This window comes from Bacillus sp. 491mf (assembly GCF_900112415.1).
Taxonomy (GTDB): Bacteria; Bacillota; Bacilli; order Bacillales; family Bacillaceae_G; genus Bacillus_A.
In genome coordinates this window covers 1-50,289 of sequence record NZ_FOLV01000027.1, presented here as the reverse complement: position 1 = coordinate 50,289, position 50,289 = coordinate 1, and the positions used below count along the sequence as shown (strand labels likewise).

Sequence of the window (50,289 nt, the reverse complement as noted above, 5' to 3'; positions counted from 1 at the left end):
ACCCGTTCCCATACCGAACACGGAAGTTAAGCTCTCTAGCGCCGATGGTAGTTGGGACTTTGTCCCTGTGAGAGTAGGACGTTGCCAGGCAAATGAAAGACGAGTCAGCGGACTCGTCTTTTTATTTTTATCCCGTGTTTCACGTCAGTAAGTGCGCTATTTTGGGATAGCAAGCTCAATTAAGTATTAGACAGACACTTCGCCTAGAAATGATTCATACACTAAGAGTATAAAGAATGTATATATTTCGAAAAAATGTTAACGCTTATAGATGTATGTTGTCATTTCATATAGAGGGGAGGAACAGTTTATTTATCGTTGATCTAATTTTATATAGTAATGGTTAGATAGAATACGATAAATAGGCGAATAATATGGGGTATGACACAACAAAAGAAGAAGTTTGTATTGTGTGTGAGCATAAAAAGGAAAGTGGAATTCATTTGTTTACGAGTTTCATATGTGAATCATGTGAACGAGAAATGATAGAAACAAATACGAATGATCCAAAGTATATGTTTTATTTACAACAACTACGAAAGATACAAGTATCACCTTAGAAAAATACAAATTGAAAAAACGAGATAAAACCCTTTTTCTTTTTTTATGGGCCATATACAAGGATTAAAACAAAGGGAGAAAGCAAGTAGCAGTCATTTTTTTCTGCATGGTAGCAACTTGTATGTTGAAGAATTAAAATGGATTTATATAGAAAAATAGGCATATTGCCTATTATTTTTTTTTGTGAAAATCTCTGTATAATATAGAGAGAACGAATAGTAAGGAAGAGTGAATATGGATCAAAGAAAAATGCCCTTATATGAAGCACTAAAGACGTTTGCGAGCAAGAAACCTGTATCCTTCCATGTTCCGGGGCATAAAAATGGAACAAACTTTCCTCATGAAGCGCAAAAATATTTTCATGATATACTTTCTATTGATGTAACAGAACTTACTGGACTTGATGATCTGCATAGTCCATTTGAATGTATAGAAGAAGCACAGCGCTTATTAGCAGAGCTATATGAAGTACAAAAAAGTTATTTTTTAATTAATGGTTCAACGGTTGGGAATTTAGCTATGTTGTTTGCGTGTTGTAATGAACATGATATAGTTCTTGTACAAAGAAACGCTCATAAATCAATTATGAATGGTCTTAAATTAACGGGAGTGCGTCCTGTCTTTCTAGAGCCATTGATTGATGAGAAATATGGTGTGCCAGTTGGCGTACCGTATGAAACGATTGAAGAAGCAATCTTGCAATATCCACAAGCGAAAGCTCTTATTTTAACGTATCCAAACTATTATGGTATGGGCACTGATTTAGAAAAGAGTATTGCATTAGCGCATAAAAATGGTATTCCTGTTTTAGTAGATGAGGCACATGGAGCACATTTTTGTGTCGGAGAACCGTTTCCAACATCAGCGCTTGCGTATGGGGCTGATATTGTTGTGCATTCGGCTCATAAAACATTACCAGCAATGACAATGGGTTCATACTTACATGTAAATAGCTCGCTCGTTGATGAAGAAAAAGTTTCTTCTTACTTAAGTATGTTGCAATCTAGTAGTCCATCTTACCCCATCATGGCTTCTTTAGATATAGCTCGTTTTGTATTAGCGAAGATAAAAGAAGAAGGGGGTAAGGAAATTACGGCATTTACTGAGCAATTTCGCAGAGCATTAAATCGCATTCCACAACTTGCTGTTTTAGACTATCCAATCCAAGATGCATTAAAAGTAACAGTGCAGACGCGCTGTAAGCTCTCTGGATATGAATTACAACGTCTATTTGAAGAGATAGGTATGTATGTTGAAATGGCAGATCCATATAATGTTTTACTTATTTTACCGCTCCAAGTAAATGAAGCATATATAAAAGTAATTGATAAAGTGCAAGAGGCACTATGTTCATACGATGTAGAAGATAATAAACCGCGTATAAATTATCCTTATAAGAATCATTTATCTTCTTTGTCATTTACGTATAAACAATTGGAGAAATATAAGAAAAAAGTTGTGCCGCTAAGAGAAGCGTTAGGCATGATTGCGGCTGAAATGATTATACCGTATCCACCAGGGATTCCGCTGGTCATGTATGGAGAAGAAATTACATTAGAGCATATAAAGCAAATTTCTGATTTAGAAGAGACTGGCGCCCGTTTTCAAGGAGATATAAAAAATATTACTGTATACGATATATAGAGAAAGAAGGTTTTATGGATGAAGGGATTGTTTGTAACAATTGAAGGGCCAGAAGGGTCAGGGAAATCTACATTAATTACAAAATTATTGCCGTACTTTGAGAAGAAGAAGCAAAAAGTAGTGGCGACGCGTGAACCAGGTGGAATTGCGATTTCAGAAGAAATTCGGACCATTTTACATAAAAAAGAGCATACAATGATGGAAGCACGTACAGAAGCATTATTATATGCTGCAGCACGCAGACAACATTTAGTAGAGAAGGTTATGCCGGCTTTAGAAGATGATTATATTGTCATATGTGATCGTTTTATAGATAGCTCTCTTGCTTATCAAGGATATGCACGGGGACTTGGCGTTGATAAGGTATTTGAAATTAATCGTTTTGCGACAGAAGATTGTATGCCGGATATTACAATCTATTTAGATATTGAACCAGAGGTTGGCTTAGCACGTATTAGAAAAGATGATAATAGAGAGGTGAATCGTTTAGATTTAGAAAGCATGGAATTTCATAAACGTGTTCGCGAAGGGTATTTACAATTAGTAGATCGATTTGCAGATCGTATCGTTGTTGTAAATGCAGATCAACCAATGGAAGCTGTTGTAGAAGAAGTTATTCAGCTTATTGAACAAAAATTGGTATAATAGAAGAAAGTATAAAAAGTGAGGTATGGAATATGACGAAGACGTGGGAACAACTGTCTCTTCTACAACCCATTGTTGTAAAAATGTTAATGAATAGTATTGCAAAAGAGCGTATATCCCACGCTTATTTGTTAGAAGGGCCAAAAGGAACAGGTAAACTAGAAACCGCTATGCAAATGACGAAAAGCTTTCTTTGTTTACAACGAAATGGAGTAGAACCTTGCCATACATGTACGAATTGTCGACGCATTGATTCGGGCAATCATCCAAACGTATATATTGTTGCACCGGATGGCCTATCCATTAAGAAACAGCAAATTCATGAATTACAAGAAGAGTTTTCGAAAACGGGTCTAGAAGCAACGAAAAAAATATATATTATTGAGCATGCCGATAAGATGACAACAAATGCTGCAAATACATTACTTAAATTTTTAGAAGAACCAAGTAGTGACACAGCGGCAATTTTGTTAACTGAGCAAAGCCACCAAATTTTAAGTACTATTTTATCCCGCTGTCAAATTGTTACATTCAGGCCGCTTCCGAAAAATGCTTTGGTTAACCGTTTAGAAAATGAAAAAATAAGTCTTTCTTTAGGAAATCTTGCAGCGGAACTTACAAACAGTTTTGATGAGGCTCTATCATTTTGTAATGATGAATGGTTTGCACAAGCACGAACTTTAGTGATAAAATTATGTGAAGCCCTAGAGAAAGATACCACGTCTCTTTTTTTTGTTCAGGAGAAGTGGATAAAGCATTTTGGAGAGAAAGAACAACTACAGCTAGGATTAGATATGTTGCTCCTTATTTATAAGGATTTATTATATGTTCAATTGGAAGAAGAAGAGCGGCTCGTTTTTCAAGACCAAAAGGGATTATTCCAATCTTTTTCCTATTCTCAAAAGCGCATTGTATCGGCTCTTTTCAATATATTAGAAGCAAAAAATAGAATCAACGCTAATGTAAATGCGCAGCTTGTGTTCGAGCAGTTAGTGTTGCGGTTGCAGGAGGGATGACCGTTTGTATGATGTAGTAGGTGTTCGATTTAAGAAGGCCGGAAAAGTGTATTACTTTGATCCGAATCAATTTGATATCTCAGAAAATGAGTTTGCAATCGTGGAAACAGTACGAGGCATCGAATATGGAAAAGTTGTCATCACGAAGAAACAAGTTGATGAAAATGATGTTGTCTTGCCACTTAAGAAAGTGATTCGGATTGCAAATGAAAATGACCGTACAATTGTTGAAGAAAATAGACGCGCAGCAAAAGAAGCATATCAAGTTTGTCAGGAGAAAGTAATCGAACATGAGCTTGATATGAAACTTGTTGATGTGGAATATACATTTGATCGTAATAAGGTTATTTTTTATTTTACAGCAGACGGTCGTATTGATTTTCGCGAGCTTGTAAAAGATTTGGCAGCTATTTTTCGGACAAGAATCGAATTAAGACAGATTGGTGTTCGTGATGAAGCAAAAATGCTAGGTGGTATTGGTCCATGTGGCCGAATGCTTTGCTGTTCTACTTTTTTAGGGGATTTTGAACCTGTATCCATAAAAATGGCAAAAGATCAAAATTTATCGTTAAATCCTGCAAAAATCTCAGGGTTATGTGGCCGATTGATGTGTTGTTTAAAGTATGAAAATGATGAATATGAGGCAGCGAAAGAGCAGCTTCCAGATTTAGATGAGAAGATCCAAACACCGCATGGTCTTGGTCGTGTAATCGGATTAAATATTTTAGAAAGATTAATTCAAGTGGAATTGGTAGACAAGGAACGGATAGTAGAGTATACGTTAGATGAATTAATGAATAAAGGGGTCGTTTCGAGTCAAACCACAGATTAATGAGGTGGATGCTTGTGGAGAAAAAAGATATTTTTGCAGCAGTTTCCAGTATGGAAGAGCAAATTGGACATCTCTATAAACAGTTGGGAGAGTTAAAGCAGCATCTCGCAGAGCTACTGGAAGAAAACCAACATATTAAATTGGAAAATGAAAATTTGCGGAATCGTTTTGAAGAAGTTCAGAATAAGCAGAAACAGAAATCGAATAAGCAAAAAGAAATAAAGCCTAAAATAGATATCGGTGAAGGATATGATAATTTAGCACGCCTGTACCAGGAAGGTTTTCATATTTGCAATTTGCATTATGGAAGTGTACGTAAAGAAGGGGATTGCTTATTCTGTTTATCATTTTTAAATAAAAAATAAAATTACCTTTCCAATAAATTGGAAAGGTAATTTTTTGTACATATAACCAAAATAGAAGTAATGGACGTTAGACTGTTATAAACATAGGTAAATTGTCTTAACGTTTGCTAAAATAAAGTTTGAATGATAAGGAAGGAAAGAACGATATGCAATTGTATGGAGATGAACGTTTAGATTATTTACTATCAAAAGATATGAAAATTATTCAAAGCCCATCAGTATTTAACTTCTCATTAGATGCAGTATTATTGGCGAACTTTGCATGGATGCCCATTCAGAAAGGAAATGTATTAGATTTGTGTACGGGCAATGCAGTGATTCCTCTTTTATTAAGTTCTCGTACGAAAGGAAAGATTACGGGAGTTGAAATACAAGAGCGTATTTACAATATGGGTGTTAGAAGTGTTCAATATAATGATTTAGAAGAGAGAATCCAGCTTATTCATGGAGATTTAAAACATATGCCAGAGCAATTGGGACGACATCAGTTTGATGTTGTTACATGCAATCCGCCATACTTTCAAACGCCAAAACCATCTGAGCAAAATTTAAATGAACATTTAGCAATCGCTCGTCATGAAATTATGTGCACACTAGAAGATGTTGTACGTGTTAGCAGCCAACTTGTTAAGCAAGGAGGAAAAGTTGCTTTTGTACATCGACCTGGTCGTTTGCTTGATATTGTAATGCTTATGAGAAAATATAAGATTGAGCCAAAGCGCCTTCAATTTGTATATCCAAAAGCAGGTAAAGAGGCTAATACATTATTAATCGAGGGTATTAAAGACGGGAATGCAGACTTAAAAATTTTGTCACCCCTTTTTGTATATGAAGAGAATAATAAATATACGAAGGAAATGAATGCAATTTTATATGGAGCAGAATAAACATTATTTTTATGTTGTGGAATGCGCTGATGGAAGCTACTATGCGGGATATACAAACCATTTAGATAAGCGAATCAAGGCTCATAATAGTGGAAAAGGAGCACGTTATACAAGAGCAAGACGTCCTGTTATATTAAAATACTTTGAAACTTACGAAGAAAAAAGAACTGCGATGCAGGCAGAATATCGGTTCAAGCAGCTAAAACGGAAGCAAAAAGATGAGTATATACAAAAAGGAGATTATTATGTGGCAGCAAAAAAGTTTTCAGATGAATGAGAGAGGAACATTATACTTAGTTCCTACTCCAATTGGTAATTTGGAAGATATGACATTTCGTGCAATTCGTATGTTAAAAGAAGCAGACTTTATTGCAGCAGAAGATACAAGGCAAACGAAAAAGCTATGTAATTACTTTGAAATTGAAACGCCAGTAATGAGTTATCATGAGCATAATAAAGAAGTGAGCGGGCGGAAAATTTTAGATATGTTAGAACAAGGGAAAACAGTAGCGCTTGTCAGTGATGCGGGTATGCCGTGTATATCAGATCCTGGCTATGACATTGTTGTTCAAGCAGTGGCAGAGCAGTACACAGTTGTCCCTCTTCCTGGACCAAATGCTGCACTTACAGCATTAATTGCATCAGGGTTAGAAACAAAACACTTTTATTTCTATGGTTTTTTACAGCGTCATAAAAAAGAACGTAAGGCAGAATTAGAGAAACTACGTTATATTCCAGATACAATGATGTTTTATGAGGCACCGCATCGACTAGGCGAAACTTTAGTATCTATGAAAGAGGTATTAGGGAATAGAAACGTTGCATTATGTCGTGAGCTTACGAAAAAATTTGAAGAATTTATTCGCGGTTCTTTAGAAGAAGTTATTCATTGGGCAAAGGAAAATGAAGTGCGTGGCGAATTTTGTGTTTTAGTAGAGGGTTCTACAGAAGAAGCAGTTAGCGAAGCGGCATGGTGGGAATCATTAACGGTTGAGGAACATGTCGAATACTACATAGAGGAGAAAGGCCTTTCTTCTAAAGAAGCAATTAAAGTTGTTACAAAAGATCGGAATATGTCGAAAAGAGACGTATATCAAGCATATCATGTTGAAAAAAAATAAAGCTTCTCTAAAAGAGAAGCTTTATTTTGCTGCTGCGATAAATTGTTGCAATTCAGTTAAGATTTGCTCTGCGCCTTCTGGGCTTAAAATGATTTTACCTTCAGCTAATGAAAGGTTGCTATCAGAAACTTCACCAGTTACTTGGCAAGTCATGTTTGGTTTATATTTTTTTAAGATGATTTTTTCATCATCAACGTAGATTTCAAGAGCATCCTTTTCTGCAATACCTAGTGTGCGACGTAATTCAATTGGAATTACAACGCGGCCTAATTCATCAACTTTACGAACAATACCAGTAGATTTCATAATTTGTTTTCCTCCTCATATTCTGCAAGTCTATTTTAATTCGCCATTTTTCGACAAAATACCCTATGAACATATGATACCAATCATTTACATTTCCGTCAATTCTTTAATTATAAAATTTATAAAAGTTTTGTAGATTTTCGCATCTATTTATAAATTTTAAAAATGATATAACGACCCCTTTATTTTAGGGGAGACGAGAGCAACTGGTCGTGCTTAGAAGCGCGCTCAGGTCATTTTTTATTTTGCACCGTAGCGACTTATATGTCGAAAAAGTGTATATATTTATTATATATACTAAAAAATAATAGATGTATAGAAAGATTTATTTTATTCTTAAAATTTTAATGATAGTGTCGAAATCTAGAAATGTATATTTTTTATTAATATGAGTAATAGATGATAAAGATATCGTACATACACTCGTCTTTATACGTAAGTTTTTGATATACTGTTTATAAATACATATGAGGTCATTTGGGAGGTTTAAAACAATGACAGAGGAAAATAAGACCTTTTACATTACAACTCCGATTTATTATCCAAGTGGAAAGCTTCACATCGGACATGCTTATACGACAGTAGCGGGAGATGCAATAGCACGCTATAAACGTATGCAAGGATACGATGTGTACTACTTAACAGGCACTGATGAACACGGGCAAAAGATTCAAAAAAAAGCAGAAGAATTAAATGTTACACCACAAGCATACGTTGATAACATCGTAGCGGGAATTAAAGAACTGTGGGGTAAAATGGATATTTCTTATGACGATTTTATTCGTACAACCGAGGACCGTCATAAAGAAGTTGTAGAAAAAATCTTTAAACAACTTGTTGATCAAGGTGATATTTATCTTGATGAATATGAAGGTTGGTATTCTGTACAAGATGAAACGTTTTATACAGAGCATCAACTTGTTGATCCAGTGATGGAGAATGGAAAAATAGTTGGTGGGAAGAGCCCGGATAGTGGCCATCAAGTAGAACTTGTTCGTGAAGAATCCTACTTCTTTAGAATGGGGAAATATGTAGATCGACTATTAAAGTTTTATGAAGATAATCCAAGCTTCATTCAACCAGAATCACGTAAAAATGAAATGATTAATAATTTCATTAAACCAGGGTTAGAAGATTTAGCTGTTTCCCGTACTTCTTTTGATTGGGGTGTTCGTGTACCCGGTAATCCGAAGCATGTTATTTACGTATGGGTAGATGCATTATCTAACTATATTACAGCATTAGGTTATGGAACGGCGAATGAAGAAAAGTATAAAAAATATTGGCCAGCAGATGTTCATTTAGTAGGAAAAGAAATTGTTCGTTTCCATACAATTTATTGGCCAATTATTTTAATGGCTCTTGATTTACCACTTCCGAAAAAAGTATTTGCGCATGGTTGGATTTTAATGAAAGACGGAAAAATGAGTAAATCAAAAGGGAATGTAGTAGATCCAGTGACGTTAATTGATCGTTATGGTCTAGATGCACTTCGTTATTATCTTCTTCGTGAAGTGCCGTTTGGATCAGATGGCGTATTTACACCAGAAGGATTTGTTGAGCGTATTAATTTTGATCTTGCGAATGATTTAGGAAATCTATTAAATCGTACAGTAGCAATGATTGATAAATATTTTGACGGAGAAATCCCAGCATACAAAGCAAATGTAACGGATTTTGATGAGGCTTTAGTAACATTTGCAAAAGATACACTGCAAAAAGTGGAAGATGCTATGGAAAACATGGAGTTTTCAGTAGCGCTAAGCACAATTTGGCAGCTTGTTAGCCGTACAAATAAATATATTGACGAAACACAGCCATGGGTATTAGCAAAAGATGAAAACAATCGCGAGAAACTGGCTTCTGCTATGGCGCATCTTGCAGAAATGCTTCGTCAAACAGCAATTATGTTAATGCCATTCTTAACAGAAACACCAGGGAAGATCTTTGAACAAATTGGAATTACAGATGAAGAATATAAAACATGGAGTAGCCTTTCTACAATTGGCTGCATTCCAGCTGGTACAAAAGTTGTAAAAGGCCAGCCTGTATTCCCACGTTTAGAAGTAGAAGTAGAAGTAGAATATATTAAAGAACAAATGAAAGGATCTGCTCCAAAAGTAGAAGAAAAGAAAGAAGCAGCGCCAGAGGTAGAAGAAATTACAATAGATGATTTCTTTAAAGTAGACTTGCGCGTAGCAGAAGTATTGGATGCAGAGCCTGTGAAAAAAGCAGACAAACTGTTAAAGATCCAACTTGATTTAGGAACAGAAAAACGACAAGTTGTCTCTGGAATCGCTAAATTTTACTCCCCAGAAGAGTTAAAAGGGAAAAAAGTCATTTGTGTTACAAATTTAAAACCAGTAAAACTACGTGGTGAGTTATCACAAGGTATGATTTTAGCGGGTGAAGAAAATGGAAAATTGTCGTTAGCGACGGTCGACCAAAACTTACCAAATGGTACAAAAATTAAGTAATAACGACAAAACGAGAGATGTTTCACGTGTAACATTCGTGAAGCATCTTTTTTCTTGTCGAAAATCTTTCTAAAATTTCTTTTTTTGTATCAAAATTGTAATGTAGTTGTTATTGCGGTGTTAGGAAAGTAATTTTTTCCTATGATAGAATTTATTTCAAATAAAAGGAGTTCTTATTATGTTATTCGATACGCATTCACATTTAAATGCAGAGCAATTTAAAGAGGATTTACAGGAAGTAATTGCAAGAATGAAAGAAGTAGGTGTTTCTTATACAGTTGTAGTTGGTTTTGATGAGGTGACTATCAAAAAGGCAATAGAATTGGCAGAGACATATGATTTTATTTATGCAGCTGTTGGTTGGCATCCTGTTGATGCAATTGATATGACAGAAGAACATCTAAAATGGTTGGAAGAGTTAGCGGCTCATCCAAAAGTTGTTGCACTTGGTGAAATGGGCTTAGATTATCATTGGGACAAATCTCCGAAAGAAGTGCAAAAAGAGGTATTTCGTAAGCAAATTAGGCTAGCAAGAAAGGTAAATTTACCAATCATTATACATAATCGAGAAGCAACGCAAGACATCGTAGATATTTTAAAAGAAGAAAATGCATCCGAGGTAGGCGGAATCATGCACTGTTATAGCGGCGGTGTTGAAGTTGCAAAACAGTGTGTGGAGATGAATTTTCTTATTTCATTAGGCGGTCCAGTAACCTTTAAAAATGCGAAGAAGCCAAAAGAAGTTGCGATGGAAATTCCAATGGAACAACTTTTAATCGAAACAGATTGTCCGTATTTAACTCCTCATCCGTTTCGTGGAAAACGAAATGAACCGAGCTATGTAAAGCTCGTTGCAGAGGAAATTGCAAAATTAAAAGGACTATTCTATGAAGAAGTAGCGATCAAAACAACAGAAAATGCAAAAAAACTATTCGGCATTCAATAATGAGAAGTAGAGGGGGGGGATTCCTCCTCTTTTTCTCCCTTCACCTATGTTTATCTTCAGATGAGTAACACTACTAGAAATAGTAGGAGAATGAGAATTAATAATTCTGATCTAGACAGGGAGGGTATTTTATTGTGATTGTAAATGCTAAAAGTTTATTATCCAGGTTAGAAGTGAGCAAAAAATTAGTAGTAAGATTTACGAGTGCATTAATTATTTCAGGATCTGTTGGGACAGTAGCGTATGCGGGAACAACAGATAAAATAACGATTGAAGTAGATGGACAGAAACAAGAAATTTATACACATGCGAATACTATAAGCGAGCTCTTGCAGGAAGAAAAAATTCAAGTGTCAGAAAAAGATCACATATATCCAGCACTTTCTACAAAAATTAAGGATGAAATGAAAGTAGTTGTAGAAAAAGCGAAGCCATTTATGGTTATAGTGGATGGGAAAGAGAAACAAGTACAATCAACAACAAAAACAGTAAAAGACTTGTTAGTAGAAGAACATATTGAAGTTAGTGAACATGATAAAGTATATCCTAGTTTGCATACATCGTTAGAAGGTACGCAAAAAATTATGATTCAAAAAGCATTCCCGGTTACATTACACGTTGGCGGTCAAGAACAGCAAGTGTGGTCAACTTCGACTACTGTCGCTAACTTTTTGAAAGAACGACAAGTGTCACTAAGTGAAATGGATAGAGTAGAACCAGCCTTACAGGAAGTGATGCAGCAAAATATGAAGGTCAAAGTGGTTCGAGTAGAAAAAGTAAGCGATGCAGTGGAAGAACCAATTCCCTTTACTGAATTGAGACAAGAAGATTCTTCACTCCGTAAGGGGACAGAAAAAGTAATTCAAGAAGGAATAGAAGGAAAAAAGAAGAAAGTATTTGCAGTCATAAAAGAGGACGGGAATGAAGTTTTAAGAAACTTACAGAAAGAAGAAATCGTACAAGAAGAAAAAAATCGCATTGTAGCTGTTGGTACAAAAGAAGAAGAGTCTATTTTAGGTGATGTAGGGGGCGCAGTTGCCAACGAATTTTATGTGGAAGCAACAGCTTACTCACCGTACTGCGGGGGATGCCAAGGTGTAAGTGCAGGGGGCTATAATTATAGGGAAAATCCAAATATGAAATTAATTGCAGTAGATCCGCGGATTATTCCTCTTGGAACAAAGGTATGGGTAGAGGGATACGGACATGCAGTTGCTGGTGATACGGGCGGAGCGATTAAAGGGAATCGTATTGATGTTCTTATGCCAACAGAATCACAGGCTGAAGTTTGGGGAAGAAAACGAGTGAAGATTAAAGTGTTACAATAATAGGGTAAGCAGAGGGATTTTTTCTCCTCTGCTTTTTAAATTGTATGAACTAGGAAAATAATAATGGAAAAGTAGGCGTTTTTTTGTTTTACTAATTAGAGATGTGAAATGAGTGTGGAGGAAGTTATGAAGATTAAAGAAATAATTGTTGTAGAAGGTAAGGATGACACGGTTGCCATTAAGCGTGCAGTAGATGCAGATACAATTGAAACGAACGGTTCGGCAATTGGAGATCATGTAATTGAACAGGTGAAATTGGCGCAACAAACACGAGGTGTTATTATTTTTACAGATCCTGATTACCCCGGGGAACGCATTCGTAAAATTATTTCTGAGAAAGTGCCAGGATGTAAACATGCCTTTTTACCGAAAGAAGAAGCATTAGCGAAGCGAAAGAAGGGCGTTGGCATTGAGCATGCGTCTAACGAATCGATTAGACGCGCTTTGGAAAGTTTACATGGGGAGATGGAAGAGTACACGAGCGAAATTCATTGGATTGACTTAGTAGAAGCGGGGCTTGTTGGTGGAGAAAAAGCAAAGAGCCGCAGAGAACGAATGGGTAAGCTATTAAAAATCGGTTATACAAATGCAAAACAGTTACATAAACGTTTGCAAATGTTTCAAATTTCAAAGCAGGATTTTGCAAAAGCGTATAAGCAAGTATTACAGGAGGAAAAGAAATGAAAGATATCGCAACGCCAAATCGTACGAAAGATATTGTTGAAAAGTATGGATTTTCATTTAAAAAGAGTTTAGGGCAAAACTTTTTAATTGATACAAATGTATTAAATCGGATTGTAGATCACGCGGAGATTGGATCTGAGAGCGGGGCAATTGAGATTGGGCCTGGTATTGGAGCATTAACAGAACAACTGGCAAAACGTGCTAAGAAGGTAGTGGCGTTTGAAATTGATCAACGTCTTTTACCGATTTTAGAGGAGACATTAGCGCCTTATGATAATGTAACGGTAATTAATAAGGATATTTTAAAAGCTGATGTAAATACAGTATTTCAGGAGCAGTTTGAAGAAGGCCAAGACGTAATGGTGGTAGCAAACTTACCATACTATGTGACAACACCAATTTTATTTAAGCTATTGGAAGAACAATTACCAGTGCGTGGCTTTGTTGTGATGATGCAAAAAGAAGTAGCAGATCGCTTAGCGGCTCGTCCAGGAACAAAAGATTATGGTTCGTTGTCAATTGCCATTCAATATTATACAGAACCAGAAACGGTGATGACGGTTCCGCGTACAGTATTTGTACCACAGCCAAATGTTGATTCAGCGGTTATTCGTTTACTAAGACGTCCAAAACCGCTTGTGGAAGTAAAAGATGAAGCGTTCTTCTTTGAAGTAGTGCGTGCTAGCTTTGCGCAGCGACGTAAAACATTAATGAATAACCTATCTAATAATTTAAATGGTTTTCCAAAGGATAAAGTATTACTTGAACGTATACTAGCGGAGGTTGAAATTGATCCGAAGCGAAGAGGCGAAACTTTATCTATCGAAGAGTTTGCAAAGTTAAGCAACGCTTTATTTTTGCATAAAATGTAAAAGGTAGCTCGTTTCGAGCTGCCTTTTTTGTCACCTTTTTCCTATAAGTTCATAGGCTAAAACAGAACGTAGTGAGTTATATGTCCCTACGAGTTTGGAGGTAAAAGGATGGCTGTACACGTTGGAGATTTAGTGGAGAGAAAGTCTTATAAGCGTGACCTTCTTTTTCGAGTAACAGAAATAAAAGACACGATAGCAATTTTGTTTGGGGAAGAATTTCGGCTCGTAGCAGATGCACCGATAGAAGATTTAGTTCTTGTCGATCAACGGGATTATACGAAAAGAGTGAAACAGGAACGAGAAACAATGGAAAAGACATATCGCTTATTTCAACAAGATTATGTATTAATGAGAGAGCGGCAAGAATATCAGTCAACAGGCGGCTATGCAAGTGAAGTAAATTATTTTCAAATGCCAGGTAAAGTGCTTCATCTTGATGGAGATCCTTTATATTTAAGGAAGTGCTTAGATTTATATACGAAAATAGGTGTGCCTGTACAGGGAATTCATTGTAAAGAAACGGAGATGCAAGAGAAGGTTTTAGATTTAATTGAGCATGCTCGTCCTGACATTTTAGTAATTACTGGGCATGATGCTTATACAAAATCAAAGGGAGAAATGGGAAATTTAGCAGCTTATCGTCATTCTAAGCATTTTGTACAGGCTGTACGTACAGTACGGAAAAAGTATCCTTCATTAGATCACCCAGTTATTTTTGCTGGGGCGTGTCAATCGCATTTTGAGGCTCTTATTCGAGCCGGAGCAAATTTTGCAAGTTCTCCGTCACGCATTAATATTCATGCGTTAGATCCAGTGTATGTTGTAGCAAAAGTGAGTTTTACATCTTTTATGGAACGAGTTAATGTTTGGGATGTGGTGCGCAATACAATAACTGGTGAGAAGGGACTTGGCGGAATTGAAACAAAGGGGATTTTACGAACAGGATTGCCCTTTCAATATTATGAAGAGTGAGCAAGGTAAGCATTTACCTTGCTTTTTATGTACGCGCTTTTTGAGATTTGGATAAAAAAGTATAAGAACGTACAGACTATATGTGTATAACTTGTATTTCTATACTTTCCATCCCAATTACAGCGAGGTGTAGCACGATATGTCAAAACGTTTAGACGAAATTAAAAGTGCACTGGACCATCATCTTGGTCAGAGGCTTATGCTAAAAGCGAATAGTGGAAGAAGAAAAACGATAGAAAGATCTGGTGTGTTGGCAGAAACATACCGTTCGGTTTTTGTCGTTCAACTTGATCAACAAGAGGATACATTTCAGCGTGTTTCCTATAGTTATGCAGACGTATTAACAGAAACTGTTGAGCTTACGTTTTATGATGCACAAGATAATGAAATCATGTTAGGTGAACAATCTGTTTAAGGATGGGGCTTGTTTAATTACATATATTTTCCGGATTTGAAGAAATTCGTAGTGTCACATACTAAATGTACCGTAGCGATAAAGGGGGACTTGCATTGAGTAGACGAAGAGGAGTCATGTCAAATAAATTTAAAGAAGAGCTTGCAAAAGAGCTTGGATTTTACGATGTCGTGCAAAAAGAAGGATGGGGCGGAATTCGTGCGAAAGATGCTGGTAACATGGTTAAACGGGCAATTGAGATTGCAGAGCAGCAATTGATGAAACAAAATCAGTAACAGTGAGATACTTCTATGCTACGGTAGCCGAGGGGATATTCCTCGGCTTTTTGCACGCGAAAAAGTTGTATTCGTATTATATAAGTAGTTTCATTCTTGATGCTTTTCGTTATAATTAGGAAAGTGTCATCGTTCTACTATAAATTTATGGTAAAATAAACGATAAAAGATTGAGTACATAGAGTAGGTGAATAGATTGAAGCTACTAGTTAAAGCACCAGCGAAAATTAATTTGTCGTTAGATGTACTAGGGAAAAGACCGGACGGCTATCATGAAGTTAAAATGATTATGACAACAATTGATTTAGCAGATCGGTTAGAACTAACAGAGTTATCTGAAGACCGGATTGAAATTGTATCTCATAACCGTTATGTCCCAGACGACCAAAGAAATTTAGCTTATCAGGCGGCAAGATTGTTAAAGAAACGTTTTCAAGTAAAAAAGGGAGTGTCTATTGCAATTGAAAAAACGATTCCGGTTGCAGCGGGCTTAGCAGGTGGAAGCAGCGATGCAGCTGCAGCATTAAGAGGTCTGAATCAATTATGGAATCTCGGACTTACAATTGATGAACTTGCGAAACTAGGTGCCGAGATTGGATCGGATGTATCGTTTTGTGTATACGGCGGAACTGCCATTGCAACGGGTCGAGGTGAGAAAATCGAACATATAAAGACACCTCCTTCTTGCTGGGTCATTTTGGCCAAACCACATATTGGTGTTTCTACAGCTGATGTATATGGGAATTTACAATTAAATCGTGTAACACATCCAGATGTAAATCGTATGGTTGAAGTAATTCAAAATGGTGATTATGAGGGAATTTGTCATGCTGTTGGCAATGTGTTAGAAGATGTAACATTTTCAATGCATCCTGAAGTGGCACATATTAAAGCTCAGATGAAACGTTTCGGTGCAGATGCGGTTTTAATGAGCGGTAGCGGCCCAACTGTTTTTGGTTTAGTTCGTCATGATTCACGCATGCACCGTATTTATAACGGGTTAAAAGGATTTTGTGACCAAGTATACGCAGTTCGTTTATTAGGAGAGCGAGAAGGTCTTGAATAAAGGCGTATAATAAGTTATGATTTGTTTAAAATATTCGTAATTTGAGGTGAGAGCATGAAGATTAGACGAAGTACAAGGTTAGTCGATATGACTTATTATTTGCTTCAAAACCCTCGTCAGTTAGTTTCTCTCACTTTTTTTGCTGAACGGTATCATTCTGCTAAATCTTCTATTAGTGAAGATTTAGTCATTATTAAACAAACGTTTGAACAACAAGGGGTCGGCACATTACAAACGGTACCAGGTGCAGCAGGAGGAGTGAAATATATCCCATATATAAGTCAGGAGGAAGCAAAGCAAATTATTGATGAGCTTTGTAATTTATTTGAGAATCCTGATCGTATTCTTCCGGGTGGTTATTTATATATGACGGATCTTTTAAGTAATCCGCGCTATATTAATGGTGCAGGGCGACTTTTTGCTTCTGTATTTGCAAGGCAGTCAATTGACGCTGTTATGACAGTTGCAACAAAAGGGATTCCTTTGGCATATGCAGTAGCAAATTATTTAGATGTTCCAGTCGTAATTGCTAGAAAAGATAATAAAGTAACAGAAGGCCCAACAGTAAGTATTAATTATGTATCAGGCTCTTCTAAGCGTATTCAAACGATGACATTAGCAAAGCGTAGTCTTCCTGAAGGTGCGAACGTATTAATCATTGATGATTTTATGAAGGCCGGCGGAACAGTGCAAGGCATGATGAGTATGCTTGAGGAATTTAATGCAAATGTTGTTGGCATTGGCGTTTTAGTGGAATCAAGTGATATTGAGGAAAGACTTGTAGATAACTTTGTTTCGTTAATTCGCTTGTCTGAAGTAGATGTGAGAGAAAAGACGATTCAAGTGGAAAAAGGAAATTATTCTTTAAGTCCATTTACTGATATGATTGTAGAAGTTGAATAAGATAAACAATCTTCTTATATAGGTTGTTTTCAAGAAGATCTTGTTCGTCAGAGTGAGGAAAAGATAAAGCGGCTGCTTTATCTTTTTTTATACTAATGGATAACAAGATTTTACGAATTGACTACTTTGTCACATTATTTACGAGCAGTAAGTTTTAGCAGGAGGTAAGCTCCCAAATTTGGAGGCTTACCTTCTGCTAAAACAATAGGCTCCTTGTTAGAGCCAATTTGTGAAAGTAGGATAAAAAATATAAAAGGGTGGGGAACGATGAAGGTAGTTCAAGCAAATGGGGTGCCGCAGGCAATTGGTCCATATTCACAAGGTATGATTGTAAATAATATGTTTTACAGTTCTGGACAAATTCCTTTAACAGTAAATGGTGAAGTTGTGGCTGGAGATATAAAGGACCAAACAGAGCAAGTGTTTCAAAATTTAAAGGCGGTATTAACAGAAGCAGGAGCATCGTTTGAGACGGTGGTAAAAACAACTGTATTTCTAAAAGATATGAATGATTTTAATGCGGTAAATGAAGTATATAGTACATATTTTTCTACGAATAAACCGGCACGCTCTTGTGTACAAGTAGTGAGATTACCAAAAGATGTATCCGTTGAAATTGAAGTTATTGCCCTTGTAAAATAAGAAATTGTAAGCGTTAACGTGTATTTATTTATATATTTCATTGATATAAAAATTTTTATCTTAAAAATTTTTGAAAAATTGAAGGAAAAATAGAACATTTGTGGAATTTATAGAAACATATCGCTTATTTAGAAAAAGGGTGGTGAACACAAGATGGAAGTGACTGACGTAAGATTACGCCGTGTAAACACAGAAGGCCGCATGAGAGCGATTGCCTCTATTACACTAGACCACGAATTTGTTGTTCATGATATTCGTGTAATTGATGGCAATAATGGATTATTTGTAGCAATGCCAAGTAAACGTACTCCGGATGGAGAGTTCCGTGACATTGCTCATCCAATTAATTCTAATACTCGTTCTAAAATTCAAGATGCGGTTTTAACTGAGTATCACCGTTTAGGCGAGTTAGAAGAAGTTGAGTTTGAAGAAGCTGGAGCTTCGTAAAATTCGAATAAGAAGAGCTCTAAAAGAAGAGCTCTATAATTTTGGCAAACTCCTGTAAATATTTACAGGAGTTTGTTGTTGTTTTCATATATTTTATACATCAATTTTGATTGTTCAACATACAAGCAGCGGCTATGCATAGCCAGATGCTCTCGCCCGTCTAAAAAGAAAGAGGATTTTTACATCATTTTCAAAATTTATACCTATAATAGCTACCTCTATTTTTTATGAAAAAGGAATAGTATAACGTATTTCATAAAAAGATATGAAATACTAAAACATTACATAAAAGTTATGGTAAAATTTAATAGTTATAAGGTGTTTCTTGAAATGTATGGTTATTTAGGATAATATTTTTAATGGATAAATAGGTTGCGATGGAGGGTCTATATGTCGAAAAGATATGCAGTGATTCTTGCAGCAGGAAAAGGCACACGTATGAAGTCAAGTTTATACAAAGTGTTGCATTCTGTATGCGGGAAACCGATGGTACAGCATGTAGTTGATCAAGTCTCTCAGCTAGAAGTGCAGAAACTTGTTACGGTTGTTGGACACGGCGCTGAAAAGGTACAAGATCAATTAGGAAGTGCGAGTGAATTTGCATTGCAAACGGAGCAGTTAGGAACAGCACATGCTGTTATGCAAGCAACTGACGCACTGGGGAACGAGAATGGAACAACATTAGTAATTTGTGGTGATACACCTCTTATTACAGCAGAAACAATGGAAGCATTATTAAAGCAGCATGAAGAATCAGGGGCAATGGCAACGGTATTAACGGCCTACATAGAAGAGCCTACTGGTTATGGACGAATTGTTCGCAATGAAAACGGTCACGTTGAAAAAATTGTTGAACATAAAGATGCAAATGAAGTAGAGCGAGCTATTAAAGAAATTAATACAGGTACGTATTGTTTTGATAATAAAGCGCTATTTGCTTCCCTTTCCAAAGTTTCTAATGAAAATGTGCAAGGGGAATATTACCTTCCAGATGTGATTGAGATTTTGAAAAATGAAGGTCATATTGTATCTGCCTATCAAACAGAGCATTTTGATGAAACGTTAGGAGTTAATGACAGGGTCGCTCTATCGCAAGCGGAAGACATTATGAAAAAACGTATTAACCATCAACATATGGTAAATGGTGTTACGATTATTGATCCGAATAACACGTATATTTCCGTCGATGCAAAAATTGGTAATGATACGGTTATTTATCCGGGAACAATTATTGAAGGTTATACTGTTATTGGATCAAATTGTGAAGTTGGACCGCATACAGTTATACGTGATAGTGAAGTGGGAGATAATACAACAATTCGTCAGTCTACTGTTCATGATAGTAAGATTGGTATTGATGTTGCTATTGGACCGTTCGCTCATATCCGTCCGCAATCTGTTATTGGTAATGAAGTTCGTGTTGGAAACTTTGTTGAAATTAAAAAGACTGTTTTCGGAAATAGAAGTAAAGCTTCTCACTTAAGCTATATTGGTGATGCAGAAGTGGGAGAAGATGTGAATCTTGGTTGTGGTTCTATTACGGTAAACTACGATGGCAAGAATAAATTTAAAACTGTAATTGGCGATGGTGTGTTTATTGGTTGTAACTCAAACCTTGTTGCTCCTGTAACAGTTGAAGATGGTGCTTATGTTGCAGCAGGTTCTACTATTACAGAAGATGTGCCAGCAAAAGCATTGTCAATTGCACGTGCACGTCAAACAAACAAAGAAGATTATGTTGATCAATTGCTGAATAAGAAAAATTCATAATGTGGAGGGTTAATCTAGATGTCGACTCAATATCTAAATTCTAATTTGAAAGTATTTTCTTTAAACTCTAACAAGGCGCTTGCTGAGCAAATTGCAAAGCACATTGGAGTAGAATTAGGAAAATGTTCTGTTGCACGTTTTAGTGATGGAGAAATTCAAATTAACATTGAAGAAAGTATTCGTGGTTGCGATGTATTTATCATCCAATCTACAAGTTTCCCAGTAAACGAGCATATTATGGAATTGCTTATTATGATCGATGCATTAAAACGTGCATCTGCGAAAACAGTTAACATTGTTATCCCTTACTATGGTTATGCACGCCAAGATCGTAAAGCGCGTTCTCGTGAGCCGATTACAGCGAAACTGTTTGCAAACTTACTTGAAACAGCGGGTGCTACTCGTGTAATTACTCTAGATTTACATGCTCCACAAATTCAAGGATTCTTCGATATTCCAATCGATCATTTAATGGGTGTACCTATTCTTTCTGATTACTTCCAAAAGAAAGGTCTTAAAGATATTGTAATCGTATCTCCTGACCATGGTGGTGTAACACGTGCACGAAAAATGGCAGATCGTTTAAAAGCGCCAATCGCTATCATCGATAAACGCCGTCCACGTCCAAATGTAGCGGAAGTAATGAATATCGTAGGTAATATCGAAGGTAAAACAGCAATTTTAATTGATGACATCATTGATACAGCTGGTACAATTACATTAGCAGCAAATGCTCTTGTAGAGAACGGTGCTTCTGAAGTATATGCTTGTTGTACACACCCAGTTTTATCTGGTCCAGCAATTGAACGTATTCAAAATTCAAATATTAAAGAGTTAGTTGTAACGAACTCTATCGTATTACCAGAAGAAAAGAAAATTGATAAAGTACAAGAACTTTCTGTTGCTCCATTAATTGGCGAAGCAATTATTCGTGTTTACGAAGAAGAATCTGTAAGTGTACTATTTAATTAATTGGATAGAATGAGACGTAACCAGTGTTGGTTACGTCTTTTCGTATCGAAAAAAGAAAGTGGTGTTACAATGAAATTAATAGTAGGACTTGGTAACCCAGGCAGAGAATATGAATTAACAAGGCATAACATTGGGTTTATGGCGATAGATGAATTATCTAGACGCTGGAATATCCCGTTAAATGAGCAAAAATTTAAGGGTTTATTCGGTGCGGGTTTTGTAAATGGAGAGAAAGTTATTTTATTAAAGCCACTTACATATATGAATTTATCTGGAGAAAGTATTCGCCCACTTATGGACTACTATAAAATTGATATTGAAGATTTTATAGTGATGTATGATGATTTAGATATGCCAGTTGGAAAATTACGTCTTCGTATGAAAGGCAGTGCGGGTGGACATAACGGTGTAAAATCAACAATTGCCCATTTAGGAACACAGGAATTTCAGCGCATTCGTATGGGAATTGATCGTCCTAAAAATGGCATGAAAGTGGTTGATTATGTATTAGGACGCTTTACAGCAGATGAGATGCCTGAAGTAAAACGAGCGATTGAAAAAAGTGCAGATGCGTGTGAAGAATGGTTGAAAACGCCATTTTTACAAGTTATGAACACCTTCAATAATTAACGTTTCCAAAATGGAATATTTTTTAATGCTTATATCCATAATAGTAATAATTGTGCAGCTAGGAGGAAGTTATGGACGGACATTATTACTGCAGACATTGTGGATGTAGAATAGGTAGTATTACAGCGGAAAAAGTATACGGCATTGTGCTAGGTCAACTAACAGAGCAAGAGCGATTAGAAATGATTCATTTTGATGAAAACGGAAATATATATATAAAAACAATTTGTGAATCGTGTCAAAAAACGCTCGCATCCTATCCAGAGTATTATGAGTATGAACTGTTCTTACAATGAAAATGAAACTTCTGTTAGATCATGTTTTTCTTATCAATAGTTAGCTAAACACACTGCTCCTTGTAATGGGATGAACTTCCATCCTTATCTTTTCTAAATATGAAGATGAGAGAATTACAGCGATAAGGGATAGGATGTATTGCTTCGCTTTGGCTTGTCCAAAGCATTTTTCTGTTTTCTTTTTCCGAAATATTTGCATAAAATATAGTAGCTTGCTCTTTATGTTGAGAGGAGTTTTGAAAAATGATAGGTTTACTAGAGCAATTTTACGAAAATAAAGAAATACGATCAATTATAGATGGATTAGAGGAAGGTTTAAAAGAACAGCTTATCTCAGGTATGGCAACTTCTTCTCGTTCATTATTAATGGCTAGTTTATATAAAAAAACAAAGCAGTCGCAGCTTGTTATAACGCATAATTTATATCAGGCGCAAAAGGTGTATGAGGATTTAGTTTCGTTAATTGGAGAGAAGAATGTTTGGTTATATCCTGTAAATGAATCTATTGCATCAGAAATCGGTGTTGCGAGCCCAGAATTGAAGTCACAGCGCATTGAAGTGTTGAATCGCTTAGCGGCTGGAGAAAGTGGAATTATTGTAGCCCCTGTTGCTGGTTTGCGGCGTTTTTTACCGACAAAAGAGATGTGGAAGACACAGCAAATTGAATTGAAAATGGGACAAGAAATTGAGCTTGATGAACTGCTTCGCATGTTAACGACTATGGGTTATGAACGTAAATCTATGGTAGAGGCACCAGGTGAGTTTAGTGTTCGCGGTGGGATATTAGATATCTATCCATTAACAGAAGAATTGCCAGTTCGTATTGAACTGTTTGATACCGAAGTAGATTCTATCCGTTCTTTTACTGTAGATGAACAACGCTCGCAAGAGAAGATGGATAGTATATCGTTTGGCCCAGCTACTGAATTTGTATTTTCTAAAGAAGAACTAGCAGTTGGAATTCAGAAGCTAGAATCAAGTTTAGCTAATACATTAAAAAAGGTATCTGATGAGAAGCTAAAAACAACAATATTAGAAACTGTTACATATGAATTAGAATTATTGAAAAACGGACAGACCATTGAGCAGATGTTCAAGTATTTATCTTTATTTTATAAAGAACCTGCTAGTCTAATAGAATATTTACCGGAAAATGGTGTGGTTATTCTAGACGAGGTTTCTCGAATTCAAGAAACAGCAGATCATTTAGAAACAGAAGAAGCAGAATGGTACATATCGCTTCTTGGAGAAGGAGCAATTGTTCAAGATTTAACTTTTTCTCATAGTTTTTCCCAATTTCTGAACCATAAAAAACGAAATTTCTTATATTTAACTTTGTTTTTACGTCATATTCCGCATACAAATCCGCAAAACATTGTGAATTTGACATGTAAAACGATGCAAGACTTTCATGGTCAAATAAATTTATTAAAAACAGAAATTGATAGATGGACGAAAAGTCGGTTTACGACAGTTGTATTAGGTGCAAATGAAGAACGAACGAAGAAATTGCAGCACATCTTAAACGATTATGACATTGAAGCAGATATTATTGAAGGAACAGATGTATTGCTCCCAGGTCGTATTCAAATTGCGGTGGGTGACTTACATGCAGGTTTTGAAATGCCGATGCAAAAGCTTGCGATTATTACCGAAAAGGAATTATTTAATAAGAAGGTGAAAAAGTCACAGCGTAAGCAAAAACTTTCGAATGCAGAGAGAATTAAAAGTTACTCTGAATTAAAAGTTGGTGATTACGTTGTTCACGTAAATCACGGTATCGGTAAATTTTTAGGAATTGAAACATTAGAAATTAATGGTGTTCATAAAGATTATTTGCATATCAAGTATCAAGGAAACGATAAGCTATACGTCCCGATTGAACAAATTGATCAAGTACAAAAGTATGTGGGATCTGAAGGGAAAGACCCCAAAATCTATAAATTGGGCGGAAATGATTGGAAGAAGGTTAAGACAAAGGTAGAAAAATCTGTTCAAGATATTGCAGATGATTTAATTAAGCTGTATGCAGAGCGCGAAGCAGCAAAAGGTTACGCATTTACTCCAGATACATCTGAGCAGCAGGATTTTGAATCATCATTTCCTTATCAAGAAACAGAAGATCAGTTACGCTCAATTACAGAAATTAAGAAGGATATGGAGCGCGGTCGTCCGATGGATCGTCTGCTTTGCGGTGATGTTGGATATGGAAAAACTGAAGTTGCGATCCGGGCTGCTTTTAAAGCGATTATGGATGAAAAGCAAGTTGCGATTTTAGTACCAACAACGATTTTAGCACAGCAACATTACGAAACAATTCGAGAACGTTTTCAAGACTATCCGGTTAATATCGGGTTATTAAGTCGCTTCCGTACGAGAAAACAGCAAAATGAAACGATTAAAGGATTAAAAGACGGTACTGTTGACGTTGTTATCGGTACACATCGTCTTCTATCAAAGGATGTCATATATAAAGATTTAGGATTACTCATTATTGATGAAGAGCAGCGCTTTGGTGTAACGCATAAAGAAAAAATTAAGCAATTAAAAGCTAATATCGATGTACTAACATTAACGGCAACGCCAATTCCACGTACGCTTCATATGTCTATGTTAGGAGTTCGCGATTTATCTGTTATTGAAACACCGCCAGAAAATCGCTTCCCGGTACAAACGTATGTTGTGGAATATAATCCAGCGTTAATAAGAGAAGCGATTGAACGTGAACTGGCGCGAGGCGGACAAGTGTATTTCTTATACAATCGCGTTGAAGACATTGAGCGAAAAGTAGATGAAATTTCAATGCTTGTTCCTGATGCACGTGTAACTTTTGCGCACGGAAAGATGAATGAAGGTGAATTAGAATCTGTCATGCTTTCTTTCCTAGAGGGTCAGCACGATGTACTTGTGAGTACCACAATTATTGAAACAGGTGTTGATATTCCGAATGTAAATACATTAATTGTGTTCGATGCAGATCGTATGGGATTATCGCAGTTGTATCAGTTGCGTGGACGGGTAGGGCGTTCTAATCGTGTTGCCTATGCGTATTTCACATATAAGCGTGATAAAGTGTTATCTGAGGTTGCAGAAAAACGTTTGCAAGCTATTAAAGAGTTTACGGAGTTAGGATCTGGATTTAAAATTGCTATGCGTGATTTATCTATCCGCGGAGCAGGTAATTTATTAGGTGCAGAGCAACATGGATTTATTGATTCCGTTGGTTTTGACTTGTATTCACAAATGTTAAAAGATGCAATTGAACAGCGAAGAGGTACGGGTGCAGAAGAGCAAACGGTTGATGTAGAGATTGATCTAGAAGTAGATGCATATTTACCGGATGCGTATATTTCCGATAGTAAACAAAAAATCATGATGTATAAGCAATTTAGGGGCGTTTCTGCTATTGAGGATATTGAAGAATTACAAGAAGAGATGATTGATCGCTTCGGTGACTATCCTCAAGAAGTTGGATATTTACTCCAAATTGCAAATATTAAAGTGTTAGCAACGCAAGAAGGAATCGAATTGATTAAGCAAACGAAACAAGAAGTGACACTGTTGTTTTCAGAAAAAGCTAGTCAAAATATTGATGGTGGAAAATTATTTATGCTTGGAAGCAGCTTTGGGCGCATGATTGGTCTTGGTATGGAGGGTTCACGCCTGAAAATTGTGATGAATGTGCGTGAACTAGAAGTAGCAAAGTGGCTTACAATCGCTGAAAATTTATTAAAAGGTTTAAAAGATGTGAAAAAAGAAGAGATAAATGCTTAAATGAGAATAAAAAATAACATTCGACGTGCATAGAAGAACTAATGTGTAAAATACTATGTTTAATAGTTGGTGATTTTTACATGAACAGGTAAAACACCACTTTTATCATCAGTAGAAAGTGAGGCAGCATTAGAATGAAAGCAACTGGAATTGTACGTCGAATTGATGATTTAGGAAGGGTTGTTATTCCGAAAGAAATTCGCAGGACTCTCCGTATTCGGGAAGGTGACCCGTTAGAAATTTTTGTTGATCGCGATGGAGAAGTTATTTTAAAGAAATATTCTCCAATTAGCGAATTAGGTGATTTTGCTAAAGAATATGCAGATGCTTTATATGATAGTTTAGGGCATAATGTACTTGTTTGTGACCGCGATTCAATTATTGCTGTTTCTGGCGTGTCCAAAAAAGAATACTTAAATAAAAGCGTTGGAGATTTAGTTGAGAAAGCGATGGAAGAACGCAAATCGGTTGTTATGACAGACGAAAGTGAAATTTCGATTACTGATGGAGTGGCCGAAAAGGTACAATCTTATACAATCGGTCCGATTATCGCAAATGGTGATCCAATTGGAGCTGTTATTATTTTTTCAAAAGAAGCAATCATTAGTGATGTAGAACATAAGGCTGTGGATACAGCGGCAAGCTTCCTAGCAAAACAAATGGAACAATAAAGCTCTCACCAATCGGGCTCTAACAGGCAGTTAATCTTCATGATGTACTCGAATAAACTGCCTGTTAGAGCTAAGCTAATCCTATGGGTGGTACAGTTTTGTGATACACCGTAATGTACTGTGGAATTATATATTTATGTAAAGGTAGCGTTTTGCTACCTTTTTTTATATGATCACATTGAAAGTGAAAAGCTGTTTTTTTCTTTATGATATAATACGTAGGATGAGTATAGAAAAAGGGAGATTGTATGGTTATGGAGACGAAGAAGTACCACGCTTTTTGGCGCGGAGCGATTATATTAACAATTGCGAGCTTTGTTACAAAAGTATTGAGCGCCTTTTACCGTATTCCATATCAAAATATAGCTGGTGATATTGGTTTTTATATTTATCAGCAAATTTACCCGTTTTACGGGTTTTGTTTAATTTTAACGACATATGGTTTTCCAATCATTATTTCAAAAATGATTGCAGAACGTTTAGAGCGAGGAGAACGGAAAGAAGCAGAATCTATTATATGTATTTCTTTTTGGTTTTTATTAGCTATTGGGATCATAGGGTGTAGTGCATTATTCTTCGGCGCACATACAATTGCATCTTTAATGGGAGATGCGAATTTAGAAAAGTTAATTTGCGTTATTGCATTTTCTTTTTTATTAATGCCATTTCTCGCGGTAGCAAGAGGTTATTTCCAAGGGGTTGGAAATATGATGCCAACGGCTATATCACAGGTAATAGAACAAACGATTCGCGTATCCATTATCGTGTTTTTATCATTATTCCTCATAAAAAAAGGATTTGATTTATATACGGTGGGAGCAGGTGCTATGTTTGGCTCTATAGCAGGTGGTTTTATTGGTGTGATTGTAATGCTGTTTTATTTGCGAAAAGACTTTAGTTCTATTTTTCTGCAAAGTTTTAAAGGGATGTTCAATAAAAAGGCCATTATTCGTACGTTGTTTTGGCAAGGGATTGCAATTTGTGTTAGTAACTTAGTGTTAATTTTTATACAAATGGCAGATTCTATTTCACTTTATAGCTTACTTGTTCAGAACGGGGAGCCAGTAGAAATAGCAAAAACTCTAAAGGGGATATATGATCGCAGCATTCCTCTTATGCAGCTTGGAACGGTCGTGACAACATCGTTTTCACTTTCTTTAACCCCGATGATTTCGGCTGCAAAAGAGAGAGGAGATCAAGCATTCATTCGCAAAAAAGTACAGCTAGCAATTAAAATTACATTTGTAATTGGGATTGCTGCATCATTAGGACTCGCGAGTATTATTCGTCCGGCAAATATTATGTTATTTGCAAATGATGATGGTTCCGTTGTGTTAGGGCTTTTATCTATTTCTATTTTGTTTAGTTCATTAGCAATTACAACTGCATCTATTTTGCAAGGATTAGGGCAAATAGTAAAACCAGCTGTATATGTTGTGATTGGTGCATGTGTGAAATTATTACTCAATTATATATTCATGCCGCATTTTGGTGTGATTGGTGCAGCGATTGCAACTGTAATTGCGTTGTTGTGTATTGCCATATTGAATAGTGTATTACTGATTCGAGAGGTTAATGAGCCGCTTATACAGAAAACTCCTATTGTAGGTGTGACAATTGGAGCATTAAGTATGGTGCTGGTGCTTGCTTGCTGTATGTATATGTTTGAGTGGTTTGGATTACAAGCTAACGAGGAGCATAGAGGGTTAGCGGCGATTCAAGCGTTATTATGTGTTGGTGTTGGCGGTTTACTGTATGTATTTTTAATTTTAAAGCTGCAAGTATTTACAGCGCAGGAAATTGGAACGGTTATGAAACAAGAAAAAGTACAAACTTCTTTGAAGAAGAGTGGATAGAGGTGGGCTATATGAAAAGAACAATTACGATTTTAGGATTAGGAGCTGGTGAGTTAGACCAGCTTACAATGGGCGTATATCGAAAGGTGAAAGCAGCAGCACACATGTATGTTCGAACAAAAGAACATCCAGTTATAGAGGAGCTCGAGAAAGAAGGTGTATTATACACATCTTTTGATGCTGTATATGAAGCGTACGATACATTTGAAGAAGTGTATGAAACAATTTCTAACACATTGATTGAAAAAGCTAAGGATGCTGACATTTTATATGCAGTTCCAGGTCATCCGCTTGTAGCAGAGCGTACTGTACAACTTTTGCTGCAAAAAGGAGAAAAAGAGAATATTGATGTGCGCATCGAGGGTGGGCAAAGCTTTTTAGACCCAATGTTTACAAGTTTGAAAATCGATCCAATTGAAGGGTTTCAGTTAATTGATGCGACGTCATTTGAAAGAGGACAATTAGAGCTTCGTCAGCACTTAATTTTCTGCCAAGTGTATGATGCATTTATTGCATCTGAGGTCAAACTAACATTAATGGAAATGCTTCCGGATGATTATGAAGTATACATTGTGACTGCGGCAGGAACTTCATTTGAACAAGTGAAGAAAGTACCACTCTATTTATTAGATCATGAGGCTGAGCTAAATAATTTAACGAGTGTGTACGTGCCGCCAGTGTTAAATCGACAATCATTGTATCAAGAATTTGCTGTATTACGTGATATTATTGCGGAGCTACGCGGGCCAAATGGATGCCCATGGGATAAAAAGCAAACGCATCAAACTTTAAAGAAATATTTAATTGAAGAAGCATATGAGGTGTTAGAAGCTATTGATGAGGAAGATGACGATCATCTTGTTGAAGAGCTTGGCGATGTTCTATTGCAAGTTATGCTTCATGCACAAATTGGTGAAGATGAAGGTTGGTTCTCGATTGATGATGTCATTCGCACGTTGTCTGAAAAAATGGTCCGTCGTCACCCTCATGTATTCGGAGATGTTAGTGTAGAGACCGCTGATGATGTTATTACGAATTGGGAAGAAATTAAGAAACAAGAAAAAGGAAATGTAAAAGAGTCTATCCTATCAGGTGTTCCGAAAAGTTTACCACAGTTAATGCGCGCTTATGAAATTCAAAAAGAAGCAGCAAAGGTTGGTTTTGACTGGGATCATATTAAACCAATGATGGAAAAAGTAGATGAGGAATGGGAAGAATTTCAACATGAAGTAACGGTAATGGATGAAAAGAAGATGTTATCGGAATTTGGAGATTTAATGTTTGCATTTGTGAATATTGCTCGCTATTATAAAATCAATCCGGAAGAAGCACTTCATAAAACAAATGAAAAATTTATAAGCCGTTTTTTATATATGGAAGCAAAGGTTGCTAGTATGGAAAAGGAAATGAAAGATTTTTCTTTAAAAGAGCTTGATGCATTATGGGAAGAAGCAAAGCGAATAGAGAATGAATAAGGGGGAATCGTTATGCGTTTAGATAAATTTTTAAAAGTGTCTCGTCTTATCAAAAGAAGAACATTAGCAAAAGAAGTTGCAGATCAAGGACGAATTATGATTAATGGTCAAGTCGCGAAAGCGAGCTCAACTGTAAAAGCAGAAGACGAATTAACGATTCGTTTCGGTCAAAAAGTTGTTACGGTAAAAATTAATGAATTAAAAGAAACGACAAAAAAAGAAGATGCTGCAAACTTATATACCGTTGTTCGTGAAGAAAGAGTTGAAGTCAAAGCGGAAGATAGCTTGTTCTAAATAATTTTGTCCCCTCATACATTGATACTAGTATAAAGTTATGGGGGGATGGACGTGAACAAAGGATATTCAATGTCGTCTTCTAATCAACAAAATGTTACTGTAGAGCATGACATTGTAATGAGGGGAAGACGCGTTCTTGATATTACGGGGGTCAAGCAGGTAGAGAGTTTTGATAGTGAAGAATTTCTATTAGAAACAGTCATGGGCTTTTTAACGATACGCGGTCAAAATTTACAAATGAAAAACCTTGATGTTGAAAAAGGACTTGTATCCATTAAAGGGAAAATATATGAGATGGCTTACATTGATGAGCATCAAGGGGAGAAAGCTAAAGGGTTCTTTAGCAAGTTGTTTAAATGAGCTTAACGGTTCAATTATATACAATGCTTTCAATGATTGGGATGGGCGTTTCACTTGGAGCAGCTTTAGATACATATCATCGTTTTTTGAAACGTGGAGAGCGAAAGCGTTGGCTCGTATTTATTTATGATATTTTATTTTGGATTGTCCAAGCCCTTGTTGTATTTTATGTATTGTTGCTTGTAAATCAAGCAGAGTTACGTATGTATGTATTTTTAGCATTGCTGTGTGGCTTTGCCGCATATCAAAGTTTGCTAAAGTCATTGTACATGAAAGTATTAAATTTTTTGATTTACATTTTTGTTCAAACATTTTATTTTTGTGTTCGCGTTGTTCAATTATTTATTGTTAAGCCAATTACGATTTTGATTCATTTAATTATAGCGTTTGCGCTATTTTTATTTCGTCTTGTAGTTGGAATTGGAACTGGGTTATGGAAATTTATTATAGCAATATTGCGGTTAGTGTGGAAAATTATTTTCATCCCTGTTCGATTTGTTTGGTTTGTTATATGGAAACTTCTCCCTAATCGTGTTAAAATTTTCATAAAGAGACAAGCAGGACTTTTAAAATATTTCAAGAAAATGAAGAAGCATATATTCCTAATTTGGGAACTTATAAAAAAGAAGTTAGGGGGACCTCGAAAATGAGGGAACTAAAGCAAAAATATGTATTGGAACAGAATCCTAATTCTGTTAAAAGGCATATAATACAATCGAACGAAGGTAGAAAGCGTGTTTATCGTCGATTAGCTTTATTTTTGGCTGTTGCTTTTGTAGCTATTGTAAGTGTTAGCGTGATTTTTTATCAACAAAATAGCGCGATTAACACTAAAGAAGCAAAAGTAAAAGAATTGGAAAAAGAAACAAATGTGTTAATGACGAAAGAAGAACAGCTGAAAGAAGAAATTAAAAAATTACATGATGAGAACTATGTTTTAGAGATTGCTAGAAGAGATTATTACTTTTCAAAGCCCGGGGAGATAATTTTTCCCATTTCTAAGAAGTAGCTGTTGTATTGACACTATATTTTAAGATTTTATATAATGAAGTAAAATTTGACTTTTTAACCACTAAGGAGGAGCGTTTTTTTTATGTCAATTGAGGTAGGCAGCAAGTTACAGGGTAAAGTAACAGGTATTACGAATTTTGGGGCTTTTGTAGAGCTGCCAGAGGGATTAACTGGTCTTGTTCATATTAGTGAAGTAGCTGATAATTATGTGAAAGATATTAATGATCACTTAAAAGTAGGCGATCAAGTAGAAGTAAAAGTTATTAACGTTGAGAAAGACGGTAAAATTGGTTTATCTATTAAAAAAGCGAAAGAGCGTGAAAAAACAGAAGGCGAACAACGTGATAATCAACGTGCTGGACGTCCTCAACGTAATCGTTCTTTTAACAGAGACAATCGCGGTGGCGGCGACAACCGTAACCCAAAAGAAACATTTGAGCAAAAGATGGCTCGCTTTTTAAAAGACAGTGAAGATCGTTTAACTTCTTTAAAGCGTAATACGGAGTCAAAACGTGGCGGCCGTGGCGCTCGTCGCGGATAAAACTTGCTGTTTATTTAAAATAAAGAGAAGCACCCAGAGTGTTCACTTAGGGTGCTTTTTTTATGATGAAAACAGTGTGTAGAAAAAATAACAAAAATTTTTAAAAACATGTTGACTTTAAATGTCGTTTAAGATAATATACTAATTGTCCGTTAAATACGACATGGCGGTGTAGCTCAGCTGGCTAGAGCGTACGGTTCATACCCGTGAGGTCGGGGGTTCGATCCCCTCCGCCGCTATATATTTTAACGGCCCGTTGGTCAAGTGGTTAAGACACCGCCCTTTCACGGCGGTAACACGGGTTCGAATCCCGTACGGGTCATCAATGAAAAGATCATGCGAATTATGCATGATCTTTTTTTGTCTCGTTATTGTGGACAGCTATCCTCACAATTTTGAGGTGAGGATAGCTGTTGGTATTTTCCTAATCGGTGATAAAAAATAATGAAACGTTTTCTTTATGTTAAGAGATTGTAAAGTTATGTGCTTCTTCTACAAAAACAACTATCATTTTCTGAAAATTCAATGATTTAAAAAGGGATTCGCGTGTAACTCTGTATATATATGGTGTTATTTTGTATAAAAAGTCGAACAATTATTGTGATACAAACTGTTATTTTGACAAAAACTCCGCAACATACATTTTATAATTACAAGTAATAAAATATGCAGGTGGTGTTCAAAATATGCCAAGAGCAGGAAGGAATACTGTCAATCCAAATTCTAGTGCGCTTGCTATAGGCCATGGGCAAATGACAGCTGAAAAGTGGACAAGCAAATTAAGGCTGAAATTGGAACAAATTTTCTTTCGTTGGGGATTTGTGGTTATGTTGGTTGGTTTTCTTTTGGGACGAGCATATATTTTAACGAACATTTTACCATTTACTTTACCGTTCTTTGCTGCTGTATACGTGATGAAACGCGATAAAATGGCTCTTGCATTTCTCGCTGTAATGGCAGGTGCATTTTCGGTTTCATTAGAAAATCTATTTTTTGCCTTTGCGTCTATATTTACATTCTTCATCTATAATATCTTCTTTAATCGTTTTACAAGTAAGACGATTGGCCTTGTACCATTTCAAGTATTTATTTCCGCATTAACCGCTCATCTTATCGTTGTTTATTTCGCGCAAGGAACAATTGGTATGTATGATTTGCTTATTAGTACAATTGAAGCAGGATTAAGCTTCGTGTTAACAATGATTTTCTTGCAAAGTGTGCCTCTTTTAATAGAACGAAAAGGAAAACAACAATCTTTAGAAACGGAAGAAATTGTTTGCCTAATTATATTGTTAGCATCTGTATTAACCGGTACAACGGATTGGTTTGTTTATGATTTATCAATTCAGCATATTTTTACGAGATATTTAGTATTGGTGTTTGCATTTGTGGCAGGGGCGGCAACAGGTTCTACGGTAGGTGTTGTGACAGGTTTGATTTTAAGCTTAGCGAATGTGGCGAGCCTGTATCAATTAAGTTTACTGGCGTTCTCTGGATTGTTAGGTGGCTTGCTGAAAGAGGGGAAGCGAATAGGTGTAAGTTTAGGTTTATTAATTGGAACAAGTTTAATTACGTTATACGTAGATAAACAAACAAGTATAGTAGTGACGTTGTTAGAATCAGGTGTAGCGATTGTATTGTTTTTATTAACACCTAAGTTTATTATAGAACGTCTTTCTAAATATATGCCAGGGACACAAGAGCATACGAATGATCAACAACAGTATTTAAGAAGAATGCGTGATGTAACAGCAAATAAAATTAATCAGTTTGCAAATGTGTTTGAAGCATTATCTAATAGTTTTTCTATATATGGGTATATAGAAAATGAAGATAAGGACACGGAGACGGATTTATTTTTAAGCACAATTACCGCCAAGACATGTCAGACGTGCTTTAAAAAGGATCAGTGTTGGGTTGTGAATTTTGATAAAACGTACGATTATATGAAGCAACTCATGAACGAAACGGAAGAAGGTACATTGCAAAATAATCGTAAATTGCTCCGTGATTTTGAAAAATATTGTGTGAGAGGAACGAAGGTAACGGGTTTAATAGATGATGAATTAGAGCATTTTTATGAAGGGCAAAAGCTAAGGAAGCAAATGCGCGATAATCGGAGAATTGTTGCTGAGCAACTTATGGGTGTTTCGAAAGTAATGGCAGATTTCTCGAAAGAGATTCAAAAGGAAAGAGAGAATCATCAGGTGCAAGAGGAACAAATTTTACAAGCATTTCGTGATTTTGGTGTAGAGGTTGAGCATGTTGATATTTATTGTCTAGATCGGGGGAATATTGATATTGAAATGATGATTCCTGCTTCGTGTAATAAACATGGGGAATGTGAAAAGCTTGTTGCCCCAATGCTGTCTGATATTTTACGCGAGACGGTTGTTGTGAAACATGAAGAGCGATCAGCATATCCGAATGGTTATAGTACAGTATCTTTTGGCTCGGCTAAAACGTTTTCTGTTGATACAGGTCTTGCTACAGCGGCTAAAGGAGGGGGATTTGTATCTGGTGATTCCTATGCCATGATGGAGTTAAGCGTGGGGAAATACGCGCTTGCTATTAGCGATGGGATGGGAAATGGAAGACGGGCTCACATGGAAAGTAAAGAGACAGTGAAACTGTTGCAAAAAATATTGCAATCAGGTATTGATGAGGAGATTGCAATCAAATCGATTAATTCAATTCTCTCGCTACGAACAACCGAAGAAATGTTTACAACATTAGATTTAGCGATGATTGATTTACGTGATGCAAATGCTAAGTTTTTAAAGATTGGTTCTACACCAAGTTTTGTGAAACGTGGTAATCAAGTGTTTCAAATAGAAGCGAGTAATTTACCGATGGGAATTATTGAGGACTTTGAAGTCGACGTTGTAGGCGAACAATTAAAATCCGGTGATATTTTAGTCATGATGAGCGATGGGATTTTTGAAGGTGCAAAACATGTAGAGAATCATGAAGTGTGGATGAAGCGGAAGATTAAAGAATTAGAAACGGAAGATCCACAAGAGATTGCTGATATTATTATGGAAGATGTTATCCGTACTGATAATGGGTATATTAATGATGACATGACAATTGTGGTAGCAAAAGTAAAAAAGAATATGCCGAAATGGGCTACAATTCCTATCGTTAGTAAACAAGCGCAATAAAGTGAAACTTCCACCAGTGGGAACCCCTGCTGGTGGTTAGTTGAACCGATTAGGTTCTTATGGGTTTCGTTTTCTTTTCGCTTGTTGTAATTTTGAGAAATGGGAATATCTGTATCTCTTACTGCTTTTTGAGTTAAAAGAGGTAGATGACAGGGCCTGGGAATATACCTGAGGCCTGTTTGTTATACATAAAATATTTAAATTTGTTTATTTCCGTGTTCAAATAAAAATGCATATGTAAGATAAATTGTGAAATTTATACATCTTTGTTTTGCAGAAAGCTTGTAAAAGTTGTACCATTATATCAAGGTATGCTATCGTTTTAGCTCAATGAAAGGTGATTGCGGCATTGAAAGATGAATTTGTTAAAAAGGTAGATGCTTTTGTAGAAAGGCATAATTTATTAGAGGTACATTCTACGGTTGTTGTTGGTGTATCAGGAGGACCTGATTCTTTAGCGCTTTTCTTCTATTTGTTAGAGAAGCGTGAAGAGAAGAATTTGCAAATTGTAGTAGCTCACGTTGACCATATGTTTCGCGGTGAGGAATCGCAGGAAGATTTACGATTTGTGAAACAGTTGTGTGAAAATCTTAATGTGATCTGTGAAGCGATACAAATTGATGTAAAGCAGTATCAAAAACAAAATCGAATGAGTGCGCAAGTTGCGGCAAGAGAATGTCGATATGCATTTTTGGAAAGAATAATGAGAAAACATAATGCACAATATGTAGCTCTTGGTCATCATGGTGATGATCAAATTGAGACAGTTTTAATGCGTCTTGTGCGTGGTAGCACTTCGAAAGGCTATTCTGGAATTTCTGCGAAACGAGCTTTCGATAAAGGTTTTTTGATTCGACCGTTGTTGGCAGTAACGAAAGAAGAGATTCTTGGTTATTGTAAGAGAAAGGATGTTGTCCCTCGTATTGACCCTAGTAATACAAAAGAAACGTATACAAGGAATCGACTACGGAAATACGTTCTTCCTCATTTAAAACAGGAGAATCCAAATGTTCATGAGCGCTTTCAAGCTTTTAATAAGTTTATGCAAGAGGATGAAGCGTATTTGCAGGAATTAGCTTTTGAAAAAATGAATAAAGTAATTAAGAAAAAGGATACAAAAGGAGTTGTCGTATCAATTCCTGCATTTGAATCTATGGCTATACCTTTACAAAGAAGAGGGATTCAACTAATATTAAACTATCTTTATGAATATAAAATTCCATCTTCGCTTTCTTCAGTACATATTGACAAGGTGATTGAGTTTTTCAAACGAACTCATCCTTCTGGTATGCTTCACTTTCCGGGTGGATTAGAAGTTGTTCGTACATACGAAGAATGTATTTTTCGGTTTGTGGAAGAAAAAGTTATTTTTTCTTCTCATGTTTTACAAGTGCCAGGAAAGGTAACATTAGTAAATGGTGATGAGTTTGTAGTAGAAATTAGCGATTGTGTACCTAATATGATGAATGAGATGATGTTTGTTGCAAAATATAATGAAATAACATCTCCACTGATTGTTCGTCCGCGGGAAGATGGCGATCGAATGTCAATTCATGGTATGAATGGTACGAAGAAGTTAAAGTCTATTTTTATTGAGGCAAAAGTGCCGAAGGAGAAAAGAGCAGACTGGCCAATTGTTTGTGATGCGAGTGGAAATATTATTTGGGTTCCATTGTTGAAACGATCTGCATTTGCTATTTCGCAAGAAACAGTAGATAAGGATACATATATTATTATTCATTACAAAAGCAAGGAGTCTTCCAGGAGGATAATGAAATGATGAATCAAGATATTGAAAAAGTATTAATTTCTGAAGAGCAAATCCAAGAAAAAGTAAGAGAATTAGGTGCAATTCTTGCAGAGGATTATAAAAATACGGTACCTCTTGCGATCGGTGTACTAAAAGGTGCAATGCCATTTATGGGTGACTTATTAAAGCGCACAGATGCATATCTTGAAATGGACTTTATGGCTGTATCTAGCTACGGTCATTCTACTGTTTCAACTGGTGAAGTGAAAATTTTAAAAGATCTAGATACTTCTGTAGAAGGACGCGATATTTTAATCGTAGAAGATATTATCGACAGCGGCCTTACATTAAGCTACTTAGTAGACTTATTTAAGTATCGTAAAGCAAAATCTGTGAAGATTGTAACGTTATTAGATAAGCCAACTGGTCGAAAAGTTGAACTTAAAGCGGATTATGTTGGGTTTACTGTTCCACACGAATTTGTTGTGGGATATGGATTAGACTATAAGGAACAATATCGTAATCTTCCTTATGTTGGTGTGCTAAAGCCAAGCGTATATTCCAATTAATAATATTAAGCATTACAATTGGATAGGAAAGTTTTTCTATGTTACTATTTACTATTATAGTCTGTATGCTGTGAGAGGAGGTTAGGGATGAATCGGATCTTCCGTAATACCATCTTTTATTTACTTATATTTTTAGTGGTAATTGGTATTGTGAGCTATTTTAATGGTTCAACGCAAAAAACAACGCCAATTAGCTACGATAAATTCATTGCTAAACTTGAAAAGGGTGAGGTTCGTAATGTACAACTTCAACCGAAAAATGGTGTATTTGAGGTAAAAGGACAACTAAGTACTGATAGTCAGGAAAAACAGTTTGTAACTTATGCGCCTAACACTGAAGAATTACAAAAGAAAATTAATGACAAGGCACAAGGCACAGAAGTGAAATATCAACCAGCAGAAGAAACGAGTGCTTGGGTAACATTCTTCACTTCCATCATTCCTTTTGTAATTATCTTCATTCTATTCTTCTTCTTGCTTAACCAAGCACAAGGCGGCGGTAGCCGTGTGATGAACTTCGGTAAAAGTAAAGCGAAGTTATACAATGATGATAAGAAAAAGGTTCGTTTTAGAGATGTAGCTGGAGCGGATGAAGAAAAACAAGAACTTGTTGAGGTTGTAGAGTTCTTAAAAGACCCTCGTAAGTTTGCGGAGGTTGGTGCTCGTATTCCGAAGGGTGTTTTATTAGTTGGACCTCCAGGGACAGGTAAAACGTTACTTGCACGTGCTGTTGCAGGTGAAGCTGGCGTTCCATTCTTCTCTATTAGTGGTTCTGACTTCGTAGAGATGTTCGTCGGTGTCGGTGCTTCTCGTGTACGTGACTTATTTGAAAATGCAAAGAAAAACGCACCTTGTATCATTTTCATCGATGAAATTGATGCGGTAGGTCGTCAGCGTGGGGCAGGTCTTGGTGGTGGCCACGATGAGCGTGAGCAAACATTAAACCAATTACTTGTAGAAATGGATGGTTTCGGAGCAAATGAAGGTATTATTATCATTGCTGCAACAAACCGCCCTGATATTCTTGACCCAGCGTTATTACGTCCAGGACGCTTTGACCGTCAAATTACAGTGGATCGTCCGGATGTAAATGGTCGTGAGGCAGTACTTAAAGTGCACGCACGCAATAAACCATTAGATGAAAATATTAATTTACGCGCTATTGCAACGCGTACACCAGGGTTCTCTGGTGCTGATCTTGAAAACTTATTAAATGAAGCAGCTCTTGTAGCGGCGAGACAAGATAAGAAGAAGATCGATATGAGTGATATTGATGAAGCAACGGATCGCGTTATTGCAGGTCCAGCTAAGAAAAGTCGTGTTATCTCTGAAAAAGAACGTAATATCGTTGCATTCCATGAGGCAGGACATACTGTAATTGGGGTAGTGCTCGATGAAGCGGATATCGTTCATAAAGTAACGATTGTACCGCGTGGTCAAGCTGGTGGATATGCAGTAATGCTTCCAAAAGAAGATCGTTACTTCATGACAAAGCCAGAATTGCTTGATAAAATTACAGGTCTACTTGGTGGACGAGTGGCTGAAGAAATTGTATTTGGAGAAGTAAGTACAGGAGCTCATAATGACTTCCAACGTGCGACTGGAATAGCTAGACGCATGGTAACTGAGTTTGGTATGAGTGATAAGCTTGGACCAATGCAATTCGGTAGCTCACAAGGCGGTCAAGTGTTCTTAGGAAGAGACTTCCATTCTGAGCAAAACTATAGTGATGCAATTGCACATGAAATTGATATGGAAATGCAAAGCATTATGAAAGAATGTTATGCTCGTGCAAAACAACTTCTTACTGAAAACCGTGATAAACTTGATCTTATCGCAAAAACGTTACTTGAAGTGGAAACGTTAGATGCAGAGCAAATCAATCATTTATGTGATCATGGTACATTACCAGAGCGTAAAACATCTTCTGAAGGTGATGTGAAAGTAAACATCACAATGAAAAAAGAAGATGAAGCGCCAAAAGATAAAGAAGAGCCAAAGGAGTGACAATTGTCGCTCCTTTTTTTCTTTGCGATATAACTGGGCTTAAACATTGAAAAAAGGAAATGGATTTTTGTAAAATGATGAGGATAGGCAAGCTGAACATGTGTATAAATATGATATGATGAGGTTATAAAGTGAAACTTCTAGCAGCGGGATAAATTCTGTACATATTGCACAAATATACATTAAATAAGATAAGTGGTGAGAATATGATTTTTGTATTGGATGTAGGGAATACAAATGCAGTACTTGGTGTGTTTGAAAATGGGAAACTTCGTCAGCATTGGCGTATGGAAACAGATCGTCATAAAACGGAAGATGAATATGGAATGCTCGTAAAGCAATTACTTGAGCATGAAGGAATTACTTTTCATGACATAAAAGGAATTATTATTTCGTCAGTTGTACCGCCTATTATGTTTGCTTTAGAGCGTATGTGTGAGAAGTACTTTAAAATTAAACCTCTTGTAGTTGGACCTGGAATTAAGACAGGTTTAAATATTAAATATGAGAACCCACGTGAAGTGGGAGCTGATCGTATTGTAAATGCAGTAGCTGGTATTCAGCTATACGGAAGTCCTCTTATTATTGTCGACTTTGGGACGGCAACTACATATTGTTATATTAACGAGAATAAGCATTATATGGGTGGGGTAATTACACCTGGGATTATGATTTCTGCAGAAGCGTTATATAGTAGAGCAGCAAAACTTCCGCGTATTGAAATTACAAGACCAAGTAGTATCGTTGGAAAGAATACAGTAAGTGCAATGCAAGCCGGTATTTTATATGGCTATGTTGGACAAGTAGAAGGTATTGTAAAGCGAATGAAAGAAGAAGCTAAACAAGAGCCAACTGTTATTGCAACAGGGGGATTAGCGAAATTAATTGCCGAGGAATCGGATGTTATCGATATTGTCGATCCATTTTTGACGCTTAAAGGTTTATATATGTTATATGAACGTAATGCCAATCTACAACATGAGAAAGGTGAATAAATGAAAATGAAAGATTATTTAATAAAAGCGCTAGCGTTTAACGGAGAAGTTCGTGCTTATAGTGTACGTACAACAAATACGGTGAGCGAAGCGCAAAGACGTCATGATACATGGAGGACTGCTTCGGCGGCGCTAGGTCGTTCATTAACGGCGGGTACAATGATGGGGGCAATGCTTAAAGGGGATCAGAAACTTACGATTAAGGTAGAGGGTAATGGCCCTATTGGTCCGATTTTAGTAGATGCACATGCGAATGGGGATGTACGTGGTTATGTAACGAATCCGCATGTTGATTTTGAAGCAACGGAACAGGGAAAGCTACGCGTATATCAAGCTGTAGGGACGGAAGGATTTTTAACAATTATTAAAGATATTGGTATGCGTGAGCCATTTATTGGCCAAGTTCCACTTGTTTCAGGTGAGTTAGGAGAAGATTTCACGTATTATTTTGCTATTTCTGAGCAAACACCTTCCTCTGTTGGTGTTGGAGTGCTTGTTAATGGTGATGATAGTATTTCAGCAGCGGGTGGATTTATTTTACAAATCATGCCTGATGCGCAAGAAGAAACAATTTCGATTCTTGAAGAGCGTTTGCAAAAAATCCCGCCTGTTTCTAAGCTTATTGAACAAGGTCTAACTCCTGAAGAGCTACTACATGAGTTGTTAGGAAAGGAAAATATAAAAATTTTAGAGACAATGGATGTACGATTTAATTGTACATGTTCTCGTGAACGTATTGAAGGCGTATTAATAAGCTTAGGGAGAAACGAACTAACGCAAGTACGTGATGAAGAAGAAGAGACTGAAGTACATTGTCATTTTTGTAATGAACGATATAAATTTTCTAAAGAAGATATAACAAAATTAATAAACAGCTTGTAAGCAAGAAAAAGGTTATTTGTCTATTTGGAATCATTTAAATAGATTGACAAATAACCTTCTTTTTGACAGAATGTATATAAATCCAATGAAAATACTCGGTGTTAGGAGTGACGGAGATGCGAGTGGCACAATCAATTTCAGAATTAATCGGAAAAACGCCAGTTGTTAAATTAAACCGCATTGCAGAAGAGGATAGTGCAGATATTTATTTGAAATTAGAGTTTATGAACCCTGGGAGCAGTGTGAAAGATCGTATTGGTTTAGCGATGATTGAAGTTGCTGAGAAACAAGGATTATTAAAAGAAGGCGATACGATTATTGAGCCGACAAGTGGAAACACAGGAATTGGTTTAGCGATGGTTGCGGCGGCAAAAGGGTATAAAGCGATTTTGGTTATGCCGGAAACAATGAGTATTGAACGTCGTAATTTATTGCGTGCTTATGGAGCGGAATTAGTGTTAACGCCAGGATCAGAAGGGATGGGCGGAGCAATTCGTAAGGCAACAGAGTTATCGAAAGAACATGGATACTTTATGCCTCAGCAGTTCCAAAATGAAGCAAATCCAGAAATTCATCGTTTAACTACGGGTCCGGAAATTGTTGAGCAGATGGGTGATCAATTAGATGCATTCATTTCAGGTGTTGGTACAGGCGGAACAATTACGGGTGCTGGTGAAGTATTAAAAGAGAAGTATAAGGATATCAAAATATATGCTGTAGAGCCTTCTGATTCTCCGGTATTATCAGGCGGAAAACCGGGTCCTCATAAAATTCAAGGTATCGGTGCTGGATTTGTTCCTGGAACGTTAGACACAGATGTATATGATGAGATTATTCAGGTAAAAGCAGAGCAAGCATTTGAATATGCAAGAAGAGTAGCACGCGAAGAAGGTATTTTAGTTGGTATATCATCTGGAGCAGCTATTTATGCAGCAATAGAAGTTGCAAAAAAACTTGGAAAAGGTAAGAAAGTACTTGTCATCATTCCAAGTAATGGAGAGCGCTATTTAAGTACACCACTATATCAATTTGAATCATAAGGTTCATATATGGAAAGCATTCCTCAAAAAAGGGATGCTTTTTCTTTTTTCGTTTGAGAATAGGAAAAGAGTGAACGACTAGAAAACTTCATGTAAAATAAGTATTAGTTGAACTAAATTGGTTTTTTGCGGACGGTTCAATATTTTTAACCGATTATTAGAACAGGATAAAATAAGACGAGGTGTTTATATGCAGCGAAGAAAATCTTTAGCTATTTCAGTTCCGTATCAGTTAGACTTTTTTAAACAATATAAGTTCCTTTCGCAAAACAAACCTCATCATATCATTTTAGAAAGTGGTCGCGGGGGGCGTTATAGTATTGTTGGACTTGATCCTGTAGCGATTGTTCGTGGGAAAAATGAAACACTACATATATGGGAAAATGGAGAGGGGACAATAGAAAAGGGGAATCCATTGCACCTAATGCAGCAGTATATGGAGCAATGGAAAACAGAACATAATGATGCGTATCCGCCGTTTCAAGGTGGCGCAATTGGTTATTTCAGTTATGACTGTATCCGCTATATTGAGAAAATGCCTTCTCTTGCAGAAGATGATGTAAATGTACCAGATATATTTTTCTTATTGTTTGATGATGTATTTGTTTATGATCAAAAAGAACAAATGTTATGGATTATTACGCATTATACAAATGATGAGAAGCAAGCGAATAAGCGCTTAAATGAATTAAAAGATCTTTGGTTACAAGATGTGCCAGAAGTGACAATGAAGTTTATTCGACCTGAAACAAATAAAGAAGCAGTTTCTTTTACAGAAACAGGGTTTGTTGAAGCGGCTCGGCGGATTCAGGATTATATTAGAGCCGGAGATGTATTTCAAGTGAACTTGTCTACAAGACAAGAAAAAACATTGCAAACGCATCCGCTAGAAATTTATACGAAGCTTCGTGAAATTAATCCTTCCCCGTACATGGGTTATTTAGAACTTGGAGATTTTCAAATTGTAAGTGCTTCACCAGAGTTATTAATTAAAAAGCAAGGTAGTGAAGTAAGCACACGTCCGATTGCAGGTACGCGTTCTCGCGGAAAAGATGAACAAGAAGATCAAATGCTTGCAAAAGAGTTAATCGAAAATGAGAAAGAGCGTGCAGAACACGTTATGCTTGTTGATTTAGAGAGAAATGATTTAGGGCGTGTTTGTGAGTATGGAACAGTAGAAGTGGATGAATTTATGGTAATTGAAAAATATTCCCACGTTATGCACATTGTTTCAAATGTACGTGGGGAATTACAGCAAGGGAAAGATGCCTTTGATGGTGTGGAGGCTGTATTTCCTGGTGGGACGATTACCGGGGCGCCGAAAATTCGGACGATGGAAATTATTGAAGAGCTAGAACCGGTTCGTCGTGGTATTTATACAGGTTCAATCGGTTGGATTAGCTATTCAGGGGATATGGAATTAAATATTGTCATTCGTACGTTACTTGCGAAAGATGGACAAGCATATGTACAGGCAGGAGCGGGAATTGTTATTGATTCTAATCCGAAAAATGAGTATAAAGAGTCGTTAAAGAAAGCAATAGCATTATGGCGTGCGAAAGAAAGTAGCGAAGAAACGGTTAGGTGAGAGAAATGATATTAATGATTGATAATTATGATTCCTTTACGTTTAATTTAGTGCAGTTTCTCGGAGAGCTAGGACAAGAACTTATCGTCAAACGTAACGATGAAATTACAATTGAAGATATTGAACAAATGCAGCCTGATTTCTTAATGATTTCTCCTGGGCCGTGTAGTCCGAATGAAGCGGGGATTAGTATGGATGCGATTCGCCATTTTGCAGGGGAAATTCCGATTTTTGGCGTTTGTTTAGGGCAACAATCAATCGCTCAAGTATTTGGAGGGGATGTTGTTCGTGCGGAGCGTTTAATGCATGGGAAAACATCTTTCATGCATCATGATGAGAAAACAATCTTTGCTGATATTCCAAATCCATTTACAGCAACGCGTTACCATTCCTTAATTGTAAAAAAAGAAACATTACCAGAGTGTTTAGAAGTAACATCTTGGACAGAGGAAGGGGAAATTATGGCGATTCGTCATAAAACATTACCAATTGAAGGTGTGCAATTCCATCCAGAATCTATTATGACTTCTCATGGTAAGGAATTACTGCAAAACTTCATCCGTCATTACAGCCGGAGTACTTCTGTATGTTAATTTATGTGAACGGTTCATTTGTAGAGGCGAGTAAAGCGAAAATTTCCCCTTATGACCATGGATATTTATATGGTCTTGGTGTATTTGAAACGTTCCGTATTTATAATGGGCACCCTTTCTTGCTAGATGATCATTATGAGCGGCTTATGACTGCTCTTTCGTCATTACATATTGCATGGGAAATGACAAAAGAAGATGTAAAGAGCATTTTAAAAGAGTTGATGGTAAGAAATCATTTGCAAAATGCGTATGTTCGCTTTAACGTGTCTGCAGGTAGCGGGGAGATTGGTTTGCAAACAGATATGTATGAAGAGCCTTCTGTTATTGTTTTTGTAAAACCTTTATCGGCTCCTAGTGATGTAGTAGAAAAAGAAGGAGTCGTTTTAAGACAAACGCGCAATACGCCAGAAGGAGAGTTTCGTTTAAAGTCACATCATTATTTAAATAATATATTGGGGAAACGTGAGATTGGGAATACAACTTCGAAAGAAGGGATTTTTCTTACAAAAGAAGGGTATGTTGCGGAAGGGATTGTTTCGAACCTCTTTTTTGTGAAAAATGACATATTGTATACACCGTCACTACAGACTGGAATTTTAAATGGGATTACGCGTGCTTTTATATTAGCAGCTGCTGAACTATTAGGGCTCAAGGTAAGAGAAGGATTATTTTTACAAGAAGAGTTACTTGCAGCTGATGAAGTATTTGTTACGAATTCCATTCAGGAAATTGTTCCGATTTGGTGCATTGGAGAAGTGCATTTTCCAGGTAAGGAAGGATTGGTCACGAATAAGCTTTTATGTGTATATGAAACGTATCGTGAAAAGCTTTGGAGCAGAAATGAATTGTTAAAAGGAGATGTCTAATATGCAGTGCGGTGAATATACATTGAACTTAAATGAAAAGACATTCATTATGGGGATTTTGAATGCTACACCGGATTCTTTCTCCGATGGTGGCAATTATAATGAGGTGGAAGCAGCGGTTCGTCATGCGAAAGAGATGGTAATGAACGGTGCTCATATTATTGATATTGGCGGAGAGTCTACTCGCCCTGGTTTTGCTAAAGTCTCAGAGGAAGAAGAGTTGCAACGTGTTGTACCAATTATTCAAGCTGTATCGCAAGCAGTGAATGTTCCTATATCGATTGATACGTACAAAGCGGAGGTTGCTAAACAAGCTATTGAAGCTGGTGCCCATATTATTAACGATGTTTGGGGAGCAAAAGCAGAGCCAGAAATTGCAAAAGTAGCGGCGGATTACAATGTACCGATTATTCTTATGCATAACCGCGAGAATACAAATTACCGAAATTTGATGGCGGATCTGATTGCTGATTTGTATGAGAGTATTACAATTGCAAAACGTGCAGGTGTACGTGATGAGAATATTATTTTAGATCCAGGTATAGGATTTGCAAAAACATTTGAGCAAAATTTAGAAGTAATGCGAAATCTAGAACAATTGAAAGTGCTAGGGTATCCGCTTCTTCTTGGAACTTCTCGAAAATCATTTATTGGTCATGCGTTAGATTTACCTGTAGAAGAGCGTTTAGAAGGAACTGGTGCAACTGTTTGTCTTGGTATTCAAAAGGGCTGTGAAATTGTACGCGTTCATGATGTGAAAGAGATGTCCCGCATGGCGAAGATGATGGACGCTATGTTAAGGGGGTAAAAGGTTTGGATAAAATTTTTGTTCATGATATGGAGTTTTATGGTTACCATGGTGTGTTTCCTGAAGAAAATAAATTAGGGCAACGTTTTAAAGTAGATTTAACTGTAGAGTTAGATTTAAAGCGAGCTGGAATGAGTGATAACTTAGAGCATTCCGTAAATTATGGAGAGTTATACGAGTTGTGTAGATGTGTGGTAGAGGAGAAAACGTATAAACTTGTGGAAAGTATTGCGGAAAATATTGCGGCGGACATATTAGAACGTTACGATTGTATTATGAATTGTATTGTAAAAGTTATTAAACCCGATCCACCAATTCCAGGACATTACCGTGCGGTGGCAGTGGAGATTGAGAGAGGGCGTTCATGAATAGTGTAGTTTATATTGCTTTAGGTTCGAATATGGGTGATCGCTATACGTATTTATCACAAGCGATAGAGTTGTTGCAGGCGCATCCGGCTATTGAGGTTGAGGATGTATCGTCTGTTTATGAAACAGATCCAGTTGGATATACAGAACAAGAACAGTTTTTAAACTTAGTTATAAAAATTTCTACCAATTTATTACCTCAAGAGTTATTGATAGTGACGCAAAAAGTGGAAGATGAGCTAGGAAGAAAAAGGAAATTCAAGTGGGGGCCGCGTACCATTGACCTTGACATTTTGCTCTATAATCACGAAAATATTGAAGCAGAGAATCTTGTTGTTCCGCATCCAAGGATGTTTGAAAGAGCTTTTGTTATCGTTCCGTTGATGGAGATTAATCAAGAAATTAACCAAGACATTTCACGTTCACAAGTAGAAGAAATGAAAAGGCGAGAGGGAGTAACGGTATGGAAGCAGAGAAATGGGGAAGGCGCATTCGCGCTTTTCGTAAATTAAAAGGCTATACACAAGAAGGATTTGCGAAAGAATTAGGGGTATCTGTATCGGTTTTAGGTGAAGTTGAGAGAGGGAATCGAGTTCCGTCTCAAGATTTTGTTGTAGAGGTTGCAAAAACGTTAAAAGTTTCAATAGAGGAGTTAATGCCGAAGTAGGCATAATGAAGGGAGGCAATCGGGTGTTAAAGATTGCAAACATTGAAATGAAAAATCCGGTTGTACTAGCGCCGATGGCAGGAGTGTGTAACTCCGCATTCCGTTTAACGGTAAAAGAATTTGGTGCAGGATTAGTATGTGCGGAAATGGTAAGTGATAAAGCAATTTTATTTAACAATCAAAAAACGTTAGATATGCTATATATTGATGAAAGAGAAAAACCATTAAGTCTACAAATTTTCGGTGGGGAAAAAGAAACGCTTGTAGAAGCAGCAAAATATGTAGATAAAAATACAACAGCGGATATTATCGATATTAATATGGGATGTCCGGTGCCAAAAATCACAAAATGTGATGCGGGTGCAAAATGGTTGCTTGACCCGAATAAAGTGTACGAAATGGTAGCTGCAGTTGTAGATGCGGTTGAGAAGCCAGTTACGGTAAAGATGCGTATCGGTTGGGATGAAGATCACATTTTTGCGATTGAAAATGCTCAAGCAGTTGAACGTGCGGGCGGTCAAGCAGTTGCTGTTCACGGTCGTACTCGTGTTCAAATGTATGAAGGAAAAGCAGATTGGAATATTATTAAGCAAGTAAAACAAGCTGTTAATATTCCTGTTATCGGAAATGGTGATGTAGAAACGCCGCAAGATGCTAAACGTATGCTTGATGAAATTGGCGTGGATGGTGTAATGATTGGGCGTGCAGCACTTGGTAATCCGTGGATGATTTACCGTACAGTGAAGTATTTAGAGACTGGCGAATTAATGCCGGAGCCATCTGTGCGCGAAAAAATTGACGTATGTATGTTGCATCTAGATCGTCTCATTGATTTGAAAAATGAAGACATCGCAGTTCGAGAAATGCGCAAACATGCAGCGTGGTACTTAAAAAGTGTTCGTGGTAACGCTAGAGTGCGTAATGAAATTAATAGTTGTAATACACGCGCCGATCTTGCATCTTTATTGACGGTATTTGTAGAAGAAGTAGAAGCGAAACAAGAATCTATTCAAGTTGGATAATGGTAAGTGATAAAATGGGCGTTTGACATTCCGGTTTTTACTACCTATAATTACGTCTAAGAAATAAGAACTGCCAGCGTGTTGCTGGCAGTTTTTCTAGTTGGATAGAAAATGATATACTATATATATTGTAAATTTTAATAGAGCTGGAGTGATATCAATACCATGGATAACATGAACCACGAAGAATTAAATGACCAATTGCTCGTTCGTCGCGAGAAGCTACATAACTTACGTGAACAAGGAATCGATCCATTTGGTAAACGTTTTGAACGTACACATTCAACGAAAGAATTGCTAAGCGTGTATGGAGAGCTTTCTAAAGAAGAGTTAGAAGAGAAAGAAATCTCTGTTTCAATCGCTGGTCGTATTATGACAAAACGCGGTAAAGGGAAAGCGGGCTTTGCGCATATTCAAGATCTACATGGACAAGTTCAAATTTATGTTCGTAAAGATACAGTTGGTGATGAGCAGTATGAACTATTTAATACAGCTGATTTAGGTGACTTAGTAGGAATAGAAGGGAAAGTATTTAAAACAAAAGTTGGAGAACTTTCGGTTAAAGCAACTGGTTTTACTTTACTAACAAAGTCTCTTCGCCCACTTCCTGATAAATATCATGGATTAAAAGACGTTGAACAACGTTACCGTCAACGTTACCTAGATTTAATTACGAGCATGGAAAGTCGTGAAACGTTTGTAACTCGTAGTAAAATCATTCGTGAGATGAGAAGATACTTAGATAATAATGGCTATTTAGAAGTAGAAACACCGATGTTGCATGCAATTGCGGGCGGGGCATCTGCACGTCCGTTTATTACGCATCATAATGCGTTAGATATGGAATTCTATATGCGTATTGCGATTGAACTACATTTAAAACGCCTAATTGTGGGTGGATTAGAGAAAGTATACGAAATTGGTCGTGTATTCCGTAATGAAGGTGTATCAACTCGTCATAATCCTGAATTTACGATGATTGAATTATATGAAGCGTATGCAGACTATAAAGATATTATGAAACTAACAGAAAACATGGTTGCTCATATCGCAAAAGAAGTTTTAGGCACAACGACGATTCCATATGGTGAATATGAAATTAATTTAGAGCCAGAGTGGACAAGACTGCACATGGTAGATGCAATCAAACAATATTCTGGAGCAGACTTCTGGAGCCCAATGAGTGTAGAAGAAGCTCGTGCATTAGCGAAAGAGCACAGCGTAGAAATTAAGGATACAATGGAAGTTGGTCATATTATTAATGAGTTCTTCGAGCAAAAAGTAGAAGAACATTTAATTCAACCTACATTCATTTATGGTCACCCAGTGGAAATTTCTCCTCTTGCGAAAAAGAATGAAGAAGATCCACGCTTTACAGATCGTTTTGAGTTATTTATTGTCGCTCGTGAACATGCGAATGCATTTACAGAATTAAATGACCCAATTGATCAAAAAGAACGTTTCGAAGCGCAGTTAAAAGAGCGTGAACAAGGTAATGATGAAGCGCACATGATGGATGATGATTATATTGAAGCACTTGAGTATGGTATGCCCCCTACAGGTGGATTAGGAATCGGTATTGACCGTCTAGTTATGTTATTAACAAATGCACCGTCTATTCGTGACGTATTACTATTCCCTGCAATGAGACATAAACAAAACTAAGCTTTGGAGTTTTCTCCAAAGCTTTTTTTTATATTGTTTTATAAGGTGAAAAAAATATAAAAAAACTATTGCATTTTAATTTATGAACTGGTATATTTATATTCGTTGTCACGAACGGCAGCGAAGTTAACAACTTGGAAATGAAAAAAGTTGTTGACAGAGAAATAACGAAATGTTATATTGTTAAAGTCGCTTTGAGCGGCAGACGAGTTCTTTGAAAACTGAACGAAACAAACAACGTGAAACGT

At 36.6% G+C, this 50,289-nt stretch carries 51 protein-coding genes, 2 tRNA genes and 1 rRNA gene; 53 read left to right on the top strand and 1 reads right to left on the bottom strand.

All coding sequences use genetic code 11. The features are described from left to right. The 10 genes from rrf to rsmI all read left to right on the top strand — a co-directional run. Nucleotides 1-90, top strand: a 5S ribosomal RNA gene (rrf, locus tag BM211_RS19075); the annotation flags it as partial. Nucleotides 91-374: 284 nt separating this feature from the next. Next, complete coding sequence (locus BM211_RS19070) at nt 375-560, top strand: sigma factor G inhibitor Gin (protein WP_090998993.1); 186 nt, start codon at nt 375-377, stop codon at nt 558-560. A gap of 235 nt (nt 561-795) precedes the next feature. Continuing rightward, complete coding sequence (locus BM211_RS19065; RefSeq protein ID WP_035433626.1) at nt 796-2,205, top strand: aminotransferase class I/II-fold pyridoxal phosphate-dependent enzyme; 1,410 nt, start codon at nt 796-798, stop codon at nt 2,203-2,205. An 18-nt stretch (nt 2,206-2,223) separates the two neighbouring features. Next, a complete protein-coding gene (tmk, locus tag BM211_RS19060) occupies nt 2,224-2,850 on the top strand; it encodes a dTMP kinase (RefSeq protein ID WP_035433625.1) in 627 nt (208 codons plus the stop codon). A 32-nt stretch (nt 2,851-2,882) separates the two neighbouring features. Next, complete coding sequence (holB, locus tag BM211_RS19055; RefSeq protein ID WP_035433624.1) at nt 2,883-3,866, top strand: DNA polymerase III subunit delta'; 984 nt, start codon at nt 2,883-2,885, stop codon at nt 3,864-3,866. A 4-nt stretch (nt 3,867-3,870) separates the two neighbouring features. Next, nucleotides 3,871-4,698 carry a PSP1 domain-containing protein gene (locus tag BM211_RS19050; RefSeq protein ID WP_035433622.1) on the top strand — a complete coding sequence of 276 codons (828 nt, stop codon included), beginning with the start codon at nt 3,871-3,873 and terminating at the stop codon, nt 4,696-4,698. Between the two features lie 14 nt (nt 4,699-4,712). Beyond that, the gene (yabA, locus tag BM211_RS19045) at nt 4,713-5,063 is read left to right on the top strand and encodes a DNA replication initiation control protein YabA (protein WP_035433620.1); all 351 of its coding nucleotides are present in this window, start codon (nt 4,713-4,715) and stop codon (nt 5,061-5,063) included. 146 nt (nt 5,064-5,209) lie between these two features. Continuing rightward, on the top strand, nt 5,210-5,950 hold the full coding sequence (locus BM211_RS19040) for a tRNA1(Val) (adenine(37)-N6)-methyltransferase (protein ID WP_035433619.1): 741 nt from the start codon (nt 5,210-5,212) through the stop codon (nt 5,948-5,950). Beyond that, entirely contained in the window at nt 5,937-6,227 is a 291-nt protein-coding gene (locus BM211_RS19035) for a GIY-YIG nuclease family protein (protein WP_035433631.1), read from the top strand. The genes BM211_RS19040 and BM211_RS19035 overlap by 14 nt, the downstream gene beginning before the upstream one ends. Next, on the top strand, nt 6,196-7,071 hold the full coding sequence (gene rsmI, locus BM211_RS19030) for a 16S rRNA (cytidine(1402)-2'-O)-methyltransferase (protein ID WP_035433617.1): 876 nt from the start codon (nt 6,196-6,198) through the stop codon (nt 7,069-7,071). Before BM211_RS19035 ends, rsmI begins: the two co-directional genes overlap by 32 nt. 21 nt (nt 7,072-7,092) lie before the next feature. Here rsmI and BM211_RS19025 read toward each other — a convergent pair whose 3' ends face one another. Continuing rightward, nucleotides 7,093-7,377 (bottom strand): AbrB/MazE/SpoVT family DNA-binding domain-containing protein, encoded by a 285-nt coding sequence (locus BM211_RS19025; protein WP_035433616.1) that lies wholly within the window; start codon nt 7,375-7,377, stop codon nt 7,093-7,095. A 494-nt stretch (nt 7,378-7,871) separates the two neighbouring features. On the opposite strand from BM211_RS19025, the gene metG reads away from it, so the two are divergent. The 43 genes from metG to lysS all read left to right on the top strand — a co-directional run bounded on the left by metG (nt 7,872) and on the right by lysS (nt 50,041). Then, complete coding sequence (gene metG / locus BM211_RS19020) at nt 7,872-9,854, top strand: methionine--tRNA ligase (protein WP_035433614.1); 1,983 nt, start codon at nt 7,872-7,874, stop codon at nt 9,852-9,854. 178 nt (nt 9,855-10,032) lie between these two features. After that, the gene (locus tag BM211_RS19015) at nt 10,033-10,800 is read left to right on the top strand and encodes a TatD family hydrolase (protein ID WP_035433613.1); all 768 of its coding nucleotides are present in this window, start codon (nt 10,033-10,035) and stop codon (nt 10,798-10,800) included. A gap of 134 nt (nt 10,801-10,934) precedes the next feature. Beyond that, on the top strand, nt 10,935-12,128 hold the full coding sequence (locus BM211_RS19010) for a G5 and 3D domain-containing protein (protein WP_035433611.1): 1,194 nt from the start codon (nt 10,935-10,937) through the stop codon (nt 12,126-12,128). 126 nt (nt 12,129-12,254) lie between these two features. Beyond that, the gene (rnmV, locus tag BM211_RS19005) at nt 12,255-12,812 is read left to right on the top strand and encodes a ribonuclease M5 (protein ID WP_035433610.1); all 558 of its coding nucleotides are present in this window, start codon (nt 12,255-12,257) and stop codon (nt 12,810-12,812) included. Continuing rightward, on the top strand, nt 12,809-13,684 hold the full coding sequence (gene rsmA / locus BM211_RS19000) for a 16S rRNA (adenine(1518)-N(6)/adenine(1519)-N(6))-dimethyltransferase RsmA (protein ID WP_035433608.1): 876 nt from the start codon (nt 12,809-12,811) through the stop codon (nt 13,682-13,684). Before rnmV ends, rsmA begins: the two co-directional genes overlap by 4 nt. A 108-nt stretch (nt 13,685-13,792) precedes the next feature. Further along, nucleotides 13,793-14,656 (top strand): sporulation peptidase YabG, encoded by an 864-nt coding sequence (yabG, locus tag BM211_RS18995; protein WP_035433607.1) that lies wholly within the window; start codon nt 13,793-13,795, stop codon nt 14,654-14,656. A gap of 139 nt (nt 14,657-14,795) precedes the next feature. Further along, nucleotides 14,796-15,071 carry a biofilm formation stimulator Veg gene (gene veg / locus BM211_RS18990; protein WP_035433605.1) on the top strand — a complete coding sequence of 92 codons (276 nt, stop codon included), beginning with the start codon at nt 14,796-14,798 and terminating at the stop codon, nt 15,069-15,071. 95 nt (nt 15,072-15,166) lie between these two features. Next, complete coding sequence (gene sspF / locus BM211_RS18985) at nt 15,167-15,346, top strand: acid-soluble spore protein SspF (RefSeq protein ID WP_090918113.1); 180 nt, start codon at nt 15,167-15,169, stop codon at nt 15,344-15,346. Between the two features lie 196 nt (nt 15,347-15,542). After that, entirely contained in the window at nt 15,543-16,412 is an 870-nt protein-coding gene (gene ispE, locus BM211_RS18980; RefSeq protein WP_141771670.1) for a 4-(cytidine 5'-diphospho)-2-C-methyl-D-erythritol kinase, read from the top strand. 54 nt (nt 16,413-16,466) lie between these two features. Further along, complete coding sequence (purR, locus tag BM211_RS18975; protein ID WP_035433601.1) at nt 16,467-17,315, top strand: pur operon repressor; 849 nt, start codon at nt 16,467-16,469, stop codon at nt 17,313-17,315. A 267-nt stretch (nt 17,316-17,582) separates the two neighbouring features. Beyond that, nucleotides 17,583-17,957: a RidA family protein gene (locus tag BM211_RS18970; RefSeq protein WP_035433599.1), complete on the top strand. Its 375-nt coding sequence runs from the start codon at nt 17,583-17,585 to the stop codon at nt 17,955-17,957. A 153-nt stretch (nt 17,958-18,110) separates the two neighbouring features. Further along, nucleotides 18,111-18,404 carry a septation regulator SpoVG gene (gene spoVG, locus BM211_RS18965; RefSeq protein WP_000454042.1) on the top strand — a complete coding sequence of 98 codons (294 nt, stop codon included), beginning with the start codon at nt 18,111-18,113 and terminating at the stop codon, nt 18,402-18,404. Between the two features lie 390 nt (nt 18,405-18,794). Beyond that, nucleotides 18,795-20,174, top strand: coding sequence for a bifunctional UDP-N-acetylglucosamine diphosphorylase/glucosamine-1-phosphate N-acetyltransferase GlmU (glmU, locus tag BM211_RS18960; RefSeq protein WP_035433598.1), 1,380 nt, complete (start codon nt 18,795-18,797; stop codon nt 20,172-20,174). Nucleotides 20,175-20,192: 18 nt separating this feature from the next. Beyond that, entirely contained in the window at nt 20,193-21,146 is a 954-nt protein-coding gene (locus BM211_RS18955) for a ribose-phosphate diphosphokinase (protein WP_035433597.1), read from the top strand. A 69-nt stretch (nt 21,147-21,215) separates the two neighbouring features. Then, on the top strand, nt 21,216-21,776 hold the full coding sequence (gene pth / locus BM211_RS18950; RefSeq protein WP_090998987.1) for an aminoacyl-tRNA hydrolase: 561 nt from the start codon (nt 21,216-21,218) through the stop codon (nt 21,774-21,776). 71 nt (nt 21,777-21,847) lie between these two features. Then, nucleotides 21,848-22,072, top strand: coding sequence for an anti-sigma-F factor Fin family protein (locus BM211_RS18945; RefSeq protein WP_035433593.1), 225 nt, complete (start codon nt 21,848-21,850; stop codon nt 22,070-22,072). Nucleotides 22,073-22,315: 243 nt separating this feature from the next. After that, a complete protein-coding gene (gene mfd / locus BM211_RS18940; protein WP_090998985.1) occupies nt 22,316-25,846 on the top strand; it encodes a transcription-repair coupling factor in 3,531 nt (1,176 codons plus the stop codon). Between the two features lie 134 nt (nt 25,847-25,980). After that, on the top strand, nt 25,981-26,517 hold the full coding sequence (gene spoVT / locus BM211_RS18935) for a stage V sporulation protein T (RefSeq protein ID WP_035433589.1): 537 nt from the start codon (nt 25,981-25,983) through the stop codon (nt 26,515-26,517). Between the two features lie 254 nt (nt 26,518-26,771). Beyond that, on the top strand, nt 26,772-28,373 hold the full coding sequence (locus BM211_RS18930; protein WP_090998983.1) for a putative polysaccharide biosynthesis protein: 1,602 nt from the start codon (nt 26,772-26,774) through the stop codon (nt 28,371-28,373). 11 nt (nt 28,374-28,384) lie between these two features. Next, on the top strand, nt 28,385-29,848 hold the full coding sequence (gene mazG / locus BM211_RS18925; RefSeq protein WP_090998980.1) for a bifunctional methyltransferase/pyrophosphohydrolase YabN: 1,464 nt from the start codon (nt 28,385-28,387) through the stop codon (nt 29,846-29,848). 12 nt (nt 29,849-29,860) lie between these two features. Next, entirely contained in the window at nt 29,861-30,142 is a 282-nt protein-coding gene (locus BM211_RS18920; protein ID WP_035433585.1) for an RNA-binding S4 domain-containing protein, read from the top strand. Between the two features lie 72 nt (nt 30,143-30,214). Beyond that, nucleotides 30,215-30,505, top strand: a complete 291-nt coding sequence (gene yabP / locus BM211_RS18915; protein ID WP_371261891.1) for a sporulation protein YabP — start codon at nt 30,215-30,217, stop codon at nt 30,503-30,505. Beyond that, a complete protein-coding gene (gene yabQ / locus BM211_RS18910) occupies nt 30,502-31,155 on the top strand; it encodes a spore cortex biosynthesis protein YabQ (protein ID WP_035433581.1) in 654 nt (217 codons plus the stop codon). The genes yabP and yabQ overlap by 4 nt, the downstream gene beginning before the upstream one ends. After that, on the top strand, nt 31,152-31,514 hold the full coding sequence (locus tag BM211_RS18905; protein ID WP_090998978.1) for an FtsB family cell division protein: 363 nt from the start codon (nt 31,152-31,154) through the stop codon (nt 31,512-31,514). The genes yabQ and BM211_RS18905 overlap by 4 nt, the downstream gene beginning before the upstream one ends. An 84-nt stretch (nt 31,515-31,598) precedes the next feature. Beyond that, nucleotides 31,599-32,057: a S1 domain-containing RNA-binding protein gene (locus BM211_RS18900; RefSeq protein WP_035433577.1), complete on the top strand. Its 459-nt coding sequence runs from the start codon at nt 31,599-31,601 to the stop codon at nt 32,055-32,057. A gap of 165 nt (nt 32,058-32,222) precedes the next feature. After that, nucleotides 32,223-32,296, top strand: a tRNA-Met gene (locus BM211_RS18895). 11 nt (nt 32,297-32,307) lie between these two features. Continuing rightward, a tRNA-Glu gene (locus BM211_RS18890) sits at nt 32,308-32,379 on the top strand. A 364-nt stretch (nt 32,380-32,743) separates the two neighbouring features. Next, a complete protein-coding gene (gene spoIIE / locus BM211_RS18885) occupies nt 32,744-35,221 on the top strand; it encodes a stage II sporulation protein E (protein ID WP_035433576.1) in 2,478 nt (825 codons plus the stop codon). Nucleotides 35,222-35,570: 349 nt separating this feature from the next. Continuing rightward, entirely contained in the window at nt 35,571-37,001 is a 1,431-nt protein-coding gene (gene tilS, locus BM211_RS18880) for a tRNA lysidine(34) synthetase TilS (protein ID WP_035433574.1), read from the top strand. Further along, nucleotides 36,998-37,540, top strand: coding sequence for a hypoxanthine phosphoribosyltransferase (gene hpt, locus BM211_RS18875; protein WP_035433573.1), 543 nt, complete (start codon nt 36,998-37,000; stop codon nt 37,538-37,540). Before tilS ends, hpt begins: the two co-directional genes overlap by 4 nt. 87 nt (nt 37,541-37,627) lie before the next feature. Continuing rightward, nucleotides 37,628-39,547, top strand: a complete 1,920-nt coding sequence (ftsH, locus tag BM211_RS18870; RefSeq protein WP_035433571.1) for an ATP-dependent zinc metalloprotease FtsH — start codon at nt 37,628-37,630, stop codon at nt 39,545-39,547. Nucleotides 39,548-39,753: 206 nt separating this feature from the next. Then, complete coding sequence (locus tag BM211_RS18865) at nt 39,754-40,542, top strand: type III pantothenate kinase (protein ID WP_035433570.1); 789 nt, start codon at nt 39,754-39,756, stop codon at nt 40,540-40,542. Nucleotides 40,543-40,548: 6 nt separating this feature from the next. Continuing rightward, nucleotides 40,549-41,424 (top strand): Hsp33 family molecular chaperone HslO, encoded by an 876-nt coding sequence (gene hslO, locus BM211_RS18860; protein WP_035433629.1) that lies wholly within the window; start codon nt 40,549-40,551, stop codon nt 41,422-41,424. A gap of 116 nt (nt 41,425-41,540) precedes the next feature. After that, nucleotides 41,541-42,464 (top strand): cysteine synthase A, encoded by a 924-nt coding sequence (gene cysK, locus BM211_RS18855; RefSeq protein WP_035433568.1) that lies wholly within the window; start codon nt 41,541-41,543, stop codon nt 42,462-42,464. A 190-nt stretch (nt 42,465-42,654) separates the two neighbouring features. After that, a complete protein-coding gene (trpE, locus tag BM211_RS18850; RefSeq protein ID WP_035433567.1) occupies nt 42,655-44,052 on the top strand; it encodes an anthranilate synthase component I in 1,398 nt (465 codons plus the stop codon). A gap of 5 nt (nt 44,053-44,057) precedes the next feature. After that, entirely contained in the window at nt 44,058-44,645 is a 588-nt protein-coding gene (gene pabA / locus BM211_RS18845; protein WP_035433566.1) for an aminodeoxychorismate/anthranilate synthase component II, read from the top strand. Next, on the top strand, nt 44,639-45,511 hold the full coding sequence (gene pabC, locus BM211_RS18840) for an aminodeoxychorismate lyase (RefSeq protein ID WP_090998976.1): 873 nt from the start codon (nt 44,639-44,641) through the stop codon (nt 45,509-45,511). The genes pabA and pabC overlap by 7 nt, the downstream gene beginning before the upstream one ends. Then, nucleotides 45,504-46,319, top strand: coding sequence for a dihydropteroate synthase (folP, locus tag BM211_RS18835; protein ID WP_090998974.1), 816 nt, complete (start codon nt 45,504-45,506; stop codon nt 46,317-46,319). The genes pabC and folP overlap by 8 nt, the downstream gene beginning before the upstream one ends. A 5-nt stretch (nt 46,320-46,324) precedes the next feature. After that, the gene (gene folB / locus BM211_RS18830; protein ID WP_020062127.1) at nt 46,325-46,687 is read left to right on the top strand and encodes a dihydroneopterin aldolase; all 363 of its coding nucleotides are present in this window, start codon (nt 46,325-46,327) and stop codon (nt 46,685-46,687) included. Then, nucleotides 46,684-47,199, top strand: a complete 516-nt coding sequence (gene folK / locus BM211_RS18825) for a 2-amino-4-hydroxy-6-hydroxymethyldihydropteridine diphosphokinase (protein ID WP_035433563.1) — start codon at nt 46,684-46,686, stop codon at nt 47,197-47,199. Before folB ends, folK begins: the two co-directional genes overlap by 4 nt. Next, nucleotides 47,151-47,354 carry a helix-turn-helix domain-containing protein gene (locus tag BM211_RS18820; protein ID WP_035433561.1) on the top strand — a complete coding sequence of 68 codons (204 nt, stop codon included), beginning with the start codon at nt 47,151-47,153 and terminating at the stop codon, nt 47,352-47,354. Before folK ends, BM211_RS18820 begins: the two co-directional genes overlap by 49 nt. Before the next feature lie 23 nt (nt 47,355-47,377). Next, entirely contained in the window at nt 47,378-48,376 is a 999-nt protein-coding gene (gene dusB / locus BM211_RS18815; RefSeq protein WP_035433560.1) for a tRNA dihydrouridine synthase DusB, read from the top strand. Nucleotides 48,377-48,541: 165 nt separating this feature from the next. Beyond that, entirely contained in the window at nt 48,542-50,041 is a 1,500-nt protein-coding gene (gene lysS / locus BM211_RS18810) for a lysine--tRNA ligase (RefSeq protein ID WP_035433558.1), read from the top strand. The last annotated feature ends 248 nt before the right edge of the window (nt 50,042-50,289 follow it).

Coding starts and splice junctions, on each gene's coding strand:
- hslO (WP_035433629.1), top strand. CDS start 40,549: ATGAAAGATTATTTAATAAAAGCGCTAGCGTTTAACGGAGAAGTTCGT.
- BM211_RS19065 (WP_035433626.1), top strand. CDS start 796: ATGGATCAAAGAAAAATGCCCTTATATGAAGCACTAAAGACGTTTGCG.
- BM211_RS18930 (WP_090998983.1), top strand. CDS start 26,772: ATGGAGACGAAGAAGTACCACGCTTTTTGGCGCGGAGCGATTATATTA.
- yabG (WP_035433607.1), top strand. CDS start 13,793: ATGGCTGTACACGTTGGAGATTTAGTGGAGAGAAAGTCTTATAAGCGT.
- lysS (WP_035433558.1), top strand. CDS start 48,542: ATGGATAACATGAACCACGAAGAATTAAATGACCAATTGCTCGTTCGT.
- spoVG (WP_000454042.1), top strand. CDS start 18,111: ATGGAAGTGACTGACGTAAGATTACGCCGTGTAAACACAGAAGGCCGC.
- rsmA (WP_035433608.1), top strand. CDS start 12,809: ATGAAAGATATCGCAACGCCAAATCGTACGAAAGATATTGTTGAAAAG.
- BM211_RS19025 (WP_035433616.1), bottom strand. CDS start 7,377: ATGAAATCTACTGGTATTGTTCGTAAAGTTGATGAATTAGGCCGCGTT.
- cysK (WP_035433568.1), top strand. CDS start 41,541: ATGCGAGTGGCACAATCAATTTCAGAATTAATCGGAAAAACGCCAGTT.
- yabQ (WP_035433581.1), top strand. CDS start 30,502: ATGAGCTTAACGGTTCAATTATATACAATGCTTTCAATGATTGGGATG.
- tmk (WP_035433625.1), top strand. CDS start 2,224: ATGAAGGGATTGTTTGTAACAATTGAAGGGCCAGAAGGGTCAGGGAAA.
- spoIIE (WP_035433576.1), top strand. CDS start 32,744: ATGCCAAGAGCAGGAAGGAATACTGTCAATCCAAATTCTAGTGCGCTT.
- BM211_RS18905 (WP_090998978.1), top strand. CDS start 31,152: ATGAGGGAACTAAAGCAAAAATATGTATTGGAACAGAATCCTAATTCT.
- trpE (WP_035433567.1), top strand. CDS start 42,655: ATGCAGCGAAGAAAATCTTTAGCTATTTCAGTTCCGTATCAGTTAGAC.
- rnmV (WP_035433610.1), top strand. CDS start 12,255: ATGAAGATTAAAGAAATAATTGTTGTAGAAGGTAAGGATGACACGGTT.
- BM211_RS19015 (WP_035433613.1), top strand. CDS start 10,033: ATGTTATTCGATACGCATTCACATTTAAATGCAGAGCAATTTAAAGAG.
- holB (WP_035433624.1), top strand. CDS start 2,883: ATGACGAAGACGTGGGAACAACTGTCTCTTCTACAACCCATTGTTGTA.
- glmU (WP_035433598.1), top strand. CDS start 18,795: ATGTCGAAAAGATATGCAGTGATTCTTGCAGCAGGAAAAGGCACACGT.
- spoVT (WP_035433589.1), top strand. CDS start 25,981: ATGAAAGCAACTGGAATTGTACGTCGAATTGATGATTTAGGAAGGGTT.
- folP (WP_090998974.1), top strand. CDS start 45,504: ATGTCTAATATGCAGTGCGGTGAATATACATTGAACTTAAATGAAAAG.
- hpt (WP_035433573.1), top strand. CDS start 36,998: ATGATGAATCAAGATATTGAAAAAGTATTAATTTCTGAAGAGCAAATC.
- pabA (WP_035433566.1), top strand. CDS start 44,058: ATGATATTAATGATTGATAATTATGATTCCTTTACGTTTAATTTAGTG.
- BM211_RS19040 (WP_035433619.1), top strand. CDS start 5,210: ATGCAATTGTATGGAGATGAACGTTTAGATTATTTACTATCAAAAGAT.
- BM211_RS18970 (WP_035433599.1), top strand. CDS start 17,583: ATGAAGGTAGTTCAAGCAAATGGGGTGCCGCAGGCAATTGGTCCATAT.
- rsmI (WP_035433617.1), top strand. CDS start 6,196: ATGTGGCAGCAAAAAAGTTTTCAGATGAATGAGAGAGGAACATTATAC.
- BM211_RS19035 (WP_035433631.1), top strand. CDS start 5,937: ATGGAGCAGAATAAACATTATTTTTATGTTGTGGAATGCGCTGATGGA.
- BM211_RS18820 (WP_035433561.1), top strand. CDS start 47,151: ATGGAAGCAGAGAAATGGGGAAGGCGCATTCGCGCTTTTCGTAAATTA.
- ftsH (WP_035433571.1), top strand. CDS start 37,628: ATGAATCGGATCTTCCGTAATACCATCTTTTATTTACTTATATTTTTA.
- purR (WP_035433601.1), top strand. CDS start 16,467: ATGAAGATTAGACGAAGTACAAGGTTAGTCGATATGACTTATTATTTG.
- BM211_RS19070 (WP_090998993.1), top strand. CDS start 375: ATGGGGTATGACACAACAAAAGAAGAAGTTTGTATTGTGTGTGAGCAT.
- yabP (WP_371261891.1), top strand. CDS start 30,215: ATGTCGTCTTCTAATCAACAAAATGTTACTGTAGAGCATGACATTGTA.
- BM211_RS18900 (WP_035433577.1), top strand. CDS start 31,599: ATGTCAATTGAGGTAGGCAGCAAGTTACAGGGTAAAGTAACAGGTATT.
- mfd (WP_090998985.1), top strand. CDS start 22,316: ATGATAGGTTTACTAGAGCAATTTTACGAAAATAAAGAAATACGATCA.
- pth (WP_090998987.1), top strand. CDS start 21,216: ATGAAATTAATAGTAGGACTTGGTAACCCAGGCAGAGAATATGAATTA.
- BM211_RS18920 (WP_035433585.1), top strand. CDS start 29,861: ATGCGTTTAGATAAATTTTTAAAAGTGTCTCGTCTTATCAAAAGAAGA.
- BM211_RS18865 (WP_035433570.1), top strand. CDS start 39,754: ATGATTTTTGTATTGGATGTAGGGAATACAAATGCAGTACTTGGTGTG.
- veg (WP_035433605.1), top strand. CDS start 14,796: ATGTCAAAACGTTTAGACGAAATTAAAAGTGCACTGGACCATCATCTT.
- folK (WP_035433563.1), top strand. CDS start 46,684: ATGAATAGTGTAGTTTATATTGCTTTAGGTTCGAATATGGGTGATCGC.
- metG (WP_035433614.1), top strand. CDS start 7,872: ATGACAGAGGAAAATAAGACCTTTTACATTACAACTCCGATTTATTAT.
- BM211_RS18955 (WP_035433597.1), top strand. CDS start 20,193: ATGTCGACTCAATATCTAAATTCTAATTTGAAAGTATTTTCTTTAAAC.
- mazG (WP_090998980.1), top strand. CDS start 28,385: ATGAAAAGAACAATTACGATTTTAGGATTAGGAGCTGGTGAGTTAGAC.
- BM211_RS18945 (WP_035433593.1), top strand. CDS start 21,848: ATGGACGGACATTATTACTGCAGACATTGTGGATGTAGAATAGGTAGT.
- pabC (WP_090998976.1), top strand. CDS start 44,639: ATGTTAATTTATGTGAACGGTTCATTTGTAGAGGCGAGTAAAGCGAAA.